Raw genomic sequence first — 55,111 nt, 5'->3', positions numbered from 1 at the left:
AGGTACACCTCGATCACGCGCTCGTCGGCCTGCACCTGGTCGAGCGTGCCTTCGGCCAGCACCGAGCCATCGCACAGCACCGTCACCTTCTCTGAGATGGTGCGGATGAAGCCCATGTCGTGCTCCACCACCATGAGCGAGTGTTTTCCCTTGAGCGTGAGGAACAGCTCCGCAGTGCGGGCGGTTTCTTCATCGGTCATGCCGGCCACGGGTTCGTCCAGCAGCAGCAGCTTGGGGTCCTGCATCAGCAGCATGCCAATCTCCAGCCACTGCTTTTGCCCGTGGCTGAGGTTGCCCGACTGGCGCGTGACGCTGTCGGCCAGGTGAATGGTGTGCAGGATCTCGGCCAGGCGGTCCGACTGTGCGGAGTCGAGCTTGAAGAACATGCTGGACTTCACGCCCTTGTGGGTCTTGAGCGCCAGCTCCAGGTTCTCGAACACGCTGAGCTGCTCGAACACCGTGGGCTTCTGGAACTTGCGGCCGATACCCAGGCTTGCGATCTCGGGCTCGTTGTGGCGCAGCAGGTCGATGGTGGAGCCAAAAAACACCGTGCCTTTGTCGGGCCGGGTCTTGCCGGTGATGATGTCCATCATCGTCGTCTTGCCCGCACCATTGGGGCCGATGATGCAGCGCAGCTCGCCCGGGGCGATGTCCAGGCTCAGGCCGTTGATGGCCTTGAAGCCGTCAAAGCTCACATGAACATCTTCCAGGTACAGGATGCGGCCGTGGGTCACGTCCACTTCGCCCGGCGTGGCAATGCGCGAGAAGCCTGCAGCGCGGCCACCCGACTCGGTCTGGCCCAGTGCGACGGGCGCCAGCGTCTTCTGCAGCCGCCGCGCGCCTTCTTCCATCAGATCGGGCGTCATTGCGCGGCTCCCTTCGTTGTTGTCATTTTTGCCTTGAGCTTCTTGACCAGCCCCACCACGCCATCGGGCAGGAACAGCGTCACCGCAATGAACAACGCGCCCAGGAAGTACAGCCAGAACTCCGGCGCCGTCACCGTGAGCCAGCTCTTGGCACCGTTGACGATGAACGCCCCCACGATGGGTCCGATGAGTGTGGCGCGCCCGCCCACGGCCGCCCATACGGCGATCTCGATGGAGTTGGCGGCGCTCATCTCGCCGGGGTTGATGATGCCGACCTGGGGCACATACAACGCCCCCGCCACGCCGCACATCATGGCGCTGATGGTCCAGATGGTGAGCTTGTAGGGCAGCGGCGAATAGCCCGAGAACATGACACGGCTCTCGGCATCGCGCACAGCCTGCAGCACGCGGCCAAACTTGCTGCGTACCAGCCAGCGCGCCAGCAGGAAGAAGCCCAGCAGCGACAACCCCGTCAGCACAAACAGCGTCATGCGCATGTTCTGCGTGGCAATGGGCGTGCCCAGGATGCGCTTGAAGTCGGTAAAGCCGTTGTTGCCGCCAAAGCCGGTTTCGTTGCGGAAGAACAGCAGCATGGCCGCATACGTCATGGCCTGCGTGATGATGGAGAAGTACACACCCTTGATGCGCGAGCGGAAGGCGAAGTAGCCGAACACAAACGCGATCACGCCCGGCACGGCCACGATGAGGATCAGCGTGGCGATGAAGCTGTCGGACAGCGCCCAGTGCCAGGGCAGCTCCTTCCAGTCCAGGAACACCATGAAGTCCGGCAGGTCGCTCTTGTAGTTGCCGTCGCGGCCGATCTGGCGCATGAGGTACATGCCCATCACGTAGCCGCCCAGCGCAAAGAACAGGCCGTGGCCCAGGCTCAGGATGCCGGTGTAGCCCCAGATCAGGTCCATGGCCAGTGCACAGATGGCGTAGCACATGATCTTGCCGAGCAGCGCCACGGCGTAGTCCGACAGGTGGAACATGCTGCCTGCGGGCACCCAGAGGTTGAGCACGGGGGCCACGGCGCACACCACGATGAGCGCCACGATAAAGGCCGACCAGCCGCCGCGCGTGAGCAGCGGTGCCGGTGCGGGCAGTTGGATGTTGGGAGAGGTTGGCGTAGTCATGATCAGTCGTCTCTGGTGCTTCAGTCGGCCGTACGCCCTTTGACCGCGAAGATGCCCTGGGGCCGCTTCTGGATGAAGATGATGATGAACACCAGCACCGCAATCTTGGCCAGCACCGCGCCCGCCCAGCCTTCGAGGAACTTGTTCAGGATGCCCAGGCCCAGCGCGGCATACACCGTGCCCGCCAGCTGGCCCACGCCGCCCAGCACCACCACCATGAAGGCATCGACGATGTAGCTCTGCCCCAGGTCCGGCCCCACGTTGCCCACCTGGCTCAGCGCGCAACCTGCCAGGCCCGCAATGCCCGAGCCCAGCGCAAAGGCCATGGTGTCGATGCGCGCCGTGTTCACGCCCATGCACGAGGCAATGGGGCGGTTCTGCGTCACACCACGCACGAACAGGCCCAGGCGCGTGCGGCCGATCAGGTAGCCCATGCCCAGCAGCACGGCGATGGCAAAGCCGATGATGACAAGGCGGTTGTAAGGCAGCGTGAGGTTGGAGAGCACCTGCACGCCACCGCTCATCCACGCGGGGTTTTCCACACCCACGTTCTGCGCACCAAAAATCGTGCGCACCAGTTGCATCAGCACCAGGCTGATGCCCCAGGTGGCCAGCAGCGTCTCCAGGGGGCGCCCGTACAGAAAGCGCAGCACGCCGCGCTCCAGCACCGCACCCACGGCGGCCGAGGCGCCAAAGGCCAGGGGCAGCGCAGCGACCAGGTACCAGTCGAACGCACCCGGAAAATACTTCTGGAAGATGCCCTGCACCACATAGGTGGCGTATGCGCCGATCATCATCAGCTCACCGTGGGCCATGTTGATCACGCCCATCAGGCCGTAGGTGATGGCCAGGCCCAAGGCGACGAGCAGCAGGATGGAGCCCAGGCTGATGCCCGAGAACGCGGCGCCCAGGCGCTCGCCCCAGGCGAGCTGGCCTTCCATGGCGCGCAGGGCGGCCTGCAATGCGGCCTTGACCTTGGCGTCTTCTTCGACGGTGACGCGTTCATTGAGCAGCAGCCGCGTATCAGGTGTGGCGCTGAGCGACAGTGCCTGGGCGGCTGCGATGCGTTGTGCGGGGTCGTCGCTGCCCAGCAGCGTGGCGGCGCGCGCCAGCTCCAGCTGGGTCTTGATCTTGTCGTTGGTTTCCTGCGCCAGTGCCTTGTCGAGCAGGGGCAGACGGCCTGCATCCGGTTCCTTGGTCAGTGCCTTGGCGGCGGCCATGCGCTGGGTTTCGTCCTTGCCAAACAGCGCCAGGCCCGCCAGGGCCGTGTCGATCTCGCCGCGCATGCGGTTGTTGTTGATGATGTCTTCGGCATCGGCGGGCACAGGGACCTCGGCGCCAGTGACAGGGTCGATGCCCTTGTCATCGCGCACGATCAGCGCCTTGCCGTCGGCCACCTTCACCGCGTCGTCGGCCAGCGCCTGCAAGAAGGCAGCGGTGCGTTCGCTGGGCTCCACCACGGCCTGCTGCACGGCGGCCACACGGTCGTCGGTGTCACCAGCGGCCATGGCCAGGGCCTGCTCGGCGGTGAGGGCGTGGGCGCTGCCCGCTAGGCACAACAGGCTGACCAGGCACCAGCGCATGGCCAGAAAACATCGCAACATAAGAAGAATTCCATTCGGCCTGCTGTCGGTGGCAGGCGGGTGTCAAAGAAAAAGGGAGGGCGCACACAGGCGCCCTCCCCTCTTGGGCACACTGCAGGTGCTTACTTCTTTTCAGGTTCGTCTTTTTTCTTGTCGTTGCCTTCGATGTAAGGAGACCATGGCTTGGCCTTCACGGGGCCGGGGGTCTTCCACACCACGTTGAACTGGCCGTCGGCCTTGATCTCGCCGATGAACACGCTCTTGTGCAGGTGGTGGTTCTTCTCGTCCATCTTGGAGACGATGCCCGACGGTGCCTTGAAGGTCTGGCCGGCCATGGCGGCAATCACCTTGTCCACATCGGTGCTCTTGGCCTTTTCAACCGCCTGCTTCCACATGTTGATGCCGATGTAGGTGGCTTCCATCGGGTCGTTGGTGAGCGGCTTGTCCTTGTGGCCGGCAATGCCCTTGGCCTTGGCGTAGTCGCTCCACTTCTTGATGAACTCGGTGTTGGCCGGGCTCTTGATGGACTGGAAGTAGTTCCAGGCAGCCAGGTGACCCACCAGCGGCTTGGTGTCCACACCGCGCAGCTCTTCCTCGCCCACCGAGAAGGCGACCACGGGCACGTCCTTGGCCCTCAGGCCCGCGTTGCCCAGTTCCTTGTAGAAGGGCACGTTGGAGTCACCGTTGATGGTGGAGACCACGGCCGTCTTGCCGCCCTGGCTGAACTTCTTGATGTCGGCCACGATGGTCTGGTAGTCAGAGTGGCCGAAGGGGGTGTACTTCTCGTCGATGTCGCTGTCCTTCACGCCCTTGCTCTTGAGGTAGGCGCGCAGGATCTTGTTGGTGGTGCGGGGGTACACATAGTCGGTGCCCAGCAGCACCCAGCGCTTGGCGCTGCCGCCGTCCTTGCTCATCAGGTAGTCCACTGCGGGGATGGCCTGCTGGTTGGGCGCGGCGCCGGTGTAGAACACGTTCTTGGACAGCTCTTCACCTTCGTACTGCACGGGGTAGAACAGCAGGCCGTTCATTTCTTCCACGACCGGCAACACCGACTTGCGCGACACCGAGGTCCAGCAGCCGAAGATGACCGAGACCTTGTCCTGGCCCAGCAGCTGCTTGGTCTTTTCGGCGAACAGGGGCCAGTTGGAGGCTGGGTCCACCACCACGGGTTCGAGCTTCTTGCCCAGCACGCCGCCCTTGGCGTTGATCTCGTCGATCGCCATGAGCACGGTGTCTTTCAGCACGGTCTCAGAGATGGCCATGGTGCCCGACAGGCTGTGCAGGATGCCGACCTTGATCGTGTCCTGGGCGTGGGCTGGCAGCGCAGACAGGCCAGCGAGCGTAGCGACGGCCGCGAGGGCCTTGAGGGAATAACGACGTTGCATGTGTGCTTCTCCGGTGGTGGTTTCAATCAGGAAATCAATCAAACCGCTTCGCCCGGTGGGCCCCGGTGTGGAGCCCCTGTGGATCGGGCGATGGAATGGATTCTGGAGAGCGGGGCCGGTTGGCGAAATACGCCGGGTGGCGTACACGCCCCGCTGCGAGGCCGCATCACACGGGGGCCGTTGCGCGGCGACTCACCACCCCCGATGCACGCCACAGGTGCACAAGGGCAAGGATGGCATTCACTATGAAAACAATAGCTGTTACGGCATGTACCACTAGCGCTACCAGCCCATTTCATGCAAAAACCTTGGCCTGCAAAGGTTGTGGGGCCTCCGTAGAATCCAAGGGTTTTCCCTAGTCTTGCGCGCCTGTCCCCATCGGCCCTGGTGCTGCCCTTTTGTCCCTCTGCGCTCCATGAACCTCCCCCTGCTGGCCCTGGCCATTGCCGCTTTTGGCATTGGCACCACCGAATTCGTGATCCTGGGGCTGCTGCCCGAAGTGGCAGGTGACCTGTCCGTCTCCATCCCCGCCGCCGGCATGCTGGTGTCGGCCTACGCACTGGGCGTGGCTGTGGGTGGACCGCTGCTGGCGGTGGCCACCGCGCGCTGGCCGCGCAAGACCACGCTGACCTGGCTGATGGTGCTGTTCATCGTGGGCAATGTGGGTTGCGCGCTGGCCCCCAGCTATGCGTGGCTGATGGTGGCGCGCGTGGTCACCTCGTTCTGCCACGCCGCGTTTTTTGGCATTGGCGCCGTGGTGGCCGCCAGCGTGGTGGAGCCCCACAAGCGCGCCCAGGCCATGGCGCTGATGTTCACCGGGCTCACGCTCGCCAACGTGCTTGGCGTGCCGCTGGGCACGCTGCTGGGCCAGCACCTGGGCTGGCGCTCCACCTTCTGGGCGGTGGTGGTGATTGGGGTGCTGGCCGTGGCCGCCGTGGTGCGCTGGGTGCCACACCTGCGCCACCAGATCAGCGGCAGCGCGCTGGGCGAGTTCCGCGTGCTGCGCATTCGCCAGGTGTGGCTGGCGCTGGCGGTGAGCGTGCTCGCATCCACCAGCATGTTCACGCTGTTCACCTACATCACGCCCATCCTGCGCGACGTGACCGGTGTCTCCCCCCAGAACGTGAGCGGCGTGCTGCTGCTGTGCGGCGTGGGCCTGACCATTGGCAACCTGCTGGGCGGCCGCCTGGCAGACTGGAAGCTGCTGCCCTCGCTGATGGGCATCTTTGCCGTGCTGGCGGGGGTGCTGGCAGCGTTTTCGTTCACCAGCGTGTGGCTGTGGCCTGCCGTCATCACCGTGGTGGTGTGGGGCATGGTGTCGTTCGCGGCGGGCACGCCACTGCAGGCGCGGGTGGTGTCGCAGGCGGGCGATGCGCCCAGCCTGGCGTCCACGCTCAACATCGGCGCATTCAACCTCGGCAATGCCATTGGTGCCTGGCTGGGGGGCGCAGTCATCACGGCCGGGTGGTCGCTGCAGGCCATTCCGCTGGTGGCGGCCGCCGTCACGCTGAGTGCGCTGGCGCTCACAGCCTACATTGCCTGGCTGGACCGGCAGCCCACACACAAGGCTCCGGCGCTGGCCGACTGCAAGGCGGCCTAAGCCGTTTCGGCGCGCTCGAACGCCACATAACCGTCTTCGATGGCAGGCAGGATCTGCAGCACCTCGAAATACGGCACGGTGAGCAGGGGGGAATCGCGCAGCCGCTCCATGAAGTCGTAGTGCTTGAGCGGGTCATCGGTTTCCACCAGCATCAGGTCGCTGCAGGGCGCTGCGAAGGCCTCGGCATCGAAGTGGCGCAGGCGCAGGGCTCCCTGGTAGCGGGGCAGCAGGGCATGCAGGTGCGCCTCACCCAACTCACGCCTTTGCTCACGGGGCAAACGCAGCCACGCGGGCAGTGCACGCAGGTGGATGAAGAAGGCATAACGGGTGGCCATGGGGTGATCTCCTGGGGTCGACGAGAAGACAGGTGTTGAGCCAGCAGGCTTGGATCAAGCAGTGCGCAGCAGGCGGGCCAGCAGCCCGGGTGCCCAGCGCTGCAAGTGCCAGGCCGCGCGCGCCTTGCCGATGCGGATGTCGGCGTGCCCCGCCAGCAGGCCTCGGACCAGTGCCTGTGCAGCGACATCGGGAGGGATCTTGCCGCGCCCTCGGCCCCGGGTCATGGGCGTGTCCACCAGCGGCATCACAGCGTGAACCACCCGCACTGGGCTGCCTTGCATCTGCACCCGCAACGCCTGGGTGAACAGGTCCAGCCCGGCCTTGGTGGCGCTGTAAACCGCCGCCGTGCGCTTGGGGCAAGAGCCCAGCACCGACCCGACATTGACCACCCATGCGCGCTGCTGGGCCTGCAAATGGGGCAGCAACGCACGCGTCAGCGCCATCGGCGCCAGCAGGTTGATCTCGACCTCCGCGCGCATGTCCTGTGCCCTGTAGCCGGCATCGTCCACCCGCAGGTCGCTCTGGATGCCTGCGTTGTTCACCAGCGCGCCAATATCGGGATAGCGCAGCAGCCACTGCGCCGCCAGGCCGTCCATCTCTTCGATGCGGGACAGGTCGGCCACCCAGGGCTCGATCAGTCCATGGGCATCTGCCAGCGCCTGCAGCGGCTCGGCCTGCCGTGCCACGGCCAGCACCGGCACGCCGCACCGCGCCAGCTCCAGGGCTAGCGCCCGGCCAATGCCCGAGCTCGCGCCGGTGACGATGGTGCGTGGCAAGGGGCCTGCGGGCGCGGCCTGGCGTGTGATGGTGGGGGTGCGAGCGTGTGACATGGGCCGCACTCTAGGCATGGCGCCGTCCGTCGTCATCAACCCAGGTTAATTGGCGAACGAAGGAGGCTCTCACCCTCAGGCGCGGCGGACGCTTCGCCACACTGCCACGCGGCATACTGCGCGCCATGGCCCCCATCCAGCACCCCGCCTTCTGGTCGCTCCTCACACAGGCGGCGGGCACGCAGGCCCTGCCCGACTGGGCCACGGCAGAGCTCGCCATCACCACGCACGCGGTACAGGCAGGCGGCACGGTCTTTCTGCAGGGGGTGCAGCACCCGTATGTTTACGCGGTTCAAGCAGGCTTGTTCAAGCTGAGCTACCTGCAGGATGACGGCACGGAATGGATCAAGTCGTTTGCCGAAGAAGGACGCTTTTTTGCCAGCGTGTCCGCCCTGCAGCCGGGCGGCCGCACGGCCTTCATGGTGACGGCCATCGAGTCCGCCACCCTGGAGCGCATCGACCACGGCGTGCTGCTCGCGCTGGCCGAACGCCACCTGCCCTGGGCAAAGGCGCTGTACCAGCTGACCCTGGTGTACGCCGCACGCAAGGAGGCGCGTGAGCGCGAATTGCTCACCCTCACCCCCGAGGGCCGCTACCGTGCTTTCCTGGCATCACACCCCAACCTGGCGCTGCGCATCCCGCAAAAAGACCTGGCCCGCCACCTGGGATTGACGCCCGTCGGGCTCAACCGCATTGCCATGCGCGTGCGGCGCAGCGTCACATAGCCGACATTCGCCGGCAGCACAGCGCTGCACAGTGGCGCTAGGATGGCCCCCTGCCCTTGCCACGCGGTAATTGCCATCGAAGGCGCCGGCGTGCACTTTCTCAACCGCTCAGGACAACCCATGGTGAAACGACGCACAGTGCTTCTCGGTGGCGCCGCAACAGCCGGCGCGCTGGTCATCGGCTGGGGCGTGGTGCCCCCGCGCCAGCGGCTGCACACCGCGCAGCCCCTGCCCCAGGGCACGGGCCAGGTGGCGCTGAATGGCTGGCTCAAGGTAGCAGCCGACAACACAGTGACGGTGATGATGGCCAAGTCCGAAATGGGCCAGGGCGCGCACACCGGGCTGGCCGCCATCCTGGCGGAAGAGCTGGACGCCGACTGGGCCCAGGTGCGGCTGGAGATGGCGCCCATCGACGACATCTACAACAACCTGGCCACGGTGGTGGACGGCCTGCCGTTCCACCCCGACAACGAAGGCTCTATCAAGGCCGTGGCGGGCTGGCTGACCGCCAAGACCATGCGCGAAGTGGGCGTGATGATGACGGGCGGCTCCAGCAGCATCAAGGACCTGTGGCGCCCCATGCGCGAGGCCGGTGCCCACGCCCGCGCCATGCTCATCAACGCAGCGGCCGTGCAATGGAAGGTGCAGGCCGCCGAATGCAAGGCCAACGCTGGCGTGGTGGAACATGCGGCAGGCCAGCGCGCCACGTTTGGCGAGCTGGCCGCACTGGCGGCGCAGCAGCCGCCACCGGGCAAGGTGCCCCTCAAGGCCCCTGCAGAATTCAAGCTGATCGGCAAGCCGCTCACCCGCATCGAGGCGCCCTCCAAGCTCGATGGCAGTGCGGTGTTTGGCATCGATGCCCACCCGCCCGGCCTGCTGCACGCCAGCGTGGTGATGTGCCCCACGCGGGGCGGCAAGGTGGCCCAGTTCGATGGCGCAGCTGCGCAAAAGATGCCTGGGGTGAAGCAGGTGCTGGCCGTAGCACCCTACCACGGCGGCACTGGCGGCGTGGCCGTGATTGCCGACACGCCCTGGCACGCCAAAAAGGCCGCCGCCGCAGTCACCGTGCAGTGGGACCATGGCCCCGCCGCCACGCTGTCGAGCGCCGCCGTCATGACCCAGCTGACCCAGGCGCTGGAAAAGGCCCAGGGCTTTGGCTACCACAGCGTGGGCGATGTGGACCAGGCCCTGCAAGGCGCTGCAACCACCCTCACTGCCGACTACCGCGCGCCTTACCTGGCCCACGCCACCATGGAGCCCATCAACTGCACCGTACAGTTCAGGGATGGCGCGGCCAGCGTGTGGACATCCACTCAGGTACCGGGCCTGGCGCGCATGGCGGCCGCCAAGGCCCTGGGCATCGACGACACCAAGGTGACCGTGCACCAGCTGCTGCTGGGCGGTGGCTTTGGCCGGCGGCTGGAGGTGGACTACGTGGCCCAGGCCGCCGCCATTGCCAAGGCTGCTGGGGGCGCACCGGTGCAGACACTGTGGTCCCGCGAGCAGGACATGCAGCACGACTTCTATCGCCCCGCCTGCGTGGCGCGGTTCAAGGCCGGGCTGGACGCACAGGGCCAGCTCGTGGCCTGGCACAACGTATCGGCCGGCCAGGCCATCGTGCCGCAGGTGCTGTCCCGCACCTTTGGCCTGCCAGGCGCCGGGCCGGACAAGACCGCGTCCGAAGGCGCGTTCGACCAGCCCTACGAGTGGCCCCACGCACGCATCGCCCACGAGATCATCGACCTGCCGCTGCCCGTGGGCTTCTGGCGCTCAGTAGGGCATTCGCACCAGGCGTTTTTCAAAGAGAGTTTTGTGGACGAAGCGGCCCACGCTGCCAAGAAGGACCCGGTGGCCTTCCGTGCCACATTGCTGCAAAAACACCCGCGCCACCTGAAGGTGCTGCAAAAGGCGGCCGATCTGGCGGGCTGGGGCCAGCCCTTGCCGCCCGATGCGTCGGGCGTGCAACGGGCGCGCGGCGTAGCGCTGCACCAGTCGTTCGGCTCCATCGTCGCTCAGGTGGCCGAGGTGTCGGTGGGTGCCGACAAGGCGATCCGCGTGCACCGCGTGGTGTGCGTGATCGACTGCGGCGCGGCCATCAACCCCAACCTGATTGCCCAGCAGATGGAAAGCGCTGTGGTCTACGGCCTCACGGCGGCGCTGTGGGGCGAAGTGACGATCAAAGACGGCCAGGTGCAGCAGAGCAACCTGCACGACTACCCCCTGCTGCGCATGGCCGACTGCCCCCGCGTGGAGACCCACATCATCGCCAGCGCCGAGCCCCCCGAGGGCGTGGGCGAGCCCGGCGTGCCGCCCATCGCGCCCGCTGTGGCCAATGCCTTGTTTGCCCTGACGGGTCAGCGCCTGCACGCGCTGCCGCTCAAGCTCAGCTGACCCGACGCACCGGAGCCCCCATGACCACGACCCTGAACCTCAACGGCCAACCCGTCGCCATCAATGCCGAACCCGACACACCCCTGCTGTGGGTGCTGCGCGGCGAGCTGCAGATGAACGGCACCAAGTTTGGCTGCGGCATGGCGCTGTGTGGCGCCTGCACGGTGCACCTGAACGGCGAGCCGGTGCGCGCCTGCATCACGCCCCTGTCGGCCGTGGGCAGCGCCCAGGTCACCACCATCGAGGGCCTGCAGGGCCCCGAAGCCTCTGCACTGCGCACCGCATGGACCGCAGTGGATGTGGCGCAGTGCGGCTACTGCCAGAGCGGGCAGCTGATGTCGGCCTGTGCCCTGCTGAAGAAAACGCCGCAGCCTACCGATGCCGACATCGACGCCGCCATGTCGGGCAATGCCTGCCGCTGCGGCACCTACCCGCGCATCCGGGCGGCGATCCACCAGGCTGCGCGCGGGCCTCAGGGCTGAGAGATCCCCCCTCCCAGGTCGAGCGAAACCTGCTCGACCACGCCCCCTTTTTCGGGCGGCATGTCGGCGCAGTACACGGCATTGCGCCCTGTGCCCTTGGCTTGGTAGAGGGCCTGGTCGGCACGGTTCACCAGCTCTTCAAAATTCATCCCCGAGCCCTTGTACAGGGTGGCTACGCCAATGCTCACGGTGACGGCCACCTCCTGCCCTTCGTCGCCCACGCACACCAGCAAGGACTCGACCTCGCGGCGCAGCGACTCTGCCACTTGCAACGCGCTCGCGCTGTCGGTCTCGGGCAGCACGATGACAAACTCCTCGCCCCCAAACCGCGCGACGATGTCCACACCGCTGCGCTTGTGCCCAGCACACACCTGGGCCACGGCACAGATCACGCGGTCGCCCGCCAGGTGGCCGTACAGGTCGTTGACGGTCTTGAACAAATCGATGTCTGCCACCAGCACGGACATCGGGTGCCCAAAACGCTCCGTGCGCTTGTATTCCTTGGCGCCCAGCTCCATCAGCGTGCGGCGGTTGGACAGGCCCGTGAGCGAGTCGTTGGCGGCCAGCCGCTCCAGCGTGGCGTTGAGCTGCTGCAGCAGGCGGTTCTGCTCGGTGAGCTGCTGGTTGATCTGGGCGATCTCGGTCTCGCGGCACTTGCGGTCGTGGATGTTGAACGTGACGCCGATCAAGCGCTTGCCGGGCGTCTCGCTGTGGCCGTCCATGATGCGGCCATAGTTGGCAAACCAGATCCACTCGCCACTCTTGGAGCGCAGCCGGAACTCACACCGGTACTGCGGCGTGACGCCCGTCAGGTGGTCGGCCACGGCCTTGCGCACGGTGTCGATGTCGTCGGGATGGAACAGGCCGTAGATGTCCTGCACGCCCGAGACGATTTCATCCTCGGAGAACCCCAGCTCTTCAAACGTCTTGGTCGCCTTGCGCGTGACGTTGCCGGTGATGAGGTCGTTCTCCCACAGGTCGAGCCCGGCGGCCTCCAGGGCCAGCTCCAGCCGCTCCTTGTTCAGGTCCGCCTCACCCATGGCCATGACCAACTTTTTTCACAGCGTTCCGTTTCTCTCGTGCGTCGGTGCGGGCTGCAGGGTTCAGCCGGGCGGCATGCCACCCGCGTAACCGATATTGCGCAGCAGCGCGGCAAACGATGCCACGACGCCGGGGGTGTTGTAGAGCTGGGGTGCAGTCTGCACCGCAATCACGCTCACCTGGTTGCCGGTGCTGCGGCCCGTTTTAGGGTCGAAATACTGGGCCAGGTCGTCGCTGGCGTTGGAGAACCCACGACCCGTGCTCTCTGAGTAGTAGCAGATCGAGTCGGGCGCAATGATGTCGGGGGTGGTGCTCGCCGCCGAATACATGATCAGGTTCTCGTTGAGGTTGTAGAGGTAATGTGTCTCGGTGCTCTGGGCCGGGTCGGATGCATTGTCCAACCGGATGATGCCCGAGTCCAGCGACGCGCTGGACGTGGACTGGCTGACCGAGGTGATGAAAAAGTTGGTGACCACGGCGCGCGCGGCACGGCCGGTGAGGTTCTGGATGCCCGCCGCCACGGCCTGGGTGCTGAGCGGCGTGACCGCCTGCAAGAGCTGCAGGCCCAGCTGGCGTGCCTGCTCCAGCGTGCCCGGAATGTAGCTGCCCGACAACGCGAACTGGTTGCCTGCGTTGGAGGGCCACATCGCAATGCCCGAGTACCCGCCAAAACCGCCCACCACCCCGCCCGCCAGCGACTCGATGCCCGACGCTGTGCCGGAGCCCAGCACCGCGTACTCCGCCGCCACGAGCGTGGACGCATCGCTGGCCAGCACGGCGGGACTGGGCGCTGGCCCGGAAGGGGCGGTAAAGGTGGTCTGGGGCAGCTCAGGCACGGCACGGCCTGCGCCATCGCCGTTCACCACCCAGATGCTGCCGCCCGACATGGCCGCGCCAATCAGCGGCACCAGCGAATTGATGGGCCCGATCTCCACCGGGATGAAGGCGCCTGGCTGCATGCCGGTGTACGCCTGCATCACGGCCACGGTGTTGCTGATGGAGTTCTGCACCGCCGTGAGGGTGAGATTGTCGGCCGCGTCGGGCGAACCCATGATGGCCAGCACACAGGCATTGGTGGCGCCGTCGTAGTCCTGCACCTGCACCGTGCCCGTGTAGCCCTGGTCTGCCAGCTGCTGCACGATGGCGCATGCGTCTTGGTAACTGCCACCACCGCCGCTGGCCAGCACGGCCGCCCCGGTGGCGATCGCCTGGAAATCGGTCAGGCCATAGAAATAGACATTGCCCATCGGGCCCCCCTCTCTTATTTGGATGAAAAGCACGATATCCGAGCCCCGTCGAAAGTCAATGACCGGGATACCACGGGGGGATCGGCACCACGGCAGGGCCTGCACTCTGGTTTACGGCGGCATCATCGCCTATGCTGTGCACCAAGTTGTTTTCCGCTACCCCCACCATGAGCACCCCCGAAAAATCCCCCGTTTACGGCACCGAAGACCTTTTGATCAGCCTGTGCAACTCCGTCACCCGCGTGCTGGGCGTGGCTACACACAGCCAGATCCACTATTCCGGCATGGTGCAGCGCATCAGCAAGACCTGCCTGAAACCCGACATTGGCTGCTTTGTGCTGTTTGACGGCGGCTTCTCGGGGCTGGTGATCATCAATTTCTCAGGCCAGGCGGCGATGGAGCTGTACGCCAACTACCTGCTGAACATGGGCATGTCCAAGGATGACCTGGTCAGTTCGTACACCTCCGACGAGGTCAGCAACGTGATGGGCGAGCTGATGAACCAGGTGGTGGGCGACTTCACCGGCAAGGTGCGGCGCGAGCTGCAGACCCACATCACGCAGAACCAGCCCAAGATGCTGGTGCTGAACAAGCAGGTGCAGCTGTCGGTGGACGCCAACCTCGACAAGCCCGAGGCCCGGCGCGTGACCTTCTACACCAGCAACAACAACATCTTCTACCTGGAACTCGCCATCGACCGCACCGAGTTCATCAAGCTCTACGACTTTGAAGCCCAGGAAGCTCCCGACCCGGACGCGCTGATGGCCCAGTCGCAAGAAGCACCGCCCGTGCCCGCCCCACCGCCAGCCGGCCAGGACGACACGGATGCGCTGCTCAAGTCGCTGGGGATGTAGAAACACTACAAAAAAGATAGCTGCCAGCGCATGAAACACTAGCGCTTGCAGCCACTTTTTCTCAAATATGCGCCCGAAGTGCCTGCGGCGCCCCTCCGGGCGGCCCAGCGGGCCTGTCCTACACCCGCCGTCACGATGCACTGACCGCTCCGCCAGGTCACGGGTCTAAGCTGAGAAGCCCACTTGTTGATCGGAAAGGAGCCCCCATGCCACGTGCAGCCTGGAGCGCCAAACGCGAGCGCCAGTACGAACACATCAAGGACAGCCTGCTGGAACGCGGAGAGAGCGAGAGCACCGCAGAAGAGATTGCCGCGCGCACAGTGAACAAGGAACGCGCCCAACACGGCGAAGCCCGCACAGCCAACCCCAAGACCCTGAAGGCCACGCCGGCCCCCGTGCGCGGCGGCAAAAACTCGCACCGCGGCCCGCAGGGCCGCACGCGCGAGCAGCTGTATGAGGACGCCAAGCGAGAGAACATCCGGGGCCGGTCCCGGATGAACAAGCAGCAACTGGAGCAGGCGCTGGCGCGCTGACCCGGGCCCGCGCCTGGCGCCCGCTCACTGCCAGCCGTAGCGCCGCACGTACCAGCGCTTCATCACGGTCGTCAGCAGCACGTAGCCTGCCAGAATGCCCACCAGCCACGGAAAGTAAGCCAGCGGCAGCGCCTGCAGCTTGAAGTGCCCGGCCAGCGGCCCCATGGGGATGAAGATGCCCACCGCCATGATGAGCACCGTGGCTGCAAGCAGCGGCACCGAGGCCACGCTTTGTACAAAGGGCAGCTTGGGGGTACGGATCATGTGCACGATCAGCGTCTGCGTGAGCAGCCCCACCACGAACCAGCCCGACTGGAACAGCGTCTGCGCCCCGACGTTGTTGGCACCAAACACGTGCCACATGACGGCGAAGGTGGTGATGTCGAACACCGAACTGATGGGCCCGAAGAACACCATGAAGCGGCCGATGTCGCCCGGGTTCCACTTCAGCGGGTTGCGGATGAGCTCCTCGTCCACGTTGTCGAACGGAATGGCGATCTGCGACAGGTCATACAGCAGGTTCTGCACCAAGAGGTGCAGCGGCAGCATCGGCAAAAATGGCAGGAACGCACTGGCCACCAGCACCGAGAACACGTTGCCGAAGTTGGAGCTGGCCGTCATGCGGATGTACTTGAGCATGTTGCTGAAGGTCTTGCGGCCCTCCATCACGCCTTCTTCCAGCACCATCAGGCTTTTCTCCAGCAGGATGATGTCGGCCGCCTCCTTGGCAATGTCCACCGCGCTGTCCACGCTGATGCCGATGTCGGCCGCACGCAGCGCGGGCGCGTCGTTGATGCCGTCGCCCATGAAGCCCACCACATGGCCGCCCGCGCGCAGCGCGCGCACCAGCCGCTCCTTGTGCAGTGGCGAGAGCTTGGCAAACACGTTGTGGGTGTCGGCTGCGCGCGCCAGGGTGGCGTCGTCCATGGCGTCCACGTCCTTGCCCAGCAGCACGCCCTGCACCGCCAGGCCCACCTCGCGGCAGACCTTGAGCGTCACCAGCTCGTTGTCGCCGGTCAGCACCTTCACGGCCACACCGTGCGCAGCCAGCGCCTTCAGCGCGGGGGCAGTGGATTCCTTCGGTGGGTCCAGAAACGCCACGTAGCCGATCAGCGTGAGGCCCGATTCATCGGCCACGCTGTACACCGTCTGGTGGGGCGGCGTCTCCTTCATGGCCACGGCGACCACGCGCAGGCCCTCGTTGTTCAGACCGCGCGTCACCTCCAGCACCCGCGCGCGCAGGGTGGCGTCCAGCGGCAGGTCTTGCGCGCCGGTGTCTTCCACCACGCGGACCTGGGTGCACACGTCCAGCATCTCCTCCACCGCACCCTTGCAGATCAGCTCGTGGTGGTCGTTGCGCTCGCTGACGATGACCGACATGCGCCGGCGCATGAAGTCGAAAGGCACCTCATCGACCTTGCGGTAGTCCTGCGCCAGGCGCAGGTCGGTCTGCAGCTCCACATGCTCCAGCACGGCGTGGTCCAGCAGGTTCTTCAGGCCGCTCTGGTAGTGGCTGTTGAGGTAGGCAAAGGCCAGCACCTCGTCACTGTTGTGGCCGAACACGTCGGTGTGGCGCTCCAGAAAGATCTTGTCCTGCGTGAGCGTGCCGGTCTTGTCGGTGCACAGCACGTCCATGGCGCCAAAGTTCTGGATCGCGTCCAGCCGCTTGACCACCACCTTCTTGCGCGACAGCAGCACGGCCCCTTTGGCCAGCGTGCTGGTCACGATCATGGGCAGCATCTCGGGCGTGAGGCCCACAGCCACCGACAGCGCGAACAGAAACGCCTCCAGCCAGTCGCCCTTGGTAAAGCCGTTGACCACCAGCACGATGGGCACCATGACCAGCGCAAAGCGGATCAGCAGCCAGCTCACGCTGTTGACGCCTGCCTGGAACGCGGTGGGCGTGCGGTCGGTGGCCGTGACGCGGGTGGCCAGCGTGCCAAAGTAGGTGTGGTTGCCCGTGGCCACCACCAGTGCCGTGGCCGAGCCCGAGACCACGTTGGTGCCCATGAACAGCAGGTTGGTGGCCTCCAGCGCACTGGTGCCGGGCTGGCTGCGCTCGGCAAATTTTTCGACCGGCAGCGATTCGCCCGTCATGGCCGACTGGCTCACGAACAGGTCCTTGGCCGTGAGCACGCGGCAGTCCGACGGGATCATGTCGCCCGCCGACAGCACGATGTGGTCGCCCGGCACCAGCTGGTGGATGGGCAGCTCGCGCGGCGTGGCTGCGGCCTCCGCGCCGCTGCGGCGCAGCACCGTGGCGGTGTTGCTGACCAGCGACTTGAGGCGCTCGGCCGCGCGGTTGGAGCGACCCTCCTGCACAAACCGCAGCAGCGTGGAGAGCACCACCATGGCCAGAATCACGACGGTGGCCTCGTGGTCTTCGGTGAGGTACGAGATCAGTGCCAGCACCGTGAGCAGCACGTTGAACGGGTTCTTGTAGCAGTGCCACAGGTGCAGCCAGGCGGGCAGCGGCTTTTCGTGCTCCACCTCGTTGGGCCCGTGTTGGGCCAGGGCGGCGGCGGCCTGGGCGTCACTCAGACCCGCAGGGTCGGACTGCAGGCGCTCGATCAGTGGGGGCAGGTCATCGCTGGCGGCGCGCTGCAGCTCGCGGCTGAGCAGGTCGGGCGAGGTGGCGGGGGTGGGCGCACGGCCCAGGGTCAGCGTGTCCAGGATCAGCCGCCGCGCAAAGTGGCGCGTCACATGGCGGGTGTGCAGAAAGCGATCGAACAGGTGGTGCAGGAAGCTCATGGCGGTCTCCCTAGCAGCAAGCGCTGACGGCGTTGCGCGTCACGGGCAGCGGTGCCGTGTGCGCAGAAATGTTGATGAAACGGAACATGGTGAGTCACTCCTTCTGGCCGGCAACGGCCAGAGGCGTGAGGCTCACGCCGTCACGCGAGCCATCGCCCCGGGCCCTGGGCCTGGTATGCAAAGTTCAATGGGGATGTGGTGTGGGGCGGCGCTTCGGAGCGCCTGCGCGGGTCTGGGTCCATGGGGCCTCCTGGGTAGTGGTTGCAATACCGGCGTGGGCAGGCTTAAAGCGGCCGCGCCCGGCGGCGCAATGCCCGCGCAGGCGGCTGGCCATGCAGGTAGCAGCGAATCCGGTGCGTGGGCCACAACGTGGTGCCGTCAAGTTCGGCCACGGCTTGCAGGCTGTCAGCGGCCCCATGGGCAGGGCCCTGCGCGCCTGAAGGCAGCGATGCAGCATGCTCGGCGCGTTCAGCGCCAGGCGCCACCGCACGCTGGAAAAGGCGGGGCAGATCCACAACAAAAAAACGCATGGCCGTTGTCCTTGGCAGGCAGGGCGGAGCACGCAGACGCAGATGGGCGCCAGGGGGCACCGTCACAGCAGGCGGGCCATGCCCCAGCCAAAGGGGCGCGGCCCGTGCAGACGGCACAGATGCAGCAAAGCGGCAAGACGGTAAAGCCACCCACACCGCCATGGCCGACGGGGGCGCACGGGGTACAACAGGGGCTGGGAGAGACGGGGCCGGAGCTTGCACAAGGCAATCCACGGCCCGGGAGCGGGCGTCAGGAGGCCTGGCAGGCAGCAGCCGTCACGGCTTGCTGGGGTTCACTGCAACAACTGGCACTTTCCACGCTGGGGCTCCGGAAATGAAGGTGCGCGATTATTGCGCTGCAACATGACGAGGTCAATGCGTTTTTTTTGCCCCGACGGTCACCCTTCAAACTGGGGATGCAACTGCCGGATGCGGTTCATGGCCATGGCCGCTGCTGCGGTGCGTGTTTCCACCCCCAGCTTGGCAAACACACGCTCCAGGTGCTTCTTGACGGTGGCGGGGCTGGCGCCCAGAATGTCGCCGATGTCGCGGTTGATCTTTCCCTTGACCACCCAGTACAGTACCTCGGCCTCGCGCGCGGTGAGCTTGAAGGACAGGCTCATGGATTCGATGATCTTGGCATCCGACACCTCGCGCATCACAATGAGCCAGTCGCCGCCGCCGGCGCTGTCGCCCGCCTGCTGGTGCAGGCGGAAGGTCAGCCTGCGGGCACCCTGCTCCACCGCAAGGCGCGGGGGCTCGGCCAGCGAAGCGGCCAGCAGCTCGGCCGCGTTGTCGGCCAGCACATGGCGACGCAGCCAGGCCTGCACCGGCTCGGGCGCCCATTGGCCGAAGGCGGTGGGCGCGCCGTCCGGGCCCACTTCACCAAAGTAACTTTGCAGCAGCTCGCGCGCCAGCGGGGTCTGCCACACGATCCGTCCGTCCACCGCACGCACGGTGATGCTGGCGTAGCCAAACGCATCGAGCGCGTTGCGCGCCTCGCGGGCCTGGCGAGCGTCCTGCCGGGCCTTGCGGGCAGAGCCCAGGTGCACCCCCATGCGCGCCATCACCTCGCGCGGCTTGATGGGCTTGGTGACGTAGTCCACGCCGCCCGCCTCCAGCGCGGCCACCAGGTGTTCGGTCTCGGTCAGGCCGGTCATGAAGATGATGGGAATGTGTGCCGTGGCGGGCGATGCCTTCAAGCGCCGGGCCACTTCAAAGCCGTCCATGCCGGGCATCATCGCGTCCAGCAACACGATGTCGGGCAGGGCTTGCGCGGCGCGCTGCAGGGCGGCCTCGCCATGCGTGGCCACCAGCACGGTGTAGCCCGACTCATCCAGCGCGTCGTGCAAGACGGCCAGGTTGTCCGGCACGTCGTCCACGATCAGCACCACATCGCTGTCGGTGCGGTCCAGCGCGGCACCCGGCGCGCCCGGGGCCTGGAAGGGAGGTGGGTTGGCGATGGTCATCACGAGGGTGCCTGTTCCAGGATCTGGCCCATGGCATCGAACTGGAACTGCTTGGCCAGCTGCCGCATGGTGCCCACAAAAGCGCTGTGCGCGGGCTGGCTGCGTTCAATGTCGTCCAGGGTGTTGAGAATGCCCCGGTAGTAGCCCAAAGACACTGCCTGTGCCAAAGCCGCCAGCGCAGTGGTATCGGGGTATGTGAGGGGTGCGGGCGCCGCAGAGGCCGCCGTGGGCGCTGGCCCGGCGGGGACCTCGGCAGCCTCGTCGTATTGCCATTGCAGGCCCAGGCGGCGCTCCAGCCAGTCCAGCAGCTCGCTGTGGCGCACGGGCTTGACGATGAAGTCTTCGGGGCTGATGTCCACGTCGTTGTCGAGCGCCTTGTCGAAGGCATTGGCGGAGACGATGGCACATTGCACGTCTGGTAACCGCATCTGCCGCACACGTCGCAAAGTCTCCCAGCCGTCGATGCCCGGCATGGCCAGGTCCATGAAGATGGCGTGCGGCCGGTAGCCGGTGGCCAGCAGGTCCAGCGCATCGTGGCCGCTGGCTGCCTGGCGCAGCTCAAAGCCCAGGGGTTCCAGCAGTTGCAGCAGCAGTTCGCGGTCGGGCTCCTCGTTGTCCACCACCAGGATGCGGCGGCGCTCGCCTGCATACCCCCTGCGGGCGCGCTGGGCTTGCACCGCCACGGGCGCCGCCGCCTTGCCCAGCACATCCCCATGCACCTCGGACAGAAACAGCTTGACGTGGAACACCGAGCCTACGCCCGGCGTGCTGCTCACCGTCAGCTCGCCGCCCATGAGTGCGGTGAGCATCTTGGCAATCGTCAGGCCCAGGCCTGCGCCCGGCGCGGCCGTGGTGCTGCCGCCGCCCGAGCCGCCGCGTGCAAAGGGCTCGAAGATGCGCTCGATCTCCTCGGCCGTGAGGCCCGGCCCCGTGTCCTGCACCTCGATGCGTGCCATCTCGCGCGCATGGCGCACGCGCAGCGTGACAGTGCCGTGCGCGGTGAACTTGACGGCGTTGCCCAGCAGGTTGATGAGGATCTGGCGCAGCCGCTTGTCATCGGCACGCACCACTTCCGGAATCACGCCTTGCACATCGAAAGTGAACGCCAGGCCCTTGGCGGCAGCTTGCAGTTCGAACAGGCTGGCCATCTCGTGCAGCCCGTCCGCAAAGCGCATGGGCGCCACGTCGAGCGTGAGCTTGCCCGACTCGATGCGCGCGATGTCGAGCGTGCCTTCGATGAGCGACAACAAATGCTCGCCGCCGCGCCGGATCACATGCACCGCCTGCTTGCGGTGCGGGGGCACGCCCGCGTCTTCGCCCATGAGCTGGGCATAGCCCAGGATGCTGTTGAGCGGCGTGCGGATCTCGTGGCTGATGGCGCTGATGTAGCGGCTCTTGGCCTGGTTGGCCTGGTCGGCCGCGCGCTGGGCCGTTTCGGCCACCTGACGCGCCTGCTCGGCCACGCTGCGCGCGGTCTGCAGCGCCTCGTCAGTCTGGCGGTGCAACTCGATCTCGCGCACCAGCAGGCCGGTCTGGCGATTGGATTCCTCCTGCGCCACCTGGCGGCTCTTGTGCGCCAGCACCAGCCACCAGGCCACGATGCCGGAGATGACGAGAAGCGCCAAGTAAGCCTTGAGCAGGCCCGAGCGCAGCGCCACTTCGGGTGCCGCCATCACCTCGGTGTCCGTGGCCGCCTGGGCGATGGTGTTGAGCTCCTGGTGGTACAGCAGGCCCATCACCGAGGCCAGCAGCGGCGCAATCACCAGCATCAGCAGCAAAAAGTGCCCCAGGCCCGTGTCCAGGTAGCGCCACATGGCGCGAGGCAGCACCCAGCGCAGGGCGGCCGACCACTGCACCGCCATGCTCGCGTGGGGCTTGCACAGGTCCCCACAGCGCGCATCGAGCGTGCAGCACAGTGAGCAGATGGCGCCCCGGTACGCGGGGCACTGGGCCATGTCCGGGGCTTCGTATTCACGCTCGCAGATCACGCAGCGCTGCACGGTGGTGCGCCGGTAGCTGCCGACCTCTGTGCCCAGCCCCCCTTCGGCATTGCGGCGCAGCGGGCCATGCAGAGGCACCGCCATCACGTCGGCCAGCGCAACGGGCTCGGACTGGCGCGCAATGTAGTAGCGCCCCCCGGTGGCCCAGGCAATGAGCGGCGCAGTGACAAAGGCCACCGCCATCGCAATCACGGCCGAGAACGCCTGTGGCAGCGGGCCGAACAGCCCCAGGTGCGCGCTGATGGAAAGGATGGACGCCAGCGCCATCGAACCCACGCCCACCGGGTTGATGTCGTACAGATGCGCGCGCTTGAACTCGATGCCCTTGGGCGACAAGCCCAGCGGCTTGTTGATGACGAGGTCGGCCACCACGGACATGATCCAGGCGATGGCGATGTTGGAGTACAGCCCCAGCACCTCGCCCATGGCGCGGAACACGTTCATCTCCATCAGCATGAAGGCAATCAGCGTGTTGAAAACCACCCACACCACCCGCCCCGGGTGGCTGTGCGTGAGGCGCGAGAAGAAGTTGGACCACGCCAGCGAGCCTGCGTAGGCGTTGGTCACGTTGATCTTGAGCTGTGAGACGACCACAAACAAGGCCGTGGCCGCCACCGCCCAGCCGTAGTTGGGGAACACATATTCATAGGCGGCCAGGTACATCTGGTTCGGGTCCACCGCCCGGTCGGCGGGGACCATGTGGGTGAGCGCCAGATAGGCGAGCAGCGCGCCACCCAGCATCTTGAGCACCCCCAGCACCACCCAGCCCGGCCCGCCCACCAGCACGCCCAGCCACCAGCGCCCGCGCGTGGCGGGCGTGCGGGCGGGCATGAAGCGCAGATAGTCAGCCTGCTCCCCCATCTGGGTGATGAGTGCAATGCCCACCGTGAGCGCCGCACCAAACAAGGGCAGTTGGAACGTGGCGCCGCGCATCGATTCACCACCGTAGTGCACAACTCCGGAAAACGCACCAGGATCGCGCACCAGCACATAGGCAAACGGCACCACCAGCATCACCAGCCACAGCGGCTGCGTCCACACCTGCAGGCGGCTGATGGCCGACACACCGTGGGTGACCAGCGGAATCACCACAATGGCGCAGATGAGGTAGCCCCAGGTGGGCGGGATGTCGAGTGCCAGCTCCAGCGCATAGGCCATGACGGCGGCTTCGAGCGCGAAGAAGATGAAAGTGAAGCTGGCGTAGATCAGCGAGGTGAGCGTGGAGCCGATGTAGCCAAAGCCCGCGCCGCGCGTGAGCAGGTCCATGTCCACCCCATAGCGCGCCGCATACACGCTGATGGGCAGCCCCGCCAGGAAGATGATGAGCCCCGTGGCCACGATGGCCCAGAAGGCATTGATGAAGCCGTACTGCACCAGCAGCGTGGCGCCCACGGCCTCCAGGATCAGGAACGAGGCCGCACCAAACGCGGTGTTGGCCACCCGCCATTCGGACCATTTGCGAAAGCGCTGGGGCGTGTAGCGCAGCGCGTAGTCCTCCATGGTCTCGGTGGCCACCCAGCTGTTGTAGTCGCGCCGGACCTTCACGACCTGCTGCGGCGCCTGCGCGTCGGCATCCGGCCCTGGCATGGGAGCCGAGGTGGCGTCAGGCGGGGCAAGGGAGGCGGTGGAGGGGAGCATGGGCAAAGGGCGGCGGCAGCCCTTGTAAGTGCAGTTTCCATGCCACGGGTCGGCTTCACTTCCAGTGCACCTTCGCCCTCTGGCGTATGGCGGGCACGGGGCTTGCTGCCTATGATGAATCCGCTGCCCTTCGGACCGCATGGCCATCGATGACGATTGCCCCGTGTGTCCGGCCTGGACAACCCGCCACACGAGCCCACCCCTCCTTACATTGAGCAGAACGACATGGAACTGACCCCTCGTGAGAAAGACAAGCTGCTGATCTTCACTGCCGCCCTGCTGGCCGAGCGCCGCAAGGCCCGGGGGCTGAAGCTCAACTACCCCGAGGCCGTCGCCCTGATCAGTGCCGCCGTGATGGAAGGCGCGCGCGACGGCAAGACCGTGGCGCAGCTCATGAGTGAAGGCCGCACCGTGCTGACCCGCGCGGACGTGATGGAAGGCATCCCCGAGATGATTCCGGACATCCAGGTGGAGGCCACGTTCCCCGACGGCACCAAGCTCGTCACCGTCCATCAGCCGATCGTCTGACCCCTCCCCAACACTTCCCACCTTCTCTCTGTGGAGCCCCACATGCGCATCACACTCTCACACCGTCACACAGCCGCTCTCCTTTTCATAGCAGCTAGTGCAATCAGTTCTAGCGCCTTCGCCCATACCGGCGCTGAATCCCACATCCACAACAGTTTTCTGAGCGGCTTGGCCCACCCCCTGTTCGGCCTGGACCACCTGGCCGCCATGGTGGCAGTAGGCCTGTGGAGCGCCCTGTCCGCGCGCCATGCTGGACGCGAGCTGCTGTGGGGCCCCATGGGCTTTGCGGCCATGTTGCTGGCGGGCTCCGTGCTGGGCCTGCAGGGCGTGGCACTGCCTGCGGTGGAGCCGATGATTGCCGTGTCGCTGCTGGCCACGGGTCTGCTCGTCGTGTCGCGCCTGCGCGTACCCGGCCTCATGGCCGCGCTGGGCGTGGGCGTGTTTGCCATCTTTCACGGCGTGGCCCACGGCGTCGAGCTGGCGGGCAGCCACAGCGCCTGGCAAACCCTGGCGGGCATGCTGACGGCCACCGTGCTGCTGCATGGCGTGGGGCTGGCGGCAGGCTGGGCGCTGCGCCACCGCGCCGTGTGGCTCAGCCGCGCTGCAGGCGCTGCCGTGGCACTGATGGGTGGCGCCCTGCTGGCCCAGATGGCCTGACAGGTCTGACTGGCGTCATGCATACCGACACCGCAGCAGCTCCTCCCTCAAGGACCCGACCATGATCCCAGGCGAACTCTTTACCGAACCCGGCGAGCACGCGCTCAACACCGGCCGCCGTACACTGACCGTGGTGGTGCGCAACACCGGCGACCGGCCCATCCAGGTGGGCTCGCACTACCACTTTGCCGAGACCAACAACGCCCTGGGCTTTGACCGTGCGGCTGCACGCGGCATGCGGCTCAACATCGCATCCGGCACCGCCGTGCGCTTTGAACCCGGCCAGGAGCGCACCGTGGAGCTGGTGGACTACGCAGGCGAGCGCCGCGTATTCGGCTTTCAGGGCCTGACCCAGGGCCCGCTGTAGCAAATTCAAGCCCAATTGGCCGGTAGCGCCGGTATCAATTGCCCCAGCAGCTATCAAAAACATAGTAAACCGTTCTTGCGGAGCACCCCTCACATGGCAACCATTGGACGACGCGCCTACGCCGAGATGTTCGGTCCCACCGTGGGCGACCGCGTGCGCCTGGCCGACACCGAACTCATTCTCGAAGTCGAGGCCGACCACACCCTGCGGGCTGGCAGCTACGGCGAAGAGGTGAAGTTTGGCGGCGGCAAGACGATTCGCGACGGTATGGCACAGAGCCAGCGCAGCAATGCACAAGGCGCGGTGGACACAGTGCTGACCAACGCTCTGGTGGTAGACCACACCGGCATCTTCAAGGCCGACATCGGCCTGCGCGCAGGCCGCATCGCCGCCATCGGCAAAGCCGGCAACCCCGACACTCAGCCCGGCGTGGACATCGTCATCGGCCCCGGCACCGAGGTCATCAGCTGCGAGGGCAACATCGTCACCGCAGGCGGCATCGACAGCCACATCCACTTCATCTGCCCGCAGCAGATCGAAGAGGCCCTGGCCAGCGGCGTGACCACCATGCTGGGCGGCGGCACCGGCCCCGCCACGGGCACGCTGGCCACCACCTGCACGTCGGGGCCCTTCAATATGGAGCGCATGTTGCAGGCCGCCGACGCCTTCCCCATGAACCTCGGCTTTCTCGGCAAGGGCAACGCCAGCCTGCCCGATGCGCTGCACGAGCAGATCAACGCGGGCGCCATTGGCCTGAAGCTGCACGAAGACTGGGGCACCACGCCCTCGGCCATCAGCAACTGCCTGGATGTGGCCGAAGCCACCGACACGCAGGTGGCCATTCACAGCGACACGCTCAACGAATCCGGCTTTGTGGAGAACACCATTGCCGCCGTGGGCGGGCGCGGGATCTGCGCCTTCCACACCGAGGGCGCGGGCGGCGGCCATGCACCGGACATCCTGCGCGTGGTGGGCGAGGACAACTTTCTGCCCAGCTCCACCAACCCCACCATGCCGTACACGCACAACACGCTGGACGAGCATGTGGACATGCTCATGGTGTGCCACCACCTGGACGCGAGCATTGCCGAGGACCTGGCCTTCGCCGAAAGCCGCATCCGCAAGGAAACCATCGCGGCCGAAGACATCCTGCACGACCTGGGCGCCATCAGCATGATGTCCAGCGACAGCCAGGCCATGGGCCGCGTGGGCGAGGTCATCCTGCGCACCTGGCAGACGGCGCACAAGATGAAGGTGCAGCGCGGCAGCTTGCAAGGTGACACGGCCCGCAACGACAACACGCGCATCAAACGCTACGTGGCCAAATACACCATCAACCCCGCCATTGCGCACGGCATCAGCCACGAGGTGGGTTCTCTCGAAGTCGGCAAGTGGGCCGACATCGTGATCTGGAAGCCCGCGTTCTTTGGCGTCAAGCCCGCGCTGATCCTGAAGGGCGGACTGATTGCCATGGCTGCGATGGGCGACCCCAACGCGTCCATCCCCACACCGCAGCCCGTGCACTATCGGCCCATGTTTGGCGCGTTTGGCGGGGCCATCGCCAAAACGTCGCTCACCTTTGTCTCGCAGGCAGGATTGGCTGCTGGCATTGGCGAGCGCTTTGGCCTGCGCAAGACGCTTTCCGCCGTGCGCAACATCCGCGGCATCCGCAAGCGCGACATGGTGCACAACAGCTACACGCCCAAGATGGAGGTGGACGCGCAGACCTACACCGTGCGCGCCGACGGCCAGCTGCTCACCTGTGAAGCGGCCACCGTGCTGCCCATGGCACAGCGCTACTTCCTGTTCTGAGGTCGCTTCCCATGAATGCCTCGCTGCAAGACCTGCGGATCCGCCTGGACGACCTGACCGATCCCCGCATCGAAGCCTTCATGCAGGAGCATTTGAAGGACATGCGTGCCACCTCGCCACCGGAGAGCGTGCACGCGCTCGACATGGTGCAACTGCGCCAGCCTGAGATCCGCTTCTGGACGGCCTGGCGCGGCGAGGGCGAGCTGGTGGGTACCGGTGCACTCAAGCACCTGGATGCCGACCATGCCGAACTCAAGTCCATGCGCACAGCAGCCAGCGTGCGTGGCCAGGGGGTGGGCCGGGCCGTGCTGGAACACATCCTGGGCCAGGCGGTGGACCTGGGCTACCAGCGCATCAGCCTGGAAACGGGCACCCAGCCCTTCTTTGAACCCGCGCACCAGCTCTACCTGCGCTATGGCTTTACCGACTGTGCACCATTCGGCAGCTACCGGCCCGATCCCCACAGCCGCTACATGAGCCGTGCCCTGTAGCGCATCCGCGCATCGCCTTTCGGCGAGGGCCACAATGTTGACCTCGCCTATCCGGCTCCGCCCTTCCCTCTTGCCATGATCCAGGTCTCCAAACTTCTCCCCCAAGGCCAAGGCCTCGCTCCCGTACTGCTCAAGCGCGCCACCACCATCGAGCTGGACTGGGACGTGCGCCAGAAAAGCCGCTTTGCAGCCACCGACTCGGCCGGACGCGAACTGGGCATCTTCCTGCCCCGTGGCACCCTGGTGCGCGGCGGCGATGTGCTGGTGGCCGAAGACGGTTCCATGGTGCGCGTGATCGCAGCGCCGCAGCCGGTGCTGGTCATCACCCACTGCCAACAACACGGCACACCGTTTGACCTGACCCGCGCCGCCTACCACCTGGGCAACCGCCACGTGCCCATCGAGCTGCAGCCCGACCATCTCAAGATCGAGCCTGACCACGTGCTGGCCGACATGCTGCGCGCCATGCACCTCATCGTGAACGAGCAAAACCTGCCGTTTGAACCCGAAGGCGGTGCCTATGCTGCGGGGCATGGCGGCGGGCACCACCATGGGGGTCACGGCCATAGCCACGATCACGAGCATGGTCACGCGCACGATCATGGCCATGACCACGGGCACACTCACACTGAGGTACCGGCTGCGGCCACGCCCCCAGCCCGAGGCCGCATGGTGTCCATCCCCGTGGTGGCCCAAGGGCACGTGCACGGCCCGAACTGCAACCACGACCACTGAGCCAACGCCCATGCGCCTGGACCGCCCCACGCCGCTGCCGGCCGCCAGCTTTTTGCAGCTGATGTGGCTGGCCTCCCCTGCACTGCCGGTGGGCGGGTTTTCTTATTCCGAGGGGCTGGAAAGCGCCATTGAAAATGTGGGCCTCGCCAGCGAAACCGCCGTGGGTGACTGGCTGCAGGACCAGCTCCACATCACGCAGGCCCGGGGCGACATGGCCCTCATCGCCAAGGCTGTGGGTGCGTGGCGGCGCGCCGACTGGGCGCATGTGCGCGAACTCAACGACTGGGTGCTGCACACCCGAGAAACGAGCGAACTGCGCCTGCAGACCGAGCAAATGGGCCGATCGATGGCCGACTGGCTGCGCAATCAGAACCAGGGCGACGAGACCCTGATGCCCGCCGTGCGCCACCTGGCCGCATTGCCCCCCACCTACCCTGTGGCATTCGCAATGGCCGCCTCCACCACCCAGGCGCCCGTGCGCGATGTCCTGTTGGCCTACGCTTTCGGCTGGGCGGAGAACATGGTGCAGGCCGCCCTCAAATCCATGCAGCTGGGCCAAAGCGCCGGCCAGCGCATCCTGGCCCGGCTGGCCGATGCCATCCCAGCCGCAGCCGACCATGCCAGCGGGCTGATGGACAGCGAGCGCCAGGCCTTTTCGCCCATGCTCGCCATCCTGTCAGCCCAGCACGAAACCCAATACTCCCGCCTCTTCCGATCATGACCACCAGCAACCTGCACCACGTCCCGAACCGCACCAAGAACCTGCCGCCCCTGCGCGTGGGTATCGGTGGCCCCGTTGGCTCCGGCAAGACCACGCTGCTGGAAATGCTGTGCAAGACCATGCGCGATGACTACGACCTCATCGCCATCACCAACGACATCTACACCAAGGAAGACCAGCGCCTGCTCACCGTGAGCGGCGCGCTGCCCGCCGAGCGCATCCTGGGCGTGGAAACCGGCGGCTGCCCCCACACCGCCATCCGCGAGGACTGCTCCATCAACCTCGAAGCCATCGACCGCATGCTGGGTGAGTTCCCCAACGCCGACATCGTGTTTGTGGAAAGCGGCGGCGACAACCTGGCCGCCACCTTCAGCCCCGAGCTGAGCGACCTCACCATCTACGTCATCGACGTGGCCGCTGGCGAAAAAATTCCCCGCAAAGGCGGCCCTGGCATCACCAAAAGCGACCTGTTCATCATCAACAAGACCGACTTGGCCCCCCACGTGGGCGCCAACCTGGATGTGATGCACGCCGACACCACCCGCATGCGCACCAACGCCCAGGGCCTCAAGCCGTTTGTGATGACCAACCTCAAAACCCTGGCTGGCGTGGCCGATGTGGTCAAGTTCATCGAGACCCGGGGCATGCTGAAAAAATCAGCACCCGCAGTCGGCTAGAATTCGCGCCTTCCCTCCCGGAGACTTGGGTGAGTGGTTTAAACCAGCAGTCTTGAAAACTGCCGACGGGCAACCGTCCGTGAGTTCGAATCTCACAGTCTCCGCCAGTTCTTGGCCCGGCGCAGCTACAACAGCGAAATGTGCGCAAAGGCCAGTGCAGCAACATGTCTGTGGCTGCCCCCTCACCCAACCCAATTCACAAGAACGCATCTGCCCCCTAGACTGCGTTTTTACTGAACCTTGCCGCATCCATGGGCAGGGTGGAGAAATTGGGTACGGGCCTGCGGCCTGAAGTGACCAGCCATGTCGAGGAGAGAAAGATGTTGTCGTCGGCCCTCTACGCATCGTTCTTTTTCACGGTGGCCCTGCTGGTCACCACCGCCTACTTCTTGATGGGTGGTCTGCCGCTTCTTACGCTGAAACATGACACCCCACTGGACGCGCGGTTCGTTCGGGGGTTTTTCAACGTGTACTACCGTGCTGCGTTCTGGGCGTCGCTGGGGGCGTTTGTCAGTTATGCGCTTTGGGGCAGGTACCCCTTTGCCATCGGCGTGGCGGTCAATGCCTGCATCGTCTCGCTGCTGCGCAAGCACTTGTTGCAAGCCATGCAGCAGCTCGGTGCACAGATCGAGGCGAGTAGCGACGGAGCGATTCATCACTTTCGCCGCGTGCATTCGGCGGCGCTCTTTGTCAACCTGGTTCAGCTGGTGGCGATCGTTTGGGGGCTGTTGTGGTTGTCCCAGCAGCTCAAGTAGACCTGCCGGTGGGGTGCCACGCTGGGCCTGTGCCCTGCGTGTGGCCTTTCTTTCACCTCGCCAGTCCCGCTCCCTGCGGTGCGATGGGAGTCAAATCTTCAGGGCGGCATACCTCTTCGCTGTGCGCCAACCGAATCCACAGACCGGTGCGTTTGATGATGACGTAGTCCACGCTCACCGTTCTGCCTTTGTAGAGAAATTGCGTGCCGGGTTTGTACAGAATCATTCTTGTGATGTAGCGCGCTGGGATGGCCGGAGGATGACGACATCACCCATTCCGCAATGGTGCCAACAGATGGGCTCCGGGGCTTTACCGCCCGGCAAAAGACCTACGACGCAGTCGCTTTTTTCACCCCCGTGGTGATGCCGAAGGGCGGGCAAAAAAAAGCCCGCAGGCTGCGGGCTTAACACTTGCGCGATGCAAGCGGGAGGGATGTCGAGGGGATCGACAGGCCAATGTTAGGACGGTGACCAATGTGGGCATGTAGGACAGTACCGATTCCTCCAAGCTCCGTCGATCAGCAGCAGAAAGGGATCGTGGGTTAAGCGCCCGGGCAGCCCAACGTTCACGTTCCGTAAATCCTTGCGCAGCCCCGCCCCGTGGCCTTGGCCAGGTACATCGCGGAATCGGCCTTGCGCAGGAGTTCTTCGGCCTCGGTGCCGTCACCGGGCGACAGGACAATACCGATGGACGCGCCGATTTGCAGCGCATGCGCTTCGATCTCGGTGGGCCGGCCCAGGGCTTGAACCAGGCGGTCGGCCAGGCGGTACGCACTGTCACCGTCCGATACGCCCCGCTGCAGCAACGCGAACTCATCGCCGCCCAGGCGCGCCACCACATCGTCCTCGCGCGCGGCCTGCGTCAGTTGCCGGGCCACCCACACCAGCAACTGGTCACCTACGGCGTGCCCGTGGCGGTCATTGACGGGTTTGAACCCATCCAGATCCACGTACAAGACAGCGAAGCCACGGCCCGACCGGTGCACGTCGGTGGCTGCGGCCTGCAATGCTTGCAAAAAGGCGGTGCGATTGAGCAAGCCCGTCAGGCCGTCGTGCTCTGCCACATGGCGGATCTGCTGCTCGGCCTGCTTGCGCTGGGTGACATCGGTGAAGGTGCGCAGCGCGCCGCCGCCTTTGATGGGCACGGTCTGGACCTCCAGGATGCGGCCATCGGGCCGGGGACGGTCATACACCTGTGGCTGATCGACCCCGCCATTGCTGTGTCGCAGCAGGTCCTGCACTTCCTGCGATGCGCCCTGGAATTCGCCACGAGCCCGCAGGTAGGCCAGCACATTCACCAGCGTGGGCTTGGATGCCATCAGCTCGGCCGGCAGGTCCAGCAGTTCCATGGCCCGGCGGTTGCACAGCTCGACCACCCCCGTGGCGCTGATCTTGGCCACGCCCTGGTCCATGTGCTCCAGCGTGGCTTCGAGCAGGATGGATTTCTCCCGCAATTGCGCCTCGCTGTCGCGGGCGCTGCGTTCGGCCTGCGCCAGCAAGCGCTGCTGGCGCTTGAGCTCGGTGATGTCCACATGGGCGTAGAACACCGTGCCGTCGCTGCCCTGCTTGGCGATGACGCGGCTCCAGCGGCTGCGCGGCAAGGGCACTTCAAACGGCGCCCCCGCAAAACGCATGTGCTCCTGCAAGGTCGAAAGACCGTCGTAAAACGGTGCCATGTCGCCCTCACCCCCGACGGACCATGCGTGGCGGTACACCTCGTCAAACGCCAGACCCATTGCGGCAGCGCGGTCTGGCAGGTGGTACATCTGCATGAAGGGCTGATTGACCCACTGGATGCGCTGATCTTCAGCGCAGATCATCAGCCCATCGGGAATGCGGTCAAACAGTTCGGTGCTTTCGATCACCGGACTGCGCAGGTAGCCGGGTTCGTGGATGTCGGCGCTGGATTGCGCGGCCATGTCAATGGATGCGCTCTGAGCCGGTAGCGCCTCGGCACGCCACACACGCACCCGCCCCCCGCCATCAATGGGCAACGACGACACATGGACGCGCAGCCCCCGGTGCTCAAAGCTGTAAGGCCGGGTCTGTGCGCGGTGCCGCTCAACACCGGCCGTGATGTAGCGTTCGATGTTGGGCAGCTCCTGAACATCCAGCCGCTGGGTGTAGAAGCGGCGCAGGTTGGCCTCGTAAGGCTCGCCTACGTACACATGCCCCGCGTGCTCTGGAAAGAACTTGAAGAAGGTACTGTTCCAGGCCAGCGTGCGGTCGCTGTCGTCAAACGCACACAGCGCAACATCCAGACCATCCAGGGTGTCGCCCAGGGCACGGATGAGGCGAAGGCGGGAATCGTCAGGCATGGTCAGAAGGTTCGGTACGGCGACGTCGACACAGGCCCGCGCATCACGCAGCCCCAGATGGCAAGGGCCCGCCGTTGCCAACACACAACGCACAACGGCGGACGCTCCATTGTGCGGAACCGGGCTTACGGCAACCCGTCGAGGAGTGGTGGCCCCGCGATCAGTTGGCGAGCATGTTGCCATGTCACAACACATCTTGATACAAGTCAAGAACCCGCTCCAGCGGAGACGGATGCAGGCAACAGTCCGTTACGGCTGGAAACCGGCCCATATTGCTACGGAAACCCCATGGCACCTGCATTCCGCTATTGTGGGCGTTTTGAACTCAGGAGCCCGCTGCCATGATGAAGACCCGACCCACTTTTGCCGTCGCCTGCTGCTTGGCCCTGGGAGCGGCCGTCACCGGTTGCGCGGGTTATGGGCAGACACCCGCGCTATCGGCGGGCTCGGCCGCCGCAGGGTCTGGATCACCCCCCGCCAGCGTGTGCAACGCCCAGCCCGCGCAGTTTGTCGTGGGGCAAAACAGCACCGCATCGGTTGTTGAATCTGCCCGTCAGCGCTCGGGCGCGCAGACGGCGCGCATCCTGCGCCCCGGGCAGATCATCACCAAGGAATACGACACCCAGCGGCTGAACCTGGAGGTGGACGGCACCGGCCGCATCCTCGCCGCAAAGTGCGGTTGAGATGATGTTGCGCTGCCGATGAGGGGTGACTGAAACCCGCGCGGTCAGTCCGCCAGGAACAGCTCCTGCAGATCGCTCAGAAAGTCAAAGCCCCGCTCGGTAGGCCGTACACGCGCCATGTCGCGCTCGATCAGGCCCTTGCGCTCGGCGGCCTCCAGGCCCTTGGCGATGGCGGTCAACGGCAGGCCTGTGCGGGCCATGAAGTCCTGCAGCGCAAAGCCTTCGCGCAGGCGCAGGGCGTTGAGCATGTACTCAAACGGCAGATCGGCGCGGCGCACCTCGTCGTCCTGCGCTACGGCATGGCCTGCCAGGGCGTTGTCCATGTAGCGCGCGGGGTCCCGAAAGCGCACCTGCCGCACCACGCGGTGCGCAAAGCTCAGCTTGCTGTGCGCACCCGCGCCGATGCCCAGGTAGTCGCCAAACTGCCAGTAGTTGGTGTTGTGAAAACACTGGTGGCCCGGCTGCGCATACGCAGAAATCTCGTACCGCGCCATACCCGACTGCCCCGTCATCTCCGTGATCCGGTCAAGCATCGCGTAGGCCTGGTCGTCCTCGGGGATGGCCGGGGGGAACTTGGCGAAGTAGGTATTGGGCTCGATGGTGAGGTGGTAGATGGAGATGTGCGGCGGCTTGAAGGCCAGCGCCGTTCGCAGGTCCTGCTCCAGCTCTGGCAGCGTCTGGCCCGGCAGGGCGTACATGATGTCGAGGTTGAAGGTGTCGAAGGACGCAGCAGCCTCCTCCACCGCCGCCATCGCCTGGGAACGGTCGTGCACGCGGCCCAGGGCCTTCAGGTGCTGGTCGTTAAAGCTCTGCACCCCCACCGACAGGCGCGTGACGCCCGCCGCGCGGAAGGCGCGAAAACGGTCTTTCTCGAACGTACCGGGGTTGGCCTCCATCGTGATCTCGCAATCTGGCTCCAGCCGCAGGCGGGCGCGGATGTCGCCGATCAGCCGGTCGATGGCTGCCGGCGAAAACAGGCTGGGCGTGCCGCCGCCGATGAAGATGCTGTGCACGGACCGCCCCCAGACCAGGGGCAGCGCGGCCTCCAGGTCGGCCATCAGGGCATCGATATAGCGCTGCTCGGGCACCTCGCCGCCGGTGCTGGCACCCGCGCGGAATTCATGCGAGTTGAAGTCGCAGTACGGGCATTTCTTGAGGCACCAGGGCAGGTGCACGTACAGCGACAGGGGCGGCAGGCTGGGCAGCTGCAGCAGGCCCGGGCGCATGTAGTGCTGGATGTCGCGCACCACGGCAGGTTCGGCCTCGGCCTGTGGCTTGATCGGAATATGAACCACGGTCAGCGCCCTTCTACAACCAGCGTTCGCGCATCAGCGCCAGCATCTGTGCGGCCGATCGGCCTCGGTGGCTGTGGGCGTTTTTCTCCTCCACGGGCAGCTCGGCAAAGGTCTTGCCGAACCCGGGGATGAACATTACGGGGTCGAAGCCAAAGCCGTTACTGCCCCGGGGTTCGGTGGTGATCTCGCCCACCACGCGGCCCACGGCAATCAGCGGCTCCGGGTCTTGCGGGCTGCGCACGGCGACCAGAGTGCTGACCATGGCGGCGCGGCGATTGGTCACGCCTTGCAGTTGCTCCAGCAGGGCGCGCACGTTGTTGTCGTCGCTTTTCTCGTAGCCGAACTGGGTGCAGTAATACGCGGTGTCCACGCCCGGCAGGCCGCCAAAAGCGTCCACACACATGCCGGCATCGTCGGCCAGCGCAGGCAAGCCCGTGTGTTCGGATGCAAACCGTGCCTTGGCCAGGGCGTTTTCGACAAAGGTGCGGAAGGGCTCCTCGGCCTCACCCACACCCAGGTCGGCTTGGCGCACCAGTTCCACGCCCAGGGGCGCAAACATGGCCTGCAACTCGGCCAGTTTGCCGCGGTTGTTGGATGCTAGAACAATTTTCATGGTCAAAATGGCCGCAAGCGCTAGTGAAATATGCGCAAGCAGCTATCAATTAAGGAGTATTTTGCAGGGCTTGCTGCTGCAGCTGCACCAGCTGGGCGATGCCCTGTTCGGCCAGCCCCAGCAGTTGGTCCATCTCGGCGCGGGTAAAGGCCACGCCTTCGGCTGTGCCCTGCACCTCCACATAGTGGCCTGCGCCCGTCATCACGACGTTCATGTCGGTGTCGCAATCCACGTCTTCCACATATTCCAGGTCCAGCAGCGGCGTGCCCTGCACGATGCCCACCGAGATCGCCGCCACTGGCTGCAGCAGCGGCGACTGGGCGATCTTGCCGCTGGCCAGCAGCTGGTTGACCGCATCCTGGGCCGCGACCCACGCGCCGGTGATGGCGGCGGTGCGTGTGCCACCATCGGCCTGGATCACGTCGCAGTCGAGCTGGATGGTGCGCTCGCCCAACAGCTTGAGGTCAAACACGGCGCGCAGGCTGCGACCGATGAGGCGCTGGATCTCCTGCGTGCGGCCGGTCTGTTTGCCCCGTGCGGCCTCGCGGTCACTGCGGGTGTGGGTGGCACGCGGCAGCATTCCGTACTCCGCCGTGACCCAGCCCTCGCCGCTACCGCGCTTGTGCGGGGGCACACGCTCTTCCACCGAGGCGGTGCAGAGCACCTTGGTGTTGCCAAACTCAATCAGCACCGAGCCTTCGGCGTGCATGGTGTAGTGGCGCGTGATGCGCACAGGGCGCAGTTGGTTGGCGGCGCGGTTGCCGGTTCGGATGAAGGTGGTCATATGATTCTCTATATCAAGCGAGTCGCCCACCTGCGTCATGAGGTGGGCGATGAAAGGCGAAAAAACCTGATTCCATGCATTCGCATGGAGGGAGCCTGGAGGCAACCCACAGCGCCGATGGCAGTTCAGGCCTTGCGGGCAGCAGAGCGACGGATGGCTTCGTTGATTTCGGCGATCGACCGCTCAATGGCCGCATCGTCCAGGTCATCCACCAGCCCATCGAGCGGGCCCGCCTGGATGGTGGACGCAAACACGTCGTCGCTGATGCTGTCCGTGGACACCCCCTGGGTGGACTCGAACGCATCTGGCGTCTCCCACTCCAGAGCCACCACGGTCACGTTGTCACTGCTTTCCCCGGCTTTGCGAAGGGCATCTTCCACCAGCTCGGGCACAGCGTGCGACACGGTGTTGCGGCCCAGCTGCTTGGCGATGTCTTCGTCGCTGAGCGTGCCCCACAGGCCGTCTGAGCACAACAGAATGCGGTCGCCCTGCTCCAGGTACACAGGGCCGGTAATGTCGTAAATGGGCTTGGTGGGGGAACCCAGGCAGGTGAACAGCACGTTGCGGTTGATCTTGTCCAGACCAGGGGGCGGCGTGTTGCGCAGCTCCATGTACGAGTGGTCCCGCGTACGGGTCAGCAGATCGCCATCGCGCACCATGTACAGGCGCGAGTCTCCGCAATGGATCCAGGTAGCGGTACCGGCCTGCAACACCGCCGCGACCAAGGTGGTGCGCGGTGTGTCGAGCATGCCTTTCTCTGTGGCGTAGCGCAGGATCTGGTGGTGTGCCGCGAGCAACGCGCCGGACAGGAACTCCTGCACATCCTTGAGCTGGGGTTTGGCCTGGCGCTGGAACAGCGCCGAGATGGTCTGCAGCGCGATCTGTGCGGCCACTTCACCTTCAGGGTGGCCACCCATGCCATCGGCCAATACAAACAGGCCCGATTCGCGCGTGTAGCAATAGCCCATGCGGTCTTCGTTCTTCTCGCGGCCGCCACGGCGGCTGATCTGGAATACCGAGAACTTCATAAGGACTCACGCAAACAAGGATGCACCCGGGCGCCATCCGTGGACATGTACCTCGCCCGAACCCGCATTGCGTGCGTCTGGTTCATTTGGGCTTGGCTCCGATACCGGTGGCTTCACCCACCTTCTGCACATTTTTCTTGGTGTCAGACACCAGGGTGTCCAATTGCAGTCGCATCTTCTCGGCCACCGTGAGCTTGGTGTAGCGGCGCTCACCCTCGCGGCTGAGCTCTTTCTGCAAGGCAAACACCGACTGGGGGCGGGACAGCGGGTCAAGCGCCATGCACCACTCCACCACCTCGATCAGGTTGTCGGAATACACGCCACGCAACTTGGTCAGGGCGAGCGACAGGCGGTCCTTGTCCACGCGCTGCGGCGCCTCGTTGGGCGGAAAGCCCTGCATGCAGGCGTAAATGCAGGCGCCGATGGCGTAGATGTCGGTCCACGGCCCCATCTGCGAATCGCGCCGGTACATCTCGGGCGCAGCAAAGCCGGGGGTGTACATGGGGCGGATGAAATTGCCTTCCTTGCTCAGCACCTCGCGCGCCGCGCCGAAGTCGATCATCACGGCCTTGTTGTCGTCGGTGATGAAGATGTTGGCGGGCTTGATGTCCAAGTGCAGCATCTTGTGCTGGTGCACGATGCGCAGGCCGCGCAGCACTTCGTCGAACAACGAGCGGATGGTGGACTCGCGGAACACCTTTTGTGTCTTGAGGTCGCGGGCGGTGATGATGAAGTCCTGCAGGGTCGCGCCCTCCAGGTAGTTCATCACCATGTAAACGGTTTCGTTCTCGCGGAAGAAATTGAGCACGCTCACCACGGAGGCGTGCGAGATCTGGGCCAGCGAGCGACCCTCTTCAAAGAAGCTCTTGAGCCCCAGGCGGTACAGCGAGAGCTTTTCGGGCGGCACCTTCGGAAGCAACTCACCAGGAGCGCGGGTCGCCAGGGAGGAAGGAAGGTACTCCTTGATGGCCACCTGCTGGCCTTCGGCGTCGAGGGCCAGATAGACCACACCAAAACCACCGGAGGACAACCGGCGCACCACACGGTAACCGCCAATTGCGGTATCGGGCGGCAAGGGGGCCGGTTTGATTTTTGACATATTTTGCGAAGATGATTCGGGGGTAAGGCGGAACCCGGATAATCGCCGGATCGCAAGCAACCATCAAAAAGTCCAATGCCAGTTTACAGCATGACCGGATACGCCAGCGCACAGCATGGCGCATCTGCCACTGGCGCTGAAACCGACGCCCGCGCCCCCCAGACGCGCAGGCTGGGACTGGAAATCCGATCCGTCAACAGCCGCTTTCTGGACCTGTCGTTTCGCCTGCCTGACGAGCTGCGCGCCATGGAGCCCACGCTGCGCAGCTTGCTCACAGCGCGCCTGAAACGCGGCAAGGTCGAAGTGCGAGCCGCCCTCGACACCGACGACAGCAACAGCCTGCAAGACCCGCCTGCACGACTGCTGCAGCGGCTCAACTCTTTGCAGGACTCCGTCAGGGCCTGGCTGCCCAGCGCAGCCCCCCTCACCGTGGCCGACGCCTTGCGCCTGTGTGCCAATGCACATTCGGGCACCGAGGACTGGAGCGAAGCCGTTCCGGCCCTCGCCGAAGAAGCATTGACCGCCCTGCTGGCCGCCCGCGAACGTGAGGGCAAGCGCCTCGCAACCATGCTGCTGGATCGCGTCAAGCAGCTGCGGGCCTTGGCCGAACAGGCGGTCCCCATGGTTCCGCTGCTGGTGGAGCAGCAACGCCTGCGCTTCATGGAGCGCTGGAAAGAGGCGATGGCCCTCACCGACGGCTCTACCCTCCCCGAGGCTGCCCGTGACCGCGCATTGACCGAGGCCACGGCGTTTGCCATCCGCATCGACGTGGCAGAAGAGATCACGCGGCTGGACTCGCATCTGGATGAAATCGAGCGCCTGCTGAAAAAAGGTGGCGAAGTGGGCAAGCGCCTGGACTTCCTGATCCAGGAACTCCACCGCGAAGCCAACACGCTGGGCTCCAAATCTGCCGCGCTCGACCTCACCCGCATCAGCGTGGACATGAAGGTGCTGATCGAGCAGATGCGCGAGCAAGTGCAAAATATCGAATGACACTCATTTTTTGATAGCGCCTTGCGCACATCAACCATGGACTATCCAGGAAATCTCATCGTCGTGGCAGCACCCAGTGGTGCTGGCAAGTCCAGCTTGGTCAAGGCCTTGCTGGAGCTGGACTCGCATGTCCACCCCTCCATCTCGCACACCACCCGTGCGCCCCGCGGCCAGGAAAAGCATGGCCGCGAATACTTCTTCGCGTCGGAGTCCGAGTTCGACGCCATGGTGCAAGGCAACGCGTTTGTCGAATGGGCCCATGTGCACGGCAACCGCTATGGCACCTCCAAAAAAGCCATCGAAGAGCGCATTGCCCAGGGCTCAGATGTAATTCTGGAAATCGATTTTCAGGGCGCACTGCAGATCAAGCAGGCATTTGCCAATGCGGTGCTGGTTTTCATCCTCCCGCCCAGCTGGGAAGAACTGCGATCGCGGCTGGAGCGGCGGGGCGAAGACTCTGCGGATGTCATCGAAGTACGCCTCAAAAATGCCGCCATCGAGATGGCCCAGGTCAGCAAATTCGACTTCGTTATAATCAATGAGTTGTTTGAGCGCGCGCTTTTCGACCTGAAAGCCGTAGTTCACGCCCAGCGACTCAAGTACGCCGCTCAGCGCCGCGCCCGTGCTGACACCTTTCAGTCGCTCAATATCACCTGAATCCCCGGAGTAAACGATGGCACGCATCACCGTAGAAGACTGTCTGGAAAAGATCCCCAACCGCTTCCAGCTCGTACTGGCCGCCACGTACCGTGCCCGCATGCTCAGCCAAGGCCATGCTCCACGCATCGAAAGCCGCAATAAGCCCGCCGTGACTGCCCTGCGTGAAATCGCCGAAGGCAAAGTGGGTCTGGAGATGCTCAAGAAGGTTCCCGGTTGAACGTTCTGCTGGGCAATGCCCACCCAAAAGCACCGCGCCAGCGGTGCTTTTTTTTGCCCGAAAGCCCTCTGGCGCAGTCCCGCGCTACATTTAAGGCATGAACGCGGTGCTCAATTCACCTTCTGCAACGCAGCCCCGCCCGGGTGACCCATCTCCGGCAGGCAATCTCTCGGCAGCCGCTGCGGCCGCCAACGCGGCTGCGGCCAGCTTCGCCGCACTGACCGATAGCCTGGACTACCTGGACGCCGTCAGCATCGAGCAGGTGCGCCAGGCGTACCGTTTTGCCGACGAAGCCCACCTGGGGCAGCTGCGCAACAGCGGTGAGCCCTACATCACCCATCCTATTGCAGTGGCTGCGCAGTGCGCGGCGTGGAAGCTCGATGCCCAGGCGCTGATGGCCGCGCTGCTGCACGACGCCATGGAAGACTGCGGCGTGACCAAGGCCGACCTGATCGACCGGTTTGGCGCCCCAGTGGCCGAACTGGTGGATGGCCTTACGAAACTGGACAAACTGCAGTTCAACACTCGCGAAGAAAATCAGGCCGAGTCGTTTCGCAAAATGCTGCTGGCCATGGCGCGTGATGTACGCGTCATCCTCATCAAGCTGGCCGACCGAACGCACAACATGCGCACGCTGTCGGACATGCCGCGCAGCAAATGGGGCCGCATCTCGTCCGAGACGCTGGAAATTTACGCGCCCATTGCACACCGCCTGGGCCTGAATCAGACCTATCGTGAGCTGCAGGATCTGGCCTTCCGACACCTGCACCCCTGGCGCTATGCGACCTTGGCCAAGGCCGTCAACAAATCCCGCAACCGCCGGCGCGATCTGGTTCAGAAGGTGCAGGCCGAAGTGGATGCCGCCTTCTCCAAGATCGGCATGAAGGTGCGCCTGGCAGGCCGCGAGAAAACGCTGTACGCCATCTATCAAAAGATGGACCTCAAGCACCTGAGCTTTGCCCAGGTGACGGACATCTATGGCTTTCGAGTCATCGTACCGACTGTGACCGATTGCTACACCGCCTTGGGTGTACTGCACCAGATGTACAAGCCGGTACCTGGAAAGTTCAAGGACCATATTGCCATTGCCAAACTCAACGGCTATCAGTCTCTGCACACCACCCTGGTGGGGCCCTCGGGCGTGAACATCGAGTTCCAGATGCGCACCGATGAGATGCACGTGATTGCCGAAGCCGGCGTGGCAGCACACTGGCTGTACAAAGCCCAGGACGGGGAAGGTACGGCAGCCGAGCGCCTTGGCACCAAGTGGCTGCAGTCCTTGCTGGACATACAGAACGAAACGCGGGATGCGGCGGAGTTCTGGGATCACGTCAAGGTGGACCTGTTTCCCGATGCGGTCTACGTCTTCACACCCAAAAGCCAGATCATGGCGTTGCCGCGCGGCGCCACGGTGGTGGACTTTGCCTATGCCATTCACAGCAATGTGGGTGACCGCACGACCGCCGCCAAGATCAATAACGAGCAGGTTCCGCTGCGCACCGAACTCAAGAACGGGGATGTGGTGGAGATCATCACCGACCCCGTCTCCACACCCAACCCAGCGTGGCTTGGTTTTGTGCGCACGGGCCGGGCACGGTCCAAGATCCGCCATTACCTCAAAACCTTGGCCCAAACCGAGTCCGAAGGGCTGGGTGAAAAACTGTTGACCCAAGCCATCCGAGCGGAAGGCCTCGAACAACTGCCCCCCGTCAGCGCTGAGACCCAACCGCTGTGGGACAAGCTGCTGCGCTTCACCGGCAATCGCACGCGCAGCGAGCTGATGACCGATCTGGGCCTGGGCAAACGCATTGCCAGCATCGTCGCCAAACGGTTGATGGTGCTGATGTCGGAGCATGGCCACCGTCCGGATGCTCTGCTCATGACTCGTGAGCGCTACACATCTCACGAAACCCTGTCGCAAGGGGCCGTCACGCTGGATGGCAGCGAGAATGCCTCTGTGCAATATGCCACCTGCTGCCGTCCCGTGCCGGGCGACAGCATCGTCGGTTATCTGGGCCGCGGTGAGGGACTGGTCGTGCACAACGCACATTGCAGTGTCGCCAAACGTCTGCAGCATAAAGACAGCGAACGCTTCATTGCCGTAGACTGGTCGGACGAGCCCACCCGAATGTTCGAAACGGGCGTGGTCGTTACCGTGAACAACGGCAAGGGGGTGCTGGCACGCGTGGCAGCGGAGCTTGCCAATTCAGAGGCCGACATCACCCACGTGGACATGGACGATGAGGCGGCCTTGGACACCACGGATCTGCGATTCATCGTCGCGGTTCGCGATCAGGCACATCTCGAGCTGGCATTGCGCAACCTGCGCCGCACACAGGCTGTGCTGCGTGCAGCCAGGATTACTCCACAGCCCTGACACCTCAGCACGGCACCAAGCCCTGAGGTCGATACAACAGACGCGCAGTTCGGCGTCTGTGTGCGAACGGGCTACGTAGCCACACTACGAGGCGGGTACTGCACCTCCACCACCTCCAAATGGCGCACTCCGCCCGGCGTGGGTAACTGCACCTCGTCCCCAACGCGCGCCTTCAGCAGTGCCCGGGCCACAGGTGAAATCCAGCTGACCTGACCCATACGGCTGTCGGCCTCGTCGATGCCCATGATGGTGATCGTGCGCTCACCATCCTCGTCGTCGGAGTAGGTGACGGTGGCTCCAAAGAAGACCTGTTCACTGCCCGCATGCAAACTAGGGTCCACCACCTCGGCGATCTCAAGCCGCTTGGTCAAAAAACGAATGCGCCGATCAATTTCGCGCAGGCGCTTCTTGCCATAGAGGTAGTCGCCGTTTTCAGACCGGTCTCCGTTGCTGGCCGCCCAGTGCACCACATCCACGATCTTCGGCCGCTCGCTATCGATGAGATCTAGAAGCTCTGCCCTCAGCCGTGCATAGCCTGAAGGGGTGATGTAGTTTTTGCCACCCGGCGGCAAAGGAGGCAGTGCCAATCCTTCGTCATCATCGGCGTTATCGGTTTCCTTGGTAAAAGCCTTGCTCATTGCCAGAACTCTCCAATCAGCGCAAAGCGCCTGGACAAATGAAAAAGCCTGCAATCTCACGATTGCAGGCTTTAAACATTGGTGCGGCTGGCAGGAATCGAACCCACGACCCCTTGGTTCGTAGCCAAGTACTCTATCCAGCTGAGCTACAGCCGCTAAGCTTTGAATTATAGCATGATTTCTTGGCGACCCTTGAAACTTGCTTTTTTTCTGATTGCCTTCCTGAATCAGGCTACGCAAACAGGCAGTCAATTCAACGCAAGCCAAGATTGTAATGCACGATGAAGGCTCCAAAAACAAACTGAGCGATTTGGATCACAAAACACATCGATTGTTGATGGATTCACCCTGCGAGCGAGGGTGGTAGGGCGTGTTGGACTTGAACCAACGACCAAAGGATTATGAGTCCTCTGCTCTAACCAACTGAGCTAACGCCCCCAGCCATGCTCCAGCGCTATACAACGGGGCAAGCGCCGTATTGTAGGGGCTTACTTGCGGTGGCTGAGCGCGTTGGACACCAGCTTGGAGGTGATGTCCACAATCTGGATCATGCGGTCGTATGGCATGCGCGTAGGACCAATCACGCCCAAAGTCCCCACCACCTTGCCATCAACCTCATAGGGGGAGCTGACGATCGAAAGCTCTTCAAAAGGCACAACCTGGCTCTCGCCACCGATGTAGATGCGCACCCCTTCCGCTTGGCTGGAGATGTCCAGAAGGCGAAGGATTTGTGTCTTCTGCTCAAACAAGTCAAATGCCCTGCGCAGGTTGCCCATGTCGCTGGAGAAATCACTGACGGACAGCAGGTTGCGCTCTCCAGAAATCACCACCTCATCCTGCGCCTCGGACAGTGCCTCTGAGCCTACGTTGACTGCCGCCTGCATAAGCGATGCAATCTCTCCGCGCAATACATCGACCTCGGACTTCAAACGTTCTCGCACCTGCTCCATTGCGAGTCCGGCGTAGTGGGCATTCAGGAAGTTGGAGGCCTCTACCAGTTGCGACTGGGAGTGATCCACCTCGGTGAAGATCACGCGATTCTGTACGTCACCTTCCGGCGACACGATGATCACGAGGAAGCGCTTTTCGGAGAGTCGAAGAAACTCTATGTGGCGAAATACCGAGGTACGCCGCGGTGCCATCACCACTCCAACGAACTGGGAGAGGTTGGACAACAGCTGTGCGGCGTTGGCGATGACTTTTTGCGGCTGTTCAGGTGCCAGCTGGGGCGGCATGACAGACTCCCGCTGCACCGTGAGCATCGTGTCCACAAACAAACGGTATCCACGCGCTGTGGGAATACGGCCAGCGGAGGTATGGGGACTCGCAATCAGCCCTAGCTCTTCCAGGTCCGCCATCACGTTTCGTATCGTGGCAGGCGACAAATCCAACCCGGACGCGCGGGAAAGGGTACGCGACCCTACGGGCTGCCCATCAGCGATGTAACGCTCGACCAGGGCTTTGAGCAACAACTTGGCACGGTCATCGAGCATGGAATGATTTTACTTTTGTAATCGTGTTTTGGCCCAGCGGTCCCGTCCTCCGAGGCGGTGGGGGTGGTCACGCAAGCTGCTGAGCGGCTCGCCAAGCATATCCGCCAGATTGGTCTGGTCGCACCAGCAGGAAGGGCAACGCCCGGCGGCCTGGGACACATCTTCATCAGGCAAGGCACGCATTCAGCGCCACATTTTGGCTTCTGGTTGACGGACAGGTTACACCCACCGTCTACTCAGGCCCGCCAGCGCCCCACGCCGTGGGGCAGAATTCGGCCATCTGCGGTCGTTGGAACCAGCAATCCAGCCTATGACATATCTTTGGCGAATTCCCGAGACCAATTCAGATGGTCTAATCGGCACCTACTTACGCTCGAACGGATTGGACCGATTTGAGCTCCGCAAAGGCAAGCGCATCAAGGTCAATGAGGCGATGCCAACTGTGCAGTTTGATGAGCGGACGCATTGCCTCTTGGCCTTCGATTGCCTCTCAAACACTGCAGTGCCCCTGATAAGCCAGCGCTTGGGGCAGGTGCTGCTGGACATCTGTGCGCAAGACGTTCAGCTTGTTCCAGCGCGAATTGAGGCAGCAGACGGTGTCTTGGATGGGTGGTCCTTGCTCAATGCCATAGCGACGGTGCGCGCTATCAATCACAGCAAGTCGGTCTACACGATGGTCCCCGGAACTCAAGCAATCATGGGCTTCCGGCATCTGGAGTTGCTTGAGGACTGTTTGGTCGGGCACCAGATCGCTCGAGACACAGAGTATCTCGGCCACCTACTTGTAAGCGATTCATTGGCACAGGCGCTGTCGGATTTCTCTGGTGCAACATTCGAACGGCCCGAAGAGGCCTACCACCAGAGTATGAGAAGGCGCTAGAACTCAGCCAACGAAGTAAGCTGACCGGCTCTGAATGAGCGACTGCTTACCGAAAAGTTGGATAGCCGGTATGGGCCCAAAGCGGAAATTTAATGCGATCAAAACAGCAATGCCAGCGATCAATAAGGCGCTGAATTAGTACGCTGGTACTGCGCTTAAAGCCAGAACACAAGCTGACATCTCTGCCATTGACTGACTTGCGCATGCCCATTGCCGCCGCCAGATTGCAGCGACGAGAAGGCCTGAGGCGATGAAAAAAGCCACAAAAAACAACAGGGGCCCGACATCGAGAATCATGCCATTCAGAAAATGCTGGATGCCATCCAAAGGTGGAGGGAGTTTGGGGGTTGCGAGCAGCGTTGATGACCAAGGCAGTAGAAGCAAACCCACGCATAGCAGCACGGTGCTGACCCTGATCCGGAGTTGTGGTTTCATTCTTTTGATCCAAGGCTGCTTCTGGCCGAATTCTGCCCCACCGAGAGGGACGCTAGCGGGCCCAAAACTGCCTAACGCTCGTCGCCAAAGCAGACGCTCGACAGCTGAACCACGCCATCTAGGCCATTGGTCCGTTTCGGTGGTAGCCCACAGTCAAATTGAGTCGTTCATGTCGCTGCCCAACTGCTTTCCTCGATAGCAACAGAACGACAAAGCCCGGACGCAAGAATTGCGTCCAGCAATCTCCGTTTCGAATGTTGGACGCGAGAAACGGCCCGCAGGTAGCCTCGATTCTTTCTACGGCATTGGGCACACCGCCCAATGGAACTCGAAGCCAGCAGGACAGTGCTTTCAGCGGCTGCTTTCCATCTATGTCGAAGATGAACCTCAAGGGCAGATGCCCGACCAACTCAGTGCCGAAGAGCTTGCCTGGACTCTTCACGCTGTATTCGAGATAAGCGGTGCCGGCTTTCGTCCGTCGATTCCACTTGCCACCGGGGTGGGCTAGTTCGAGGTCTTCATGGGAGACGTCCCAGGAGACTCCGAGCAGTCCCTGTTCAAGTTTTGGGTCAGACATCGAGTTGTTCATCTAAGGGCTGCTTCTGGCCGAATTCTGCCCGACGGCGAGGGACGCTACCGGGCCCAGAGCAGACAATGCACACGCTCCTGAGCGGTCATTCCATTTTCGTCATCTGCTCGAACCCAGTGAGAAAAACGAGGGGTATTCAGTTGGCGCACTTAAAGTTTCGTACACCCACGTCAAGGGCGGCGGTGACGGAGGCGCAGTTTGGTCAGTCAAAGACCGGACGTGTGAAAGGTAGGCGCCTGCAAATTTGGTACCGTCGATGAGGATAGATGTCCCGGAGCACATCGTGACGGTGCCTTCGGGCCCAGCTATAAAAATATACGAAAGTGCTGGGAACAATGGAATTCCGCAGTCCCCTGAACCCCTACCTGAATAGATCTGGGAAGGCGGAGGCGTCGATGCCTTGATGACTTCCAACAATCTGTAACGAGCAACATACCCCGGCCAGCCTTGCGGCTCTTTCATATCGCTGGTTTCATCTGTTGCGATAACTTGAGCCACGACGATAAAAGTGGCATCTGCAACGCGCTCCGATGTTGATATAGCTTTGTTGCACGAGCACGCAAAAACACTTTCAGCAAGGCCCAGCGTTAAAGCAACCACCGACATGACCATTCGGACCCATGTCAATTTGAGGTGAGGGTGGCTCATAAAACGTATGTCTTCTTTTGGCCGGATTCAGCCCTCGAACTCCAGCCATGCATCTGCGTGGCGCCGCGACGATGGGCCAAGTGCGGCAAGAAACTGCGGGAGCACGCCCAGTTCACTAGCTGAGGCGACTAGCCCCTCGATGAACCCTGTGGCAACTACAGTCACCAAAGCTATATCCCCGCTCTCCATCGCTGTCTCAACCAGCAAGATCGCTCGCTGTGTCTCAGCGGCAGCTGGATTCGTTGAGGCGTCCAACAATCGATTGACGAAGCTCGACAAAAGCGTCGTCTCCGGCGGCTCTTGCGGCGTCCAACTCTCATCTGCCTCGTACAACACTGGCTTCAGAACTGGTGAGTTGCCAAGCACCTCAATGAATGCCCGAGTGGATGTCTTCATACATTTAGCGCGTCGTGCGAACGTCCGGTTGTGGCCGAATTCTGCCCCACGTCGAGAGACGTTAGCGGCTCCTGGCGCGACATAAAACTTTCTGGAAAGTGGGCGTCCAGTTCACATTTGTAGCCCCTGTTCCAATGTTGGCAGCTACTGCCGAAACGAGCCCTTCGGTCTCACCATCTGTTTGAGATTCTTGAGCTTTCGAGGCGCGCGCTCAGTCCATAAAATTTCCGCCCCATCTTGCAGCTCCTCGTAGATTGGAAGGACATCGGTGATACCTACCAACTTCCATTGAACAGGGACGCCTTGAGTTCCGCCCTTGTATGGTTTCGCATTCTCGCGAGCTACCGTCATGCCCTTTTCATAGGCTTCTTCAAGGGTCGATGCACGTACAAGGATTGTGTTTTCCCACGACAGGAATCGAGCTTCATCATCGTCCTTTCTGTCGTCTTCCAACTCAACGAAGCGCAGCAGATACGAGACCGCATACCAGCCCACTGGTGAAAGATTTTTGTCGTGTGTCATGCAAAAATTCTCAAACCTGCAGCCAGCGCCAAACACAGTGCCACCAGCTCAACTGAAACCCTGAGCGACTGCTTCTGGCCGGATTCTGCCCCACACACTCAGCGGCCATCTTGTACTGTCCCTATCGTGTTTTGGCCCAACGCCCCCGACCTTCGTACCGGTGGATGTGGTCACGTAGGCTACTGACGGAAACCCCCAGCATATCCGCAAGAGTGCGCTGGTCATACCAACCGGAGCGCCAACAGGCCGCAGCCTGGGCCACATCGTCATCAGACAAGGCGCGTTTTCGTCCCCAGGTCTTGCCCGCAGCACGCGCTGCCCTCTGACCAGCTAAGCACCTCTCCCTGATCAATTCGCGCTCAAACTCAGCGAAGGCTGAAAGCAGGTGCAAAAACATGCGGCCATGAGCGGTATCAGTCTCGATTGACTCGGTCAATGAACGGAAACCGACACCCTTAGCTTTAAGGTACTCAAAAACCTTGACGAAGTGAGACACGGAACGAGCAAGCCGGTCCAGCTTGTAAACCACCAACACATCGCCCTTGACCAAGACGGTCAACAGCTTATCGAGCTCGGGGCGCTGCTTCACAGCAGAGCGCTTTTCTTGCACAACCTTGTCAATGCCAGCGCGCCGGAAGGCTGCTAGCTGTGCTGCCGTGTTCTGTTCAAGGGTTGAAACGCGCGCGTAGCCGTAAATGGTCACCGGTATCTGTTGAATAAAAAGCTGATGACGATCACCACAATCGAGGCCAAAACAATGCGCCACCGGGAAGCACGCACTGCGCGCCTCCTGTCAGCTTCTGACATGCGAAAAGCCGCACGCTCTACGTAGCCTGTCTTACGTCGCCACCAGTCGCGATACCAATCTCTGTTGTCTGCTCCCATTGAAGGATCGTAACAAAGGGCACGAGTTGCACGACCGTCTGCCATGGTGCCCTGCGGCCCCATACCCCCGCCCCAAACCTGCGACACAAGGTCTCCGTTTTGGGTCCCCATTTGTCATCCAGTAAAGTGCCGGTATGGACTTTGTAACGTTGGCGGTCCAATCGGCCGCAATGCATCCGTGGTTGGCGTCGGCTGGAATGGTGATCCTGGCGGTAGCACTCTTTGCGGGGTCTGCTCGGCTCTTGGGTTCACGACGCCGGGCAAATATGCTGCAGCTTCGGATACTGCCGAAGGGGAAGCAGAAGGACTGGCGCTCGACGGTCTATAACCCCGTTCAGTTCCGGCGCCCGAAGCGCTAGAGCGGCCTGATTCAACCTCCACCACAACCGGCCTATCCTGCGCGCCCTGAGCCAATACAGGAGCGTCGCAGGTGATGGCCTGGGCCTTGCCCTTCCACCGCAACGTGCCCGCGCAATCCGTGAGCGGTTGCCATGTGTAGCCCATCGCCTGCAAGTCTCGGCTGTCAATCGTGCTGATGCGTTGGCCCGAGTTGGACACAGCAAAGGTGTAGATCGTTTGGGCGCCCATGGTGATGCGACCAGTCAGGTGCAAGCCCTTGCTTGCATAAGGCTCCGGCGTGGCATCAGGATCAGCGCTGGAGGCCGCTTGTGCAGGGGCTGGCGCCTGGGTATCACTGGCGGTTTTGATGATGTGCGCAGGCTGGTCTGGTGCGCGCAAGGTGCCACCGGGTGGAAGGGCCTTCAGGTCTTTCGTCCACTGCATGTCGGAGGTCTTTTGGACCTGGCTTTTTGCATCCGACTTGGGCCAGTACATCCAGGCAATCACGATGGCCGTGAAGATCCAGAAACCCCACGTGAAGCGGCGCAGCTTGACGCTCAACGGGGCCACATCCTGGGCGCCTGATTCGGCAACGCTGTTGCCTTGCGTGTGGCTCTTGTACAGCGGGAAATACTGCGGCTTGTAGGGGCGCTCTTCAACGCTGATGACCGCACCGCGATAGCCCGCGTGTACCTTGCGGATGTAGCAACCCTTCTTGCCGAGAATGTCCGCTTTGCGGCAGCGCACCAGCATTGCCATCAGCCGGGCAATGGGCTGGTTGATGTCCCTAAAGCTCTGCGTCATCAGCAAGATATCGCAGTTGAAATGGCGGTGGAGCTTGAAGAACTCGACTACCTCCTTTGCAGTTCCAATAGCGGGCAACGCAAGGTGGCATTCGTCGATGATGAACACCGGGCCTTGCCCGGTTTCAGGGTGCTTCCACGTGCTGTAGTAGTCCCAAACATGACCGAAGACAGAAACCGCCTCGGTGGGCTTGTGCTGCCTTGCGGAATCGTCAAACAGCGTGAAGGCATTGCCATTGCCCTCATCGTCCATGGCGTCAGCGTCCCATGTGCCCATCACAGGTTTTGGCCTGCGGCGCAGCTCGACCAGGTGCGTGTAACTGGGATCGATTGCCGCAAACATTTCCACGATCAGCGGGAGGTTTGTGATGACCTTGCGCCCCTGCTGCAGCATCGGCAGCACGTGGTAAACGACAGCCTCATAGCTCTTGCCAGAGCCGGGAATTCCTTCCAGCCCGTTGATCATGATCCGAGCCTGACGAACGGGATGAGCTGCAGCACGAGGCGCACGCCGATGGCGGCAACGATGATGGCCGAGGCGGTGCCGATACCAAGCAGGCCGAGGATGTTCAACAGCTCAGCGGGCAGCGATCCCCAGGCGCCGACCTGAGAGGCTAGACCGGTCATGTCAATGGCCTGAATGGCAGACACCACGATGTCCATGATCTGCTCAAAGGGCCAGCAGGCTGCATCGCGGATGAAGTCCCAGCCAGCCGTCATAACGGCCTTGTAGAGGTTGCCAATCCAGGTGAGGACGGCTGAGATTTTCTCGATGATGAGATTGAAGAACTTCGCGAGCATGTCAGCCGCCAAAGATCAAAGAGCGGGCCAGCATCAGCGCAGAAATGATGATGATGGTTTTTGCAACGTCCCATATCCAGCAAGGGGGCGCGACGTTGTATTCCCCGTAGCTGGACCATGAGCCGAAGTTCAAAGGGATCACCCAGGAGGGACAAGCGCCAACCGTGAGGGTCGTGGGCATGAGCTGCCCGGCAAGGGTAAACGTGCTGGACTGCTTAATCAGCTGGCTTTTTTGGTTCCAGATGCCTACGAGGCCGTCCGGATATTTGCGCTCGTAGAGCTTGGGAATGGGGGGTAACGGCTGGTCGGTTATCTCGCCATCTTCGCAAGCGACGATGTTCGGATGCTTCTCGCACAAGTCCTGTTTTTCGTCTTCGGTGGGCTTGTTGGAGGGATCAGCAACCGGATCAATAGTGATGGGGTCATTCATGCCTTGAGGCGTTGGAAGGTAGCGATAACCAGGGCGCGTATCCAGGCGCCAGGGCTGGTCGTAGGTCGGGCTTGGGATGTAGTCGGTGTACGGCTGACGGTATGGCTGATTGGTGGGAGAGGCCGGAGCGTTGGGGTCGTAGTTGGGGTTGGGTTCTGGGTTGCCGGTAGGAACGCGCCAAGGCTGAGACGTGGGGTTAGCGCCTGGGGATGGATTGACCCACGGCGAAGGAGATTCGACAGGCAGGGGGGTAGGCTGGGGCAACTCACCGGGCACAGTAGACGGCATGGGCTTTGGGGCCAGTGCTTCTTCGAATTCCTGTTGAGTGACTTGCTTTGGTGGAGGTGTTTGCACGCAGCCTGCGGGCGTGTAGTACCAACCGGCAGGACATGTGGAATTGCCGAACACCTCGACCCCTACGGTGTAGTTGCCGGTGCGGCCGTCGCTCATGCGGTAGGAGAAATTGCACTGATAGCCGTTGCTGGTGCCAGAGAGCGTGTAAGTGACGGAAGAATTGGACATGAACGCGCCCCTTGCAGAGCAAGCCGCCTCCAGCGAATAGTGATACTGGGAGGCGCCGGGCCAAGCCAGATATCGTTTGCCGTCCGATAGATATGCGTCGTCTCCGGGCTTGGAGGACTTCCATGTTTTGGATGCTTCATCCCACACCAGATTCGCAGCAAGAAGCCACGCGGCAATGCCCACGGCAGTGCGCAGGTGTGGACTCACATAAATGACTGCCGCTGCGACGCGACCTGCAGCGTTGCCAAGGCGGTATGCAACGCCGACTTTCTGACCGGCGGAGCCCGGCACGGGTAGAACTTTGGATTGCCTCAGAACCCGGTCTACAACGGTGTCCCCTGGGGATGGTGCGACAGTCCAATTGCCAGGGGAGCCGCCAAAGCCAGGGGGTGGCGACGGCGCCACGAAGGCGTGCGCGGAGAAAGAACAAGCGGCGAGGACGGACAGGGCAAGGAGGTTCTTAGTCATCAATTGCTCCTGAATCCGAGTACAAAGCAGACGGCGCCCATGCCGCCCAAGATGGCCATCAGGCCCCAGAACAGGACGACATGAGCGCCGATCAGCATGGGACCGCCTTAGACCTTGCGGATCACGCGCTTGGCAACGTCGGGCCCCTTCATTGCCAGGGCGATGCCGACGATGATCAAACCGGCTGCGATTACAGCAGCCGTCGTACCGTCGAGGCCAATGGCTTCGAGCATCTGAACGATGGGATTGGTTGCGGTCTGGGCCATGGCGGAGCTAGCGCCGAGGGTTGCGACGGCGGCAACGACCAGAGCCTTGGAACCGTACTTTTGAGCTTGTTTGAAGAGACGCATTTGAGTTTCCTTTGAGTTGATGAAGTGATGCCGGTAATCGACACCGCGAAGCCGCGTGGGCTTGACGCTGGCGACTGCTAAAGCTTTTTGATGAGGCCGACGGCGAGAGAAAGACCCCAACCCAGCAAGAAGGAACCGAGAACGAACGCGAAGCCCCAGGAGATGACGTAGAGCACGGTTGGGGCGTCTATGCCGAGCTGGGCGAAGTCCATCAGATCGGACATGGAAACCCACGCGGTGGAGGCTTCTGGGCAGGGGTTGGCCTCGGAGTAGCAGACAAGGAAGCGCATCACGCAAACCAGTCATCTGTGGGGGACGATTGGCCGCACTCAGGACAGCCGCAGGCGTTGTCATCGCCCTCGACTTCTTGAACATCGTCGTAGCCGATCAGCGCACAGCACTTCGGGCACTCAAGTTGGATTTCATCCATGGGTTGGCTCCTGCTTTTTGTAGAGGTCGTCCAGGTCGATGACCTGAGGCCGGTGGAATGGCTCTGTGTGGTCTTCGATGAGCTGGACGCAGGTTTCGAGGTCTTCGACGATGGCGGCTTCGCAGAGCAACATGACCCATTCCGGTTGACCGTCCTCGAAAGACGGCGCGAGGAAAGCGCCTGTTGTGCGGGACTGGATCACGTTGCGCATGGGGTGCCTTTGGGCCTTAAGCGGCCTTGGCCTGGGTGGCGGGTTTGATGGCGAGCAACGTGAGCTTTGTGCTGTTGTCGGCACCGGCGACCACATCAAATTCGCAATCGCACATGACGCCAGTGATGGGCCATTTGCTCTTGAGGTGCGCCCACTTCTGGAACTCGGAAGAGTCCCCCAGCTTGAACGGACGAGTGACTACGCCGATGCTTTCGCCGCTGGAGCTTTGGCCCATGTCCACCGACAAGTGGAAGGTGGTGGAGTCGAAGGCGCGGCCTTCGTAGTCGCCCTTGCTGGACTTGATACCGTGCAACACGGCTTGGCTTTGCATACGCATTTTTTGGGTTTCCTTGTGTGGCCTGGGTTAGTGGGCGTATGCGGTGTGGCCAGCACCGGAGCCCGAGATTTTTTTGAACATCTGCTGATAGATGCGCTCGACTTCGGAGCGCTTGAACTTGGACAGCCGACCGGGCATCTCTGCACAGTTCTCGATGAATTGCATGAGGGTTTCGCGGTCCATGTAGAGGAACGCGAGCGCGGCTGATTTGCCAGCGGTGGAGAAGAACCAACGGGCGTTGCGCGTGCACTCGGCCATAAGGGTTTCGAGCGGTAGGCGCGACTCTGTTTTGATGGGCTCAGGCGATGCAATGGCGCCGTGTTCGGCCAACATCAGGGCATGCCAATCGCTGGCACCTGCGAAGAAGTCGGCAGGCCTGCGGAGAATGTCCGTAGGGAGCAGGCGCTTTTGGTTTCCATAGCGCAACTCGATGCGTTGCCAGCCGGTGGCGTCCTGTTTGCCGTAGAGCTGCACGCCCTTGTCATAGACGTTGGTTTGCTTGCCTGCGGCCTTGCTGCCGAAGTAGAAGGAGCGACCCACACCACCAGCGCGCCATGCGCCAACGCAGTTGTGTTCGGGCCGGTGGCCGTAGTGGTCCATGGCTCCGGCGTCGTAGTCGCTTGCAACGCGGTCCATGCCACCGCTGATGCCATCGAAGAAGTCCAAGGCCAGATCGCAGCGCGTGACCAGGGCGCGGTGTTCGTCCATGTAATCGGCCATGCGTGGTGCCCAGCCTGGGGCAGCAAATGTGCAGGCGACGCCGTACAGGTTGCAATGAATGGTCTTTGACTGTGCGCGCTGGCGTGGGCTTTCGCCGGAGGCGAGGAAGCCGACCCAGCCGCATTCATTGCCTGCGCGCAGGATGCTCCAGCGGTGGCGGTAGAAGTCGTGGCCCTTCTTGAGTTCAGGGTCCACGGTGAAGCCTTCACCGAGGATTTCGCACACGTTGTTGGCTAGCTCAAGCGCTTGTGTGCTGGCGGCAAAGTCAGGGTCTGGAATGTCGCGCAGCAGGTGGCAGAGCTTGGCGCGACGGCGGTCGTCTTCGCTCAGTTGATGCTCTGAACGCAAATCGAATTCCGATGCCTGGGCGGGCGGGAAAAGATGCTCGACCGTGGGGATGGGAGCGAACCGCAGATTGACGGTGAAGCGGAGCCAATCGACATGCACGGGCGAACCGGTTTGGACGCGCTCCGCTTGCAAACGGAGCTTGACCTCATTGCCCTCTAGAACGAGCGATGTGGGGTGGGTCATGCTGCGTCCCCTGGAAAGTTGTCCCCGTGATTACCATCGGGGACCGAAGCTGTCTGAGGTGCTACGCACCCCCCAAAATTGATAGCAGAAGGCGCTACGCGCCCGGCCACTTCCCCGCGGGGCGGGGCCCCTTCTGCCGTGCGCTGCGCTTCCAAAGCAGCGACGCGGCGGGCGTGGTCGAAGAGATCGCGGTGCGGATGCTTGTCGAGGGCTGCGGCTATCTGCAGCCATGCGCAACGGTTGGCGGTGCTGGTCATGACAAAGCCCAGCGCCATGTGGCAACAACAAGCGCAAACCCGATGCCTGCGGCAACGAGCAAAGCAGTTAGCTGGAAAAGGGCGCAGAACCAGCGATCAAACAAGGGCTCGGTCACAGGGCACTCCAGAAATCCAACATGCCAGCGCCGGATTGACCCTTAATCTCGATACGAGTCCAGCACAACGAGGCGGACGAGCCCTTGACGTAAGAGCGGGTGC

55 protein-coding genes and 3 tRNA genes (1 of these 58 only partly in view) are annotated in these 55,111 nt (G+C 63.4%); 22 read left to right on the top strand and 36 right to left on the bottom strand.

The window, feature by feature from the left end:
- The 4 genes from urtD to urtA all read right to left on the bottom strand — a co-directional run.
- Positions 1 to 866: the 5' portion of an urea ABC transporter ATP-binding protein UrtD gene (gene urtD / locus ASC83_RS08495; protein ID WP_056060633.1), read on the bottom strand. Its footprint begins 10 nt before the window's first position; only the first 866 of its 876 coding nucleotides appear in the window; the start codon lies at positions 864 to 866; its stop codon lies off the left edge, out of view.
- Positions 863 to 2,002: an urea ABC transporter permease subunit UrtC gene (urtC, locus tag ASC83_RS08490; RefSeq protein ID WP_056060630.1), complete on the bottom strand. Its 1,140-nt coding sequence runs from the start codon at positions 2,000 to 2,002 to the stop codon at positions 863 to 865. The genes urtD and urtC overlap by 4 nt, the downstream gene beginning before the upstream one ends.
- A gap of 20 nt (positions 2,003 to 2,022) precedes the next feature.
- Positions 2,023 to 3,606: an urea ABC transporter permease subunit UrtB gene (gene urtB / locus ASC83_RS08485; RefSeq protein WP_056060628.1), complete on the bottom strand. Its 1,584-nt coding sequence runs from the start codon at positions 3,604 to 3,606 to the stop codon at positions 2,023 to 2,025.
- Between the two features lie 101 nt (positions 3,607 to 3,707).
- On the bottom strand, positions 3,708 to 4,970 hold the full coding sequence (gene urtA, locus ASC83_RS08480) for an urea ABC transporter substrate-binding protein (protein ID WP_056060625.1): 1,263 nt from the start codon (positions 4,968 to 4,970) through the stop codon (positions 3,708 to 3,710).
- 415 nt (positions 4,971 to 5,385) lie between these two features.
- Between urtA and ASC83_RS08475 the strand changes: the two genes are divergently transcribed.
- A complete protein-coding gene (locus tag ASC83_RS08475) occupies positions 5,386 to 6,570 on the top strand; it encodes an MFS transporter (RefSeq protein ID WP_056060622.1) in 1,185 nt (394 codons plus the stop codon).
- Here the strand turns inward: ASC83_RS08475 and ASC83_RS08470 are convergent.
- Together ASC83_RS08470 and ASC83_RS08465 are read right to left on the bottom strand one after the other, a co-directional pair.
- Positions 6,567 to 6,905: a darcynin family protein gene (locus ASC83_RS08470; RefSeq protein ID WP_056060620.1), complete on the bottom strand. Its 339-nt coding sequence runs from the start codon at positions 6,903 to 6,905 to the stop codon at positions 6,567 to 6,569. The genes ASC83_RS08475 and ASC83_RS08470 overlap by 4 nt on opposite strands.
- Before the next feature lie 54 nt (positions 6,906 to 6,959).
- Positions 6,960 to 7,736, bottom strand: coding sequence for an SDR family NAD(P)-dependent oxidoreductase (locus ASC83_RS08465; RefSeq protein WP_056060617.1), 777 nt, complete (start codon positions 7,734 to 7,736; stop codon positions 6,960 to 6,962).
- Positions 7,737 to 7,861: 125 nt separating this feature from the next.
- On the opposite strand from ASC83_RS08465, the gene ASC83_RS08460 reads away from it, so the two are divergent.
- From ASC83_RS08460 to ASC83_RS08450, 3 genes are all read left to right on the top strand, one after another.
- Positions 7,862 to 8,461: a Crp/Fnr family transcriptional regulator gene (locus tag ASC83_RS08460; RefSeq protein ID WP_056060614.1), complete on the top strand. Its 600-nt coding sequence runs from the start codon at positions 7,862 to 7,864 to the stop codon at positions 8,459 to 8,461.
- 120 nt (positions 8,462 to 8,581) lie between these two features.
- The gene (locus ASC83_RS08455) at positions 8,582 to 10,852 is read left to right on the top strand and encodes a xanthine dehydrogenase family protein molybdopterin-binding subunit (RefSeq protein WP_056060611.1); all 2,271 of its coding nucleotides are present in this window, start codon (positions 8,582 to 8,584) and stop codon (positions 10,850 to 10,852) included.
- Between the two features lie 20 nt (positions 10,853 to 10,872).
- Complete coding sequence (locus ASC83_RS08450) at positions 10,873 to 11,334, top strand: (2Fe-2S)-binding protein (RefSeq protein WP_056060608.1); 462 nt, start codon at positions 10,873 to 10,875, stop codon at positions 11,332 to 11,334.
- On the opposite strand, the gene ASC83_RS08445 is transcribed toward ASC83_RS08450, so the two are convergent.
- Entirely contained in the window at positions 11,325 to 12,380 is a 1,056-nt protein-coding gene (locus ASC83_RS08445; RefSeq protein ID WP_225580894.1) for a sensor domain-containing diguanylate cyclase, read from the bottom strand. The genes ASC83_RS08450 and ASC83_RS08445 overlap by 10 nt on opposite strands.
- 57 nt (positions 12,381 to 12,437) lie before the next feature.
- Entirely contained in the window at positions 12,438 to 13,622 is a 1,185-nt protein-coding gene (locus ASC83_RS08440; RefSeq protein ID WP_056060606.1) for a DUF917 family protein, read from the bottom strand.
- Positions 13,623 to 13,789: 167 nt separating this feature from the next.
- On the opposite strand from ASC83_RS08440, the gene ASC83_RS08435 reads away from it, so the two are divergent.
- Positions 13,790 to 14,476: a DUF3334 family protein gene (locus tag ASC83_RS08435; RefSeq protein ID WP_056062049.1), complete on the top strand. Its 687-nt coding sequence runs from the start codon at positions 13,790 to 13,792 to the stop codon at positions 14,474 to 14,476.
- Positions 14,477 to 14,682: 206 nt separating this feature from the next.
- Entirely contained in the window at positions 14,683 to 15,009 is a 327-nt protein-coding gene (locus tag ASC83_RS08430; RefSeq protein WP_056060603.1) for a hypothetical protein, read from the top strand.
- 24 nt (positions 15,010 to 15,033) lie between these two features.
- On the opposite strand, the gene mgtA is transcribed toward ASC83_RS08430, so the two are convergent.
- The 4 genes from mgtA to ASC83_RS08410 all read right to left on the bottom strand — a co-directional run bounded on the left by mgtA (position 15,034) and on the right by ASC83_RS08410 (position 23,397).
- Entirely contained in the window at positions 15,034 to 17,760 is a 2,727-nt protein-coding gene (gene mgtA, locus ASC83_RS08425) for a magnesium-translocating P-type ATPase (protein WP_056060599.1), read from the bottom strand.
- 284 nt (positions 17,761 to 18,044) lie between these two features.
- Complete coding sequence (locus tag ASC83_RS08420; protein ID WP_056060597.1) at positions 18,045 to 18,290, bottom strand: hypothetical protein; 246 nt, start codon at positions 18,288 to 18,290, stop codon at positions 18,045 to 18,047.
- Between the two features lie 398 nt (positions 18,291 to 18,688).
- Positions 18,689 to 19,759, bottom strand: a complete 1,071-nt coding sequence (locus tag ASC83_RS08415; RefSeq protein ID WP_056060594.1) for a response regulator — start codon at positions 19,757 to 19,759, stop codon at positions 18,689 to 18,691.
- Positions 19,759 to 23,397 (bottom strand): ATP-binding protein, encoded by a 3,639-nt coding sequence (locus tag ASC83_RS08410; protein WP_056060591.1) that lies wholly within the window; start codon positions 23,395 to 23,397, stop codon positions 19,759 to 19,761. The genes ASC83_RS08415 and ASC83_RS08410 overlap by 1 nt, the downstream gene beginning before the upstream one ends.
- 225 nt (positions 23,398 to 23,622) lie before the next feature.
- Between ASC83_RS08410 and ASC83_RS08405 the strand changes: the two genes are divergently transcribed.
- The 10 genes from ASC83_RS08405 (at position 23,623) to ASC83_RS08360 (ending at position 30,140) form a co-directional block, all read left to right on the top strand.
- Positions 23,623 to 23,925 (top strand): urease subunit gamma, encoded by a 303-nt coding sequence (locus tag ASC83_RS08405; RefSeq protein ID WP_015012806.1) that lies wholly within the window; start codon positions 23,623 to 23,625, stop codon positions 23,923 to 23,925.
- Positions 23,926 to 23,967: 42 nt separating this feature from the next.
- The gene (locus tag ASC83_RS08400; protein ID WP_056060589.1) at positions 23,968 to 24,582 is read left to right on the top strand and encodes a HupE/UreJ family protein; all 615 of its coding nucleotides are present in this window, start codon (positions 23,968 to 23,970) and stop codon (positions 24,580 to 24,582) included.
- Between the two features lie 61 nt (positions 24,583 to 24,643).
- Positions 24,644 to 24,949 carry an urease subunit beta gene (locus ASC83_RS08395; RefSeq protein ID WP_056060586.1) on the top strand — a complete coding sequence of 102 codons (306 nt, stop codon included), beginning with the start codon at positions 24,644 to 24,646 and terminating at the stop codon, positions 24,947 to 24,949.
- 93 nt (positions 24,950 to 25,042) lie between these two features.
- Positions 25,043 to 26,761: an urease subunit alpha gene (ureC, locus tag ASC83_RS08390; RefSeq protein WP_056060582.1), complete on the top strand. Its 1,719-nt coding sequence runs from the start codon at positions 25,043 to 25,045 to the stop codon at positions 26,759 to 26,761.
- A gap of 11 nt (positions 26,762 to 26,772) precedes the next feature.
- Positions 26,773 to 27,252 (top strand): GNAT family N-acetyltransferase, encoded by a 480-nt coding sequence (locus tag ASC83_RS08385; protein WP_056060578.1) that lies wholly within the window; start codon positions 26,773 to 26,775, stop codon positions 27,250 to 27,252.
- Positions 27,253 to 27,327: 75 nt separating this feature from the next.
- Positions 27,328 to 27,987 (top strand): urease accessory protein UreE, encoded by a 660-nt coding sequence (gene ureE / locus ASC83_RS08380; RefSeq protein ID WP_056060575.1) that lies wholly within the window; start codon positions 27,328 to 27,330, stop codon positions 27,985 to 27,987.
- A gap of 10 nt (positions 27,988 to 27,997) precedes the next feature.
- Positions 27,998 to 28,708 carry an urease accessory protein UreF gene (locus ASC83_RS08375; protein ID WP_056060572.1) on the top strand — a complete coding sequence of 237 codons (711 nt, stop codon included), beginning with the start codon at positions 27,998 to 28,000 and terminating at the stop codon, positions 28,706 to 28,708.
- Positions 28,705 to 29,385 carry an urease accessory protein UreG gene (gene ureG / locus ASC83_RS08370; protein ID WP_056060569.1) on the top strand — a complete coding sequence of 227 codons (681 nt, stop codon included), beginning with the start codon at positions 28,705 to 28,707 and terminating at the stop codon, positions 29,383 to 29,385. Before ASC83_RS08375 ends, ureG begins: the two co-directional genes overlap by 4 nt.
- A gap of 19 nt (positions 29,386 to 29,404) precedes the next feature.
- Positions 29,405 to 29,492, top strand: a tRNA-Ser gene (locus tag ASC83_RS08365).
- Positions 29,493 to 29,636: 144 nt separating this feature from the next.
- On the top strand, positions 29,637 to 30,140 hold the full coding sequence (locus ASC83_RS08360) for a hypothetical protein (RefSeq protein WP_235509336.1): 504 nt from the start codon (positions 29,637 to 29,639) through the stop codon (positions 30,138 to 30,140).
- Positions 30,141 to 30,706: 566 nt separating this feature from the next.
- Here ASC83_RS08360 and ASC83_RS08355 read toward each other — a convergent pair.
- Complete coding sequence (locus ASC83_RS08355; RefSeq protein ID WP_056060566.1) at positions 30,707 to 32,458, bottom strand: GGDEF domain-containing protein; 1,752 nt, start codon at positions 32,456 to 32,458, stop codon at positions 30,707 to 30,709.
- A 341-nt stretch (positions 32,459 to 32,799) separates the two neighbouring features.
- On the opposite strand from ASC83_RS08355, the gene ASC83_RS08350 reads away from it, so the two are divergent.
- Positions 32,800 to 33,141, top strand: coding sequence for an I78 family peptidase inhibitor (locus ASC83_RS08350; protein WP_056060563.1), 342 nt, complete (start codon positions 32,800 to 32,802; stop codon positions 33,139 to 33,141).
- A gap of 44 nt (positions 33,142 to 33,185) precedes the next feature.
- Here the strand turns inward: ASC83_RS08350 and hemW are convergent, their stop codons facing one another.
- From hemW to ASC83_RS08325, 5 genes are all read right to left on the bottom strand, one after another.
- Positions 33,186 to 34,436, bottom strand: a complete 1,251-nt coding sequence (hemW, locus tag ASC83_RS08345; RefSeq protein ID WP_200938913.1) for a radical SAM family heme chaperone HemW — start codon at positions 34,434 to 34,436, stop codon at positions 33,186 to 33,188.
- Positions 34,437 to 34,449: 13 nt separating this feature from the next.
- On the bottom strand, positions 34,450 to 35,049 hold the full coding sequence (gene rdgB, locus ASC83_RS08340) for an RdgB/HAM1 family non-canonical purine NTP pyrophosphatase (protein WP_056060557.1): 600 nt from the start codon (positions 35,047 to 35,049) through the stop codon (positions 34,450 to 34,452).
- Between the two features lie 49 nt (positions 35,050 to 35,098).
- Positions 35,099 to 35,833, bottom strand: a complete 735-nt coding sequence (gene rph, locus ASC83_RS08335) for a ribonuclease PH (RefSeq protein ID WP_056060554.1) — start codon at positions 35,831 to 35,833, stop codon at positions 35,099 to 35,101.
- Between the two features lie 125 nt (positions 35,834 to 35,958).
- Positions 35,959 to 36,861 (bottom strand): PP2C family serine/threonine-protein phosphatase, encoded by a 903-nt coding sequence (locus ASC83_RS08330; RefSeq protein WP_056060550.1) that lies wholly within the window; start codon positions 36,859 to 36,861, stop codon positions 35,959 to 35,961.
- A gap of 82 nt (positions 36,862 to 36,943) precedes the next feature.
- Positions 36,944 to 37,960: a serine/threonine-protein kinase gene (locus ASC83_RS08325; protein ID WP_015012787.1), complete on the bottom strand. Its 1,017-nt coding sequence runs from the start codon at positions 37,958 to 37,960 to the stop codon at positions 36,944 to 36,946.
- Positions 37,961 to 38,050: 90 nt separating this feature from the next.
- Between ASC83_RS08325 and ASC83_RS08320 the strand changes: the two genes are divergently transcribed.
- The 4 genes from ASC83_RS08320 to ASC83_RS08305 all read left to right on the top strand — a co-directional run bounded on the left by ASC83_RS08320 (position 38,051) and on the right by ASC83_RS08305 (position 42,207).
- Positions 38,051 to 38,953, top strand: coding sequence for a YicC/YloC family endoribonuclease (locus ASC83_RS08320; RefSeq protein WP_056060548.1), 903 nt, complete (start codon positions 38,051 to 38,053; stop codon positions 38,951 to 38,953).
- Between the two features lie 36 nt (positions 38,954 to 38,989).
- Positions 38,990 to 39,610 (top strand): guanylate kinase, encoded by a 621-nt coding sequence (gene gmk, locus ASC83_RS08315; protein ID WP_056060545.1) that lies wholly within the window; start codon positions 38,990 to 38,992, stop codon positions 39,608 to 39,610.
- 16 nt (positions 39,611 to 39,626) lie between these two features.
- Positions 39,627 to 39,830, top strand: coding sequence for a DNA-directed RNA polymerase subunit omega (gene rpoZ, locus ASC83_RS08310; RefSeq protein ID WP_005794722.1), 204 nt, complete (start codon positions 39,627 to 39,629; stop codon positions 39,828 to 39,830).
- Positions 39,831 to 39,927: 97 nt separating this feature from the next.
- Entirely contained in the window at positions 39,928 to 42,207 is a 2,280-nt protein-coding gene (locus ASC83_RS08305) for a bifunctional (p)ppGpp synthetase/guanosine-3',5'-bis(diphosphate) 3'-pyrophosphohydrolase (protein ID WP_056060542.1), read from the top strand.
- Positions 42,208 to 42,278: 71 nt separating this feature from the next.
- Here ASC83_RS08305 and greB read toward each other — a convergent pair whose 3' ends face one another.
- From greB to hrcA, 4 genes are all read right to left on the bottom strand, one after another.
- Complete coding sequence (greB, locus tag ASC83_RS08300; RefSeq protein ID WP_056060541.1) at positions 42,279 to 42,845, bottom strand: transcription elongation factor GreB; 567 nt, start codon at positions 42,843 to 42,845, stop codon at positions 42,279 to 42,281.
- A 79-nt stretch (positions 42,846 to 42,924) separates the two neighbouring features.
- Positions 42,925 to 43,001: transfer RNA gene (locus ASC83_RS08295), tRNA-Arg, on the bottom strand.
- A gap of 205 nt (positions 43,002 to 43,206) precedes the next feature.
- A tRNA-Ile gene (locus ASC83_RS08290) sits at positions 43,207 to 43,283 on the bottom strand.
- 50 nt (positions 43,284 to 43,333) lie between these two features.
- The gene (gene hrcA / locus ASC83_RS08285; protein ID WP_056060538.1) at positions 43,334 to 44,338 is read right to left on the bottom strand and encodes a heat-inducible transcriptional repressor HrcA; all 1,005 of its coding nucleotides are present in this window, start codon (positions 44,336 to 44,338) and stop codon (positions 43,334 to 43,336) included.
- 310 nt (positions 44,339 to 44,648) lie between these two features.
- On the opposite strand from hrcA, the gene ASC83_RS08280 reads away from it, so the two are divergent.
- Positions 44,649 to 45,218, top strand: coding sequence for a hypothetical protein (locus ASC83_RS08280; RefSeq protein ID WP_056060535.1), 570 nt, complete (start codon positions 44,649 to 44,651; stop codon positions 45,216 to 45,218).
- Between the two features lie 135 nt (positions 45,219 to 45,353).
- On the opposite strand, the gene ASC83_RS23915 is transcribed toward ASC83_RS08280, so the two are convergent.
- The 14 genes from ASC83_RS23915 to ASC83_RS08225 form a co-directional block, all read right to left on the bottom strand.
- The gene (locus ASC83_RS23915) at positions 45,354 to 45,653 is read right to left on the bottom strand and encodes a hypothetical protein (protein ID WP_156379462.1); all 300 of its coding nucleotides are present in this window, start codon (positions 45,651 to 45,653) and stop codon (positions 45,354 to 45,356) included.
- 118 nt (positions 45,654 to 45,771) lie between these two features.
- A complete protein-coding gene (locus ASC83_RS23910; protein ID WP_156379461.1) occupies positions 45,772 to 46,242 on the bottom strand; it encodes a hypothetical protein in 471 nt (156 codons plus the stop codon).
- A gap of 675 nt (positions 46,243 to 46,917) precedes the next feature.
- Entirely contained in the window at positions 46,918 to 47,286 is a 369-nt protein-coding gene (locus tag ASC83_RS08275) for a hypothetical protein (protein ID WP_156379460.1), read from the bottom strand.
- 144 nt (positions 47,287 to 47,430) lie between these two features.
- Positions 47,431 to 47,808, bottom strand: a complete 378-nt coding sequence (locus tag ASC83_RS08270; protein WP_056060530.1) for a DUF4288 domain-containing protein — start codon at positions 47,806 to 47,808, stop codon at positions 47,431 to 47,433.
- Positions 47,809 to 47,929: 121 nt separating this feature from the next.
- Positions 47,930 to 48,511 carry a recombinase family protein gene (locus tag ASC83_RS08265; protein ID WP_056060528.1) on the bottom strand — a complete coding sequence of 194 codons (582 nt, stop codon included), beginning with the start codon at positions 48,509 to 48,511 and terminating at the stop codon, positions 47,930 to 47,932.
- A gap of 296 nt (positions 48,512 to 48,807) precedes the next feature.
- A complete protein-coding gene (locus tag ASC83_RS08260) occupies positions 48,808 to 50,301 on the bottom strand; it encodes a zonular occludens toxin domain-containing protein (protein ID WP_082522385.1) in 1,494 nt (497 codons plus the stop codon).
- A complete protein-coding gene (locus ASC83_RS08255) occupies positions 50,298 to 50,636 on the bottom strand; it encodes a DUF2523 family protein (protein WP_056060526.1) in 339 nt (112 codons plus the stop codon). The genes ASC83_RS08260 and ASC83_RS08255 overlap by 4 nt, the downstream gene beginning before the upstream one ends.
- A gap of 1 nt (position 50,637) precedes the next feature.
- Positions 50,638 to 52,056, bottom strand: a complete 1,419-nt coding sequence (locus ASC83_RS23905; protein WP_156379459.1) for a hypothetical protein — start codon at positions 52,054 to 52,056, stop codon at positions 50,638 to 50,640.
- Positions 52,057 to 52,163: 107 nt separating this feature from the next.
- Complete coding sequence (locus tag ASC83_RS08245; RefSeq protein WP_056060519.1) at positions 52,164 to 52,406, bottom strand: hypothetical protein; 243 nt, start codon at positions 52,404 to 52,406, stop codon at positions 52,164 to 52,166.
- A gap of 77 nt (positions 52,407 to 52,483) precedes the next feature.
- A complete protein-coding gene (locus ASC83_RS08240) occupies positions 52,484 to 52,630 on the bottom strand; it encodes a hypothetical protein (RefSeq protein WP_156379458.1) in 147 nt (48 codons plus the stop codon).
- Between the two features lie 65 nt (positions 52,631 to 52,695).
- Entirely contained in the window at positions 52,696 to 52,836 is a 141-nt protein-coding gene (locus tag ASC83_RS23900) for a hypothetical protein (protein WP_156379457.1), read from the bottom strand.
- Positions 52,829 to 53,047, bottom strand: a complete 219-nt coding sequence (locus ASC83_RS08235; RefSeq protein ID WP_056060512.1) for a hypothetical protein — start codon at positions 53,045 to 53,047, stop codon at positions 52,829 to 52,831. Before ASC83_RS08235 ends, ASC83_RS23900 begins: the two co-directional genes overlap by 8 nt.
- Before the next feature lie 16 nt (positions 53,048 to 53,063).
- Positions 53,064 to 53,378 (bottom strand): hypothetical protein, encoded by a 315-nt coding sequence (locus ASC83_RS08230; RefSeq protein WP_235509335.1) that lies wholly within the window; start codon positions 53,376 to 53,378, stop codon positions 53,064 to 53,066.
- Between the two features lie 33 nt (positions 53,379 to 53,411).
- A complete protein-coding gene (locus tag ASC83_RS08225; RefSeq protein ID WP_056060506.1) occupies positions 53,412 to 54,635 on the bottom strand; it encodes a replication initiation factor domain-containing protein in 1,224 nt (407 codons plus the stop codon).
- Positions 54,636 to 55,111: the final 476 nt, after the last annotated feature.

The sequence above is a fragment of the Acidovorax sp. Root402 genome, from assembly GCF_001425125.1.
GTDB lineage: Bacteria > Pseudomonadota > Gammaproteobacteria > Burkholderiales > Burkholderiaceae_C > Acidovorax > Acidovorax delafieldii.
Note: the sequence above shows the minus strand (reverse complement) of the source record. Positions and strands in the feature narration are given on the sequence as shown.

What these genes read in the sequence shown, in the direction of transcription:
- ASC83_RS08465 (WP_056060617.1), bottom strand. Translation starts at nt 7,736, where the DNA reads ATGTCACACGCTCGCACCCCCACCATCACACGCCAGGCCGCGCCCGCA.
- ASC83_RS08280 (WP_056060535.1), top strand. Translation starts at nt 44,649, where the DNA reads ATGACATATCTTTGGCGAATTCCCGAGACCAATTCAGATGGTCTAATC.
- urtB (WP_056060628.1), bottom strand. Translation starts at nt 3,606, where the DNA reads ATGTTGCGATGTTTTCTGGCCATGCGCTGGTGCCTGGTCAGCCTGTTG.
- ASC83_RS08475 (WP_056060622.1), top strand. Translation starts at nt 5,386, where the DNA reads ATGAACCTCCCCCTGCTGGCCCTGGCCATTGCCGCTTTTGGCATTGGC.
- ASC83_RS08235 (WP_056060512.1), bottom strand. Translation starts at nt 53,047, where the DNA reads ATGCGCAACGTGATCCAGTCCCGCACAACAGGCGCTTTCCTCGCGCCG.
- ASC83_RS08325 (WP_015012787.1), bottom strand. Translation starts at nt 37,960, where the DNA reads ATGTCAAAAATCAAACCGGCCCCCTTGCCGCCCGATACCGCAATTGGC.
- urtA (WP_056060625.1), bottom strand. Translation starts at nt 4,970, where the DNA reads ATGCAACGTCGTTATTCCCTCAAGGCCCTCGCGGCCGTCGCTACGCTC.
- rph (WP_056060554.1), bottom strand. Translation starts at nt 35,833, where the DNA reads ATGACCACCTTCATCCGAACCGGCAACCGCGCCGCCAACCAACTGCGC.
- ASC83_RS08430 (WP_056060603.1), top strand. Translation starts at nt 14,683, where the DNA reads ATGCCACGTGCAGCCTGGAGCGCCAAACGCGAGCGCCAGTACGAACAC.
- ASC83_RS23900 (WP_156379457.1), bottom strand. Translation starts at nt 52,836, where the DNA reads ATGGATGAAATCCAACTTGAGTGCCCGAAGTGCTGTGCGCTGATCGGC.
- ASC83_RS08410 (WP_056060591.1), bottom strand. Translation starts at nt 23,397, where the DNA reads ATGCTCCCCTCCACCGCCTCCCTTGCCCCGCCTGACGCCACCTCGGCT.
- urtC (WP_056060630.1), bottom strand. Translation starts at nt 2,002, where the DNA reads ATGACTACGCCAACCTCTCCCAACATCCAACTGCCCGCACCGGCACCG.
- ASC83_RS08275 (WP_156379460.1), bottom strand. Translation starts at nt 47,286, where the DNA reads ATGAAGACATCCACTCGGGCATTCATTGAGGTGCTTGGCAACTCACCA.
- ASC83_RS08355 (WP_056060566.1), bottom strand. Translation starts at nt 32,458, where the DNA reads ATGCCTGACGATTCCCGCCTTCGCCTCATCCGTGCCCTGGGCGACACC.
- ASC83_RS08260 (WP_082522385.1), bottom strand. Translation starts at nt 50,301, where the DNA reads ATGATCAACGGGCTGGAAGGAATTCCCGGCTCTGGCAAGAGCTATGAG.
- ASC83_RS08270 (WP_056060530.1), bottom strand. Translation starts at nt 47,808, where the DNA reads ATGACACACGACAAAAATCTTTCACCAGTGGGCTGGTATGCGGTCTCG.
- ASC83_RS08375 (WP_056060572.1), top strand. Translation starts at nt 27,998, where the DNA reads ATGCGCCTGGACCGCCCCACGCCGCTGCCGGCCGCCAGCTTTTTGCAG.
- rdgB (WP_056060557.1), bottom strand. Translation starts at nt 35,049, where the DNA reads ATGAAAATTGTTCTAGCATCCAACAACCGCGGCAAACTGGCCGAGTTG.
- ASC83_RS08415 (WP_056060594.1), bottom strand. Translation starts at nt 19,759, where the DNA reads ATGACCATCGCCAACCCACCTCCCTTCCAGGCCCCGGGCGCGCCGGGT.
- ASC83_RS08225 (WP_056060506.1), bottom strand. Translation starts at nt 54,635, where the DNA reads ATGACCCACCCCACATCGCTCGTTCTAGAGGGCAATGAGGTCAAGCTC.
- mgtA (WP_056060599.1), bottom strand. Translation starts at nt 17,760, where the DNA reads ATGAGCTTCCTGCACCACCTGTTCGATCGCTTTCTGCACACCCGCCAT.
- ureG (WP_056060569.1), top strand. Translation starts at nt 28,705, where the DNA reads ATGACCACCAGCAACCTGCACCACGTCCCGAACCGCACCAAGAACCTG.
- ASC83_RS08255 (WP_056060526.1), bottom strand. Translation starts at nt 50,636, where the DNA reads ATGCTCGCGAAGTTCTTCAATCTCATCATCGAGAAAATCTCAGCCGTC.
- ASC83_RS23905 (WP_156379459.1), bottom strand. Translation starts at nt 52,056, where the DNA reads ATGACTAAGAACCTCCTTGCCCTGTCCGTCCTCGCCGCTTGTTCTTTC.
- ASC83_RS23910 (WP_156379461.1), bottom strand. Translation starts at nt 46,242, where the DNA reads ATGAACAACTCGATGTCTGACCCAAAACTTGAACAGGGACTGCTCGGA.
- ASC83_RS08230 (WP_235509335.1), bottom strand. Translation starts at nt 53,378, where the DNA reads ATGCAAAGCCAAGCCGTGTTGCACGGTATCAAGTCCAGCAAGGGCGAC.
- ASC83_RS08385 (WP_056060578.1), top strand. Translation starts at nt 26,773, where the DNA reads ATGAATGCCTCGCTGCAAGACCTGCGGATCCGCCTGGACGACCTGACC.
- ASC83_RS23915 (WP_156379462.1), bottom strand. Translation starts at nt 45,653, where the DNA reads ATGAAACCACAACTCCGGATCAGGGTCAGCACCGTGCTGCTATGCGTG.
- ASC83_RS08240 (WP_156379458.1), bottom strand. Translation starts at nt 52,630, where the DNA reads ATGTCCGATCTGATGGACTTCGCCCAGCTCGGCATAGACGCCCCAACC.
- hrcA (WP_056060538.1), bottom strand. Translation starts at nt 44,338, where the DNA reads ATGCTCGATGACCGTGCCAAGTTGTTGCTCAAAGCCCTGGTCGAGCGT.
- ASC83_RS08350 (WP_056060563.1), top strand. Translation starts at nt 32,800, where the DNA reads ATGATGAAGACCCGACCCACTTTTGCCGTCGCCTGCTGCTTGGCCCTG.
- ASC83_RS08470 (WP_056060620.1), bottom strand. Translation starts at nt 6,905, where the DNA reads ATGGCCACCCGTTATGCCTTCTTCATCCACCTGCGTGCACTGCCCGCG.
- ASC83_RS08395 (WP_056060586.1), top strand. Translation starts at nt 24,644, where the DNA reads ATGATCCCAGGCGAACTCTTTACCGAACCCGGCGAGCACGCGCTCAAC.
- ASC83_RS08455 (WP_056060611.1), top strand. Translation starts at nt 8,582, where the DNA reads ATGGTGAAACGACGCACAGTGCTTCTCGGTGGCGCCGCAACAGCCGGC.
- ASC83_RS08420 (WP_056060597.1), bottom strand. Translation starts at nt 18,290, where the DNA reads ATGCGTTTTTTTGTTGTGGATCTGCCCCGCCTTTTCCAGCGTGCGGTG.
- ASC83_RS08320 (WP_056060548.1), top strand. Translation starts at nt 38,051, where the DNA reads ATGACCGGATACGCCAGCGCACAGCATGGCGCATCTGCCACTGGCGCT.
- ASC83_RS08330 (WP_056060550.1), bottom strand. Translation starts at nt 36,861, where the DNA reads ATGAAGTTCTCGGTATTCCAGATCAGCCGCCGTGGCGGCCGCGAGAAG.
- ASC83_RS08305 (WP_056060542.1), top strand. Translation starts at nt 39,928, where the DNA reads ATGAACGCGGTGCTCAATTCACCTTCTGCAACGCAGCCCCGCCCGGGT.
- ASC83_RS08360 (WP_235509336.1), top strand. Translation starts at nt 29,637, where the DNA reads ATGGGCAGGGTGGAGAAATTGGGTACGGGCCTGCGGCCTGAAGTGACC.
- ASC83_RS08400 (WP_056060589.1), top strand. Translation starts at nt 23,968, where the DNA reads ATGCGCATCACACTCTCACACCGTCACACAGCCGCTCTCCTTTTCATA.
- ureC (WP_056060582.1), top strand. Translation starts at nt 25,043, where the DNA reads ATGGCAACCATTGGACGACGCGCCTACGCCGAGATGTTCGGTCCCACC.
- gmk (WP_056060545.1), top strand. Translation starts at nt 38,990, where the DNA reads ATGGACTATCCAGGAAATCTCATCGTCGTGGCAGCACCCAGTGGTGCT.
- ureE (WP_056060575.1), top strand. Translation starts at nt 27,328, where the DNA reads ATGATCCAGGTCTCCAAACTTCTCCCCCAAGGCCAAGGCCTCGCTCCC.
- greB (WP_056060541.1), bottom strand. Translation starts at nt 42,845, where the DNA reads ATGAGCAAGGCTTTTACCAAGGAAACCGATAACGCCGATGATGACGAA.
- rpoZ (WP_005794722.1), top strand. Translation starts at nt 39,627, where the DNA reads ATGGCACGCATCACCGTAGAAGACTGTCTGGAAAAGATCCCCAACCGC.
- ASC83_RS08440 (WP_056060606.1), bottom strand. Translation starts at nt 13,622, where the DNA reads ATGGGCAATGTCTATTTCTATGGCCTGACCGATTTCCAGGCGATCGCC.
- ASC83_RS08405 (WP_015012806.1), top strand. Translation starts at nt 23,623, where the DNA reads ATGGAACTGACCCCTCGTGAGAAAGACAAGCTGCTGATCTTCACTGCC.
- ASC83_RS08445 (WP_225580894.1), bottom strand. Translation starts at nt 12,380, where the DNA reads ATGGCCATGGGTGAGGCGGACCTGAACAAGGAGCGGCTGGAGCTGGCC.
- ASC83_RS08435 (WP_056062049.1), top strand. Translation starts at nt 13,790, where the DNA reads ATGAGCACCCCCGAAAAATCCCCCGTTTACGGCACCGAAGACCTTTTG.
- ASC83_RS08460 (WP_056060614.1), top strand. Translation starts at nt 7,862, where the DNA reads ATGGCCCCCATCCAGCACCCCGCCTTCTGGTCGCTCCTCACACAGGCG.
- ASC83_RS08245 (WP_056060519.1), bottom strand. Translation starts at nt 52,406, where the DNA reads ATGCGTCTCTTCAAACAAGCTCAAAAGTACGGTTCCAAGGCTCTGGTC.
- ASC83_RS08450 (WP_056060608.1), top strand. Translation starts at nt 10,873, where the DNA reads ATGACCACGACCCTGAACCTCAACGGCCAACCCGTCGCCATCAATGCC.